The organism is Amycolatopsis minnesotensis, assembly GCF_039529815.1.
GTDB lineage: Bacteria > Actinomycetota > Actinomycetes > Mycobacteriales > Pseudonocardiaceae > Amycolatopsis > Amycolatopsis minnesotensis.
In genome coordinates, this window is record NZ_BAAANN010000005.1 from 1 (window position 1) to 57,182 (window position 57,182).

Here is a 57,182-nt window from a genome sequence, read left to right on the forward strand (position 1 = left end):
CCACAGCTCCCGCTGCGACACAAGGGAAGAAGTCTCCGACACCCCACCATTCTACCGCGACCACACCCCGGAATCGAACACACGATCGAGTGAACCAAACCCATCAAGTCCACAATGGACAAATAAAGAAATCGCGCTCCACCAAGGAAATCAGCACCCGTGATAGAACCGGACCACAACCCAACCGCCACCCGGACAACGAAAGCCCGCACCTCCCTCCCGTCCAAAGCCGTCAGTAGACCGCAGCTCAACACGACGAACCAACCACAACAGAAGACCTAATCCACCATCCGCTCCCGCGCCTCAGCAAGATCGTCCTCAGTCGGCGCGTCGTCCTGAGACAGTGACCGCCGCCAATGCCCGGTGAACTCGATAGTCCGCTTGGGAAAACCACGCTCCACGAGATTCCGCCGCAACGTACGAACCGCACCCGCCTCGGCGGCGAGCCAAGCGAAGGCCGCGCCATCCGGGAACTCCGCTTCCCGCACGGCATCGACGAGGGTCTCCCCTTGCACCGCGTTTCCTCGATGCAGCCACCGAACGGTCACCTCGCCCCGAGACGGCAGGCGCTGCTCTTCACCGGCGTCGGCGACTTCGACGAAGGCGAGCGCACGATGTCCCGCGGGCAGCGCTTCGAGGATGGATCCGATGGCGGGCAGGGCGGTCTCGTCGCCGGCGAGCAGGAGCCAGTCCTTTCCGGTAACGGAGTCCAGTAGCGGTACCGGTCTGGCGAACGTCGACGACGGACCGAACAGGGCGATCGTGTCACCGGGGCGCGCGGTACGGGCCCAGCGCGTCGCCGGTCCGATGTGGACGGTGTCGCCGTGCAGCACGAAGTCGATGTCGACCATGCGGCGCTCCCGGTCGTGGCGCCGGATCGTGTAGCTGCGCATCACCGGCCGTTCGTCCTCCGGGATCGCCGCGAACGCGGCGTACCAGCGGGCGAAGTCGCCGTCGGGCTCCGGCATCCGGGGCGCGGACTGGCCTTCACGAGGGAAGTACAGCTTGACCTGCTGGTCGGGTTCGAGCCGGTCGATCGCGGCCAGGTCGTCGCCGCCGAGTGTCACCCGCACCATGCGCGGGGTGACGGTGGCGGTCTCGACGACGTCGACGAACCAGATCGGTACTGCTTCCATCACTTCTCCTCGCTGAGGTAGGCGCGCAGGTGCCGGGCGGTCAGGGTGTCCGCGGTGCCGACGAGATCGGCCGGGGTCCCGGTGAACACGACGCGCCCGCCGTCGTGCCCGGCCCCCGGCCCGAGGTCGACGATCCAGTCCGCGTGCGCCATCACGGCCTGGTGGTGCTCGATCACGATCACCGTGTTGCCGTCGTCGACGAGCCGGTCCAGCAGGGCCAGCAACTGGTCCACGTCGGCGAGGTGCAGGCCCGTGGTCGGCTCGTCGAGCACGTAGGTCCCCGCACCCTCCGCCATGTGGATCGCGAGCTTGAGCCGCTGGCGCTCGCCGCCGGACAGCGTGGTGAGCGGCTGCCCGAGCCCGAGGTATCCGAGCCCGACGTCGGAAAGCCGGTCCAGGATCGTCCGCGCCTGCCCGGCGGGGAAGAACTCGCGCGCCTCCGTCACCGGCATCGCGAGTACCTCGCTGATGTTCTTGCCGCGCAGGCGGTACGTGAGCACCTCGGCGGTGAACCGCTTGCCCTCGCACTGTTCGCACACCGACGCGACGCCCGCCATCATCGCCAGATCGGTGTAGACGAGCCCGATGCCCTTGCAGTTCGGGCACGCGCCCTCGGAGTTCGCGCTGAACAGGGCCGCCTTCACGCCGTTGGCCCTGGCGAACGCGGTCCTGATCGAATCGAGCAGGCCGGTGTAGGTGGCCGGGTTGCTGCGGCGAGAGCCCCTGATCGCCGACTGGTCGACCACCAGCACGCCGCTCTCACGGGGCAGCGAGCCGTGGATGAGCGAACTCTTGCCCGACCCGGCGACGCCGGTGACCACGGTGAGCACGCCGAGCGGGATGTCCACGTCCACGTCGTGGAGGTTGTGGGTGTTCGCGCCCACAATGGACAGTTTCCCCCTGGGGGTCCGCACCACATCCCGCAGTTTCGCGCGGTGACCGAGGTGCCGCCCGGTGAGCGTGCCGGATTCGCGCAGCCCGGCCACGTCCCCGGAGAAGCACACCGTCCCGCCGTATGGCCCCGCGCCGGGGCCGAGGTCGACGACGTGGTCGGCGATCTCGATCACCTCGGGCTTGTGCTCCACCACGAGCACGGTGTTTCCCTTGTCCCGCAGGCGAAGCAGCAGGTCGTTCATCCGCGAGATGTCGTGCGGGTGCAGCCCGACGGTCGGCTCGTCGAAGACGTAAGTGACGTCGGTGAGGCTCGAACCGAGGTGCCGCACCATCTTCACGCGCTGCGCCTCGCCGCCGGAGAGCGTGCCGGACTCCCGGTCGAGGCTCAGGTAGCCGAGCCCGATCTCGACGAGCGAGTCCAGCGTTTCGCGCAGCGTCGTCATGAGCGGGCCGACGGCGGGGTCGTCGATACCGCGCACGAACTCCGCGAGATCATTGATCTGCATCGCCGCGCAGTCCGCGATCGAGCGCCCCTTGATCTTCGACGCCAGCGCCGCCGCGTTCAGCCGCGCGCCGCCGCAGGACGCGCACTCGGCGAACTTGACCGCCCTGTCCATGAAGGCGCGGGCCTGGCGCTGCATCGACTCCTTGTCCTTGCTCAGGAACAGCCGCTGCACCTTCACCTGCAGGCCCTCGTAGGTCATGGTGGCCGTGCCGACCTTGACCTTGACCGAGGTCTTGTGCAGGAGGTCGTGCCACTCCTGGTCGCTGTAGTCCTTCAGCTTCTTGTCCGGGTCGAGGAATCCACAGTGGACGTAGCCCTGCACGTACCAGGAATCCGTGGTGAACCCAGGCACGGTGATCGCGCCCTCGTTGAGCGAGCGCTCGCGGTCCACGAGCTGGTCGACGTCGATCGTGGACATCCGGCCGAGACCCTCGCAGCCGGGGCACATGCCATCCGGCTGGTTGAAGCTGAACGCGGTGGAGGCGCCGGCATGCGGTTCGCCGAGGCGGCTGAACACGATCCGGAGCATGGTGTGCGCGTCGGTCGCGGTGCCCACCGTCGAGCGCGAGTTGGCGCCCATCCGCTCCTGGTCCACCAGGATCGCCGCGCTCAGGTTCCGCAGCGAGTCCACGTCGGGACGGCCGAGGCTCGGCATGAACGACTGGATGAACGCGGTGTAGGTCTCGTTGATCAGCCGCTGCGACTCGGCGGCGATGGTGCCGAACACGAGCGACGACTTCCCCGAGCCGGACACGCCGGTGAACACCGTCAGGTGGCGCTTCGGGATGTCGAGCGACACGTCGGCGAGGTTGTTCTCACGTGCGCCCCTCACCTGGATCACGTCGTGGCTGTCGGCCTGCCGCGGTCTGGTGCTTGCTGCGCCCACCAAAAGTCCCCCTTGATATCTTTATGTCATAAGATGATAAAGCGAAGCGACTGGCCACGAAGTCGCCGGGCCAGGTTAGTTTATGCCGTAAGGAGATGCAAGTGGTGGTGTTCGCAGGCCAGGGCGACGCGCGGCGGTCGATGGCGTTGCTGTGGCGCGCCGACGCGCCTGCCGACGGTGCGGAGAAGCAGGCGCCCGGCCCGAAACCGGGACTGAGCGTGGACGACATCGTCTCCGCCGGGATCGAGGTCGCCGACGCCGAAGGGATGGCGGGGCTGTCCATGCGCGCGGTCGGCGAACGGCTCGGGCGCACCGCGATGGCGCTCTACACCTACGTGCCCAGCAAGAACGAGCTGCTCGACCTGATGTTCGACCAGACGCTCGCCGAACTGCCCGCCGAGTACGACCTCGGCGGCGGGTGGCGCGCGGCGCTCACCGCGTGGGCGGAGGAGGCCGTCGAGTTCAACGTACGGCACCCGTGGGTGCTTCAGGTTTCCGAGGCGCGCCCGGTGCTCGGCCCCAACGAGTTCGTGGTGCTCGAATCCATCCTCCGGATCCTGCACGAGACGGGGCTCGGCTCGGCCGAGGTCCGCGGCGCGGTGTCCGCGCTGTCCCATTTCGTCCGGGGTGCCGCGCAGGTGATCGCCGACGCGCGGACCGCGGCGAAGACGACCGGTGTGTCCGACAACGACTGGTGGTTCTCCCGCTCGCCGCTACTGGACGAAGTCTCCCCCGATTTCGCCGACCGGTTCCCGATGATCGCGAAACTGGAAACCGAGAACCCGGTCGAAGAGAACGGCCTGCCACCTGAAGACACGCCGTACATGGAACTGGCGGCGCGGAAGACCTTCGCTGTCGGGCTCACCCTGCAACTCGACGGCATCGCGGCCGCGATCGCGAAGCGGACGTGACGGCAGGCGCTGCCCGGCACGGCGAGGTGTCGGCCGCGCTCGGCTCGCTGAGCGACGAACGCCTCGGCGCGCTCCTCGCGGCGGCCACCCTCTTCGAGCTGCCCCCGCGCTACCAGTACGGCATCGGTTCGAAGGGCGCCTCGACCGGGTGCGCCGCGAAATCGGCTTAGCGCTTCCGGGTCCGCGTTGGTAGTAATCGAGGTATGGATTCCGCCGAGCTCCGCCTCCGGTTCGACTCACTGACCACCGCCCACGTGGCCGACGGCTGCGTCCGCGCCGGTGTCGCGGTGCGCTGCGCGCCCGCCGGGACGCACACCGCGGTGCCGGGTGGCCGCGTCGCGGGGCAGGTCCGACCGGCTCGGCACGTCGGCAGCGTCGACGTGTTCCTGGAGGCCTACGACTCGGCCGCGCCCGATGACGTGCTGGTCGTCGACAACGGCGGACGGCTCGACGAGAGCTGCGTCGGGGACCTGGCCGTGCTGGAGGCCAGGGGCGCCGGGGTGGCGGGCGTGGTGATCTGGGGCCTGCACCGCGACTCCGCGGACATCCGCGAGATCGGGTTGCCGGTGTTCAGCCTCGGCTCGCTGCCGACCGGGCCGCTGAGCGTCCGCGAGCGCCCTGCCGACGCGCTGACCTCGGCCGTGGTCGGCGAGTGGACGGTCGGCCGCGAAGACGTGGTCTTCGGTGACGACGACGGCGTGCTGTTCGTCCCGCTGGCCGAAGCGGACGGGGTGCTCGCACGGGCCGAAGGCATCCGCGACACCGAGCGGCGCCAGGCGGAGCGGATCATGGCCGGGACGTCCCTGCGCGACCAGGTGGGCTTCGACGCCTACCTCGCCGCGCGACGGGACCGGCCCGCGCTCACCTTCCGCGAGCACCTGCGCGCCGTCGGCGGGGCGATCGAGGAATGACGGTCAGCCCTTGCTGGCCTGGTTGAACCGCAGCAGGTTTCCGGCGGGGTCGCGGAAGGCGCAGTCCCGCACGCCGTAGGGCTGGTCCATCGGCTCCTGCACCACGTCCGCGCCCGAGGCCTGGATGCGCTCGAACGTCGCGTCGACGTCGTCGCTGGCGAACAGGACGGCCCGCAGCATGCCCTTGGCGAGGAGTTCGGTCAGCGCTTCCCGGTCGGCGTCGGACGCGTTCGGGTCGGCGCTCGGCGGTTCGAGCACGATTTCGAGATCCGGCTGCGCTGGCGAGAACATGGTCACCCAGCGCATGCCCTCGAAGCCGACGTCGTTGCGCACTTCGAGGCCGAGCACGTCGCGGTAGAACCCGAGTGCCTTGTCATGGTCGTCGACGGCGATGAAGCAGTGGGAAACTTTGAGGTCCATGGGATGGACACTAGGTCCCGCTGGGACGCTTCGCTTCTCGATTCCTGATCGGTCGCGTGTGGATCTTCGCGAAGCACGCCGGGATCGGCGCGCCCGCGTCGTGGCTCCGCGCGCGGTAGGCGCTCGGGCTTTCCCCGACCAGCTCGCTGAACCGCGAGCTGAACGTGCCGAGCGACGAGCAGCCGACCGCGAAGCACACTTCGGTGACCGACAGCTCCCCCAGCCGCAGCAGCGCCTTCGCCCGCTCGATCCGGCGGGTCATCAGGTAGCTGTAGGGCGTCTCCCCGAACGCCGCGCGGAAGCTCCGGGAAAAGTGCCCCGGCGACATGAGCGCGTCGCGCGCGAGCGCGGGCACGTCCAGCGGCTGCGCGTAGTCGCGGTCCATCCGGTCCCGTGCCCTGCGGAGCCGGACCAGGTCGTCGAGCGTCACGCCCTCAATGGTCACACACCACGCCGGGTGACCGGGCATGTTCGAACCGCGTGCGCCGCCAGGTCACCCGCCGAGCGCGGCGTCCACTTCGGACAGCAGCCGCGCCTTCGGCCGCGCGCCGACGAACGCCCGCACCGGCTCGCCGTCGCGGAACAGCATGATCGTCGGCAGCGACATCACCTGGTAGTCGCGCATGCTCACCGGGTTCTCGTCGGTGTTGATGCTGCACACCGTGAGTTCGCCCGCGCGTTCGCGCGCGATCTCGGCGAGCACCGGGCTGATCATCCGGCACGGCGGGCACCACTGCGCCCAGAAGTCCACCAGCACCGGCTTCCCGTGCTCCAGCACCTCCTTGGCGAAGGTCTCGTCCGTGATCGCGTGGACCTCGGCCGCTCGTTCGATGGACGTCATGGGTCACTCCTTCACTCGGTACCCGCGCTCGGGACGCGGCACGGATCGGGCTGCTTCGCGAGCGCGTCGCCGAGCTTCGCCAGCAGGCTCGCGCGGACGTCGCCGAGCCGTTCGAGCAGGGCGTCGACCTCGGTGAGCTTCCGCTCGTAGACCTCGATCGAATCGGCGCACGAGTCACCGGTGTCGTGCCCGGCGCGCAGGCATTCCACGAACGGGCGGGTTTCGTCGAGGCTGAAGCCGATGGCCTGCAGCGTCAGGATCTCGGTGACGAGCCGGTGGTCCCGCTCGCCGTAGTCCCGGTAGCCGTTGGCCGACCGGCCCGCCTCCAGCAGGCCCTGTGCCTCGTAGAACCGCAGTGCGCGGGCGGTCGTCCCGGTCCGCTTCGCGAGCTCGCTGATCCGCATGAACCGAGCGTAAACGTTGACGCCGAGGTCAAGGAAAGCTCGACCGGGGCGGAAAATCGCGGGCCCGTGCCCGCCGCTGTGCCGGGGTTCCCACGAACCCGGCACAGCGGCGGGCTGAGTACCGCCGGGCTCAGAGGTCCGCGAGGCGCACGGCCGCCGCCATCGCCTGGTAACCCGCGTCGCCCGGGTGCAGGTGGTCGCCGCTGTCGTAGGCGGCGAGCATCCGGTCCGGGTTGGCCGGGTCGGCGAGCGCGCGGTCGTAGTCGACCACGGCGTCGTACTCGCCCGAGGTCCGGATCCAGGCGTTGAGCGCGTCCCGCACCGCTTCGCCACGCTCCGTGTAGTAGTCGGCGCCCTGGAACGGGGGCAGCGTGGCACCGATCGCCTTGATGCCCTTCGCGTGCGCCTTCCCGATCAGCGCCCGGTGCCCCTCGATCAGCTGCTGTGCGGTCACCTCCGGGTTCGGCGTGAAGCAGTCTCCCAGCCCGCCCGCACTGGACCCGATGTCGTTGATCCCCTCGAGCACGATCACCGAGCGCACGTCCGGCCGCTCGACGACGTCGCGCTGGAACCGGGCGACGCCCTTCTCCCCGAAGCACGTCGAATCGTTGAGCACCCGGTTGCCGCCGATGCCCTCGTTCAGCACGCCGAAGCGCCCGTGCAGCCGCTCGGCGAGCCGGTCGGGGTAGCGCCGGTCAGCATCCGCAGTGGACGCGGCCCCCTCGGTGATCGAGTCGCCGAACGCGACCACGGTGTCCCGCCGCAGCGGCGGCCCCAGCACGTCGACCCCGGTGAAGACGTACCCCGAGCCGGAGGTTTCGGTGAACGCCCCGGGAGCGGTGTCGGCCGAGTGGTCGCCGTTCGCCCGGTACGAGGTCGCGTTGGCGAACCCGTGGTAGGTGACCGGGCCGGTCGGGGTGGCGAAGTACAGCGTGACGGTGAGCCGGTCGAGCGGCGAGACCGGCAGCGGCGCCGGATCGCTCACGATCTCCGCGCCCGCCGGGATCGTGACTGGGCGCGCCAGGCCGAACGTGAGCGGGCGCACGGTCCCCTCGCGCACCGCGGCACCGTCACCGGAGCGGGCGACGGTGGCACGGGTGACGCGCAGCGGCGCCGCGCCGTAGGTGTTGGCGAGCCGGATCCGCACGGCGGGACCGCCCGCGCTCAGCCGCGCCACCTGGCGCACGCTCTGCTCCGAGAATCCCCGCACCGACCAGTTCTCCGCCAGTCCCGCCCCCGGCGCCTGCGGCGCGGACGCCCAGCTCCCGCTCCAGAGGCCGAGCCCGGCCGGTGCGGCCTCCGCCGGTGCCACGGACAGGCCCGCCGCCAGCGCGGCGGCACCCGCCACCGCCAGTAGTTTCTTGCCAAGTTTCATGTCCACCCCTGTCTCGATCCGATGAAACGGATCGTAGCGCCGGGCACCGACAATTCCGCGCGATCGGGACCGCGGATCAGTACGCGCGGAGCCAGTCGAGCACCACCGCCGCGGTCCACGACTGCTCCCGGCTGCCCCGGGTGCCCGCACCGCCGACCACTGTCCCATGTGGACAGAAGGCGGTCTTCGCCGGCTTGGTCGCCGATGAGGTGTTCTCCCCGCATTCGGTCGACGCGATGCTCTGAACGGCGGCTGCCTGCGTGGCGCGCGGGGGCTACTGTCCTGGCGGACTCGGAGGCGCTGATGCCGGGAAGACCGCACGAACGCACCTGGCAGCTCCCGCTGGGGCTGGCGGAGCAGGGGACGGTTCTCGCCGCGCTGCCCGATGTCCGCGGCCGTTCGGTGCTCGACGTGGGCTGCGGCACGGGCCGCTACCCCCGCGCGTACCGCACGCTCGGCGCGGGCAGGGTGATCGGCGTCGATTCGTCGAGGGAACTCGTCTCGCGCGCCCAGAACATCGAGGAGCACGATCCCGAAGGCGTCTCGTACGAGGTGCACGATCCGGGTTCCCTGCCGGTGCTGGGAAAGTTCGACGTCGTGGTGGCGATCAGGGTGCTCGGCGCCGCGGCCGACGAGGACGAACTGGACCGCGTTCTCGATGGGCTGACCGCGAACGTGCGCGCGGGAGGCACCCTTGTCGTACTGGTCGCCGAGCGGAACAAGCCGGAAACCCAGGAGCGGTACGGGTTTTCCGTCACCGAGGGCACCGCCTCGGAGCACCGGCTGGCCGTCACCACACTGGTCCGCGACGACCGGGCGTTCGAGTTCGAGGATTTCGTGCTGTGCCGTGGCGTGATCGAGGCGGCGCTCGTGCGCGCCGGGCTCACCGACCTCGAACGGCACGACGCGATCGTGCCGCCCGAGGCGTTGCTGGACCGCGGCCGGGACTACTGGGCCGCGCTGCTCGCCGACCCGCCGTTCGCGGTGTTCAGCGCGGTGAAGCGGTGAACCCTCAGCCGGGTCATTCGCCGTGGGGGTCGGCGGCGTTGAGGGTGGCGACGACCTGGTCGTAGTCACCGCGGGCCTCGCCGTAGCGGAGGAACTTCACGCGCTCCACCTGGATTTCGGTCGCGTCCGGCCGCTGCTCCAGCAAGGTGACCACTTCGTCGACGAACTCGTCGAGCGGCATCGCGAACTCGCTCTCGGCCTGGCCCGGCATCAGGTCGGTGCGCACGGCGGGCGGCTGGAGTTCGACGACCTTCACGCTCGTGTCGGCCAGTTGCAGCCGGATCGACTCGCTGAGCATGTGGATCGCGGCCTTCGACGCGTTGTAGCTCGGGGTGACCTTCAGCGGCGCGAACGCCAGCCCTGAGGACACGGTGAGCAGGGTGGCGTCCGGCTGGGCCCGCAGGTGCTCGATGAACGCGGCGATCAGGCGGATCGGGCCGAGCACGTTGGTGGTGACGATCGACTCCGCCGACTCCAGGAACGACTCCGGCCGGTGCCAGTCCTCGACGCGCATGATGCCCGCCATCGGCACCAGCACGTTGAGGCCGGGGTGCCGCGCCAGCACCTCCTTGGCTGCCGCGTCGATGCTCGCGGGGTCGGCGGTGTCGATCCGCACGGTGTCGAGACCGGGGTGATCGGCGGCGATGCGCTCGAGCAGCTCGGTGCGGCGGCCACCGACGATGACCGTGTTGCCCTTCGCCTGCAACTCGATCGCGAGGGCGAGGCCGATGCCGCTGGTGGAGCCGGGGATGAAGATCGTGTTTCCGGAGATGTCCATGACCCGAGTTTCACCGGCGGGGCGGTGCGGAGGCAGAGAGCGCTTATCGGGGGATTCGCGATCCCTGGTTGGCCGCGGGCGCGCGTTCCATACTGGACACCATGGATCGACCGGCACTGGCGAACTTCCTGCGTCTCCGTCGCGAAGCACTGCGGCCGGGCGATCTCGGGCTGCCCACCGGCGCGCGCCGTCGCACCCCCGGCCTCCGCCGCGAGGAGGTCGCCGGGCTCGCCGGAATGTCGGCCGACTACTACACCCGCCTGGAACAGCGTCGCGGCCCGCAGCCGAGCGCGCAGATGCTCAGCGCGCTCGCCAGGGCGCTGCGGCTCACCTCCGATGAACGCGACTACCTGTTCCGCGTCGCAGGGCACAACGCGCCCACGTCCGTGGTGGCGGCGACGCACGTGGCTCCGGCGCTCCTGCGGGTGCTGGACCGGCTCACCGACACCCCGGCGTTGATCCTGTCGAGTCTCGGCGAGACGTTGGTGCAGAACGATATGGCCCGCGCCCTGCTCGGCGACCGCTCCGGTTACCGCGGACTGGCCCGCAGCGAGGTTTACCGCTGGTTCACCGATCCCGCCGAGCGGCGCCTCTACCCCGAGGACGATCGCGACCGGCAGAGCCGGGCGCAGGTCGCGAACCTGCGTGCCGCGCACGGCGCGATGGGTCCGAAATCCGCTGCGGGTGAGCTGGTGCGGGCTCTGCGGGCCGCCAGTGCCGAGTTCGCCGAACTCTGGGAACGGCATGAGGTGGTCAAGCGTTTCGAGGACCACAAGGTGCTGCTGCATCCCGAGTTGGGGGCGATCGAGCTCGATTGTCAGGTGTTGTTCACCGAGGATCAGTCTCAGGCGTTGCTGGTTCTTACTGCGGCCCCTGGGTCTGACGGGTATGACAAGCTTCAGCTTCTTGCCGTGGTGGGGCAGGAGCGGTTCAGTACTTCTTGACGGGTTCTTCGGGGTTGCTTTGTTCGCGTGTTCGGTGGGCTCGGTGAGGCTTTACTGCACGCCTGCGGCGCGCCGTGGGAAACTGTCGCTCCACGGCGCGGATCGCGTCGTTGGTCACCGGCGACAGTTCCCCACGGACGTTATTGCACCAATGCACCCATTCGGCCGTCGAGATGGCCACCTCGGCAACAGCATTCCAGGGACCGCCTCGGGTTATCAATTCTTTCTTGCAGAGTGCGTTGACTGACTCTGCGAGCGCGTTATCGTAGGAATCGCCTTTCCGCCCCCACGGGGCCTGTCACGATCTCCGCGACGAACCCCCACCCACCGGATTCGTGTGACTCTCAGAGCGTCGCCGGGTCCACCACCGATGCCATCGCGTGGTAGCCGGTGTCGCCGGGGTGGATGTGATCGCCGCTGTCGTAGCCGGGGCGGATGCGGTGCGGGTCGGCGGGGTCGGCCACCGCGTGATCGAAATCGGCGACCGCGTCGTACTCTCCGGAGTTGCGGATCCACGCGTTGAGCCCGGCCCGCAGTGCCTCGCGGTGTTCGGTGTACCGGGGAGAGCCTTCGAACGGGATCACCGTGCCGCCGATCGCCTTGATGCCCTTGGCGTGTGCCATCGCGATGAGTGTGCGCTGTCCTTCGATCAGGCGCTCGACGGTCAGGGTGTCGTCGCTGGCGCCGATGTCGTTGATGCCTTCGAGGACGATCACCGAGCGCACGCCCGGCCGTGCCACGACGTCGCGGGCGAAGCGGGTGATCCCCGCTTCGCCGCCACCGGGATAGTCGGCGAGCAGGAAGTTGCTGCCGATTCCCTCGTTCAGCACACCGAACCGGCCGTGCAGGCGTTCCACCAGTTCGTCGGGATAGCTGTTGCCAGCGCCGAAAGTGGACGCGAACCCGTCGGTGATCGAGTCGCCGAAGGCCACCACGGCGGTGCGGGTGAGCGGCGGTCCCAGCGTGTCGGCGCCGGTGACGAGGTACCCGGCGCGCGAGGTCTCGGTGAAGGCGTCCGCCGAGGTGTCGGCCGCGTGGTCTCCCTGCGCTCGGTAGGCGAGATCACCGCCGAGCGCGTGGTAGGTGACCGGGCCGGTCGGCGCGGTGAACGACAGGGTGACGGCGAGCTTGTCCAATGGCGCCACCGGGAAGAAGGCTGGATCGCTGACGATCTCACCGCCGGGCGGGATCACCGTCGCCGGGCGGTACCCGAACGTCAACGGCCGCACGGAATCCGCCGCGGCGCCGCCACCGCTGCGGCCGAGGGTGGCGCCCGCGACCGGCAGCGGCGTTCGCCCGTAGGTGTTGGACAGGCGGATCCGCACGGCGGCGCCACCCGCGCTGACCCGCACCACCTGCCGGACGGTCTGGCCGGCGAAACCAGTGCCCGACCAGTTCCCCGGATCGGGTGCCTGCGGCGCGCTCGCCCAGACGCCGCGCCACCAGCCGAATCCGGCCGCCGCACTCGCGGGCGCGACCGGCGCGCTCACCAGTGCCACGGCCGCGAGCACGGACAGCCGCCGCTTGGTAGTCCTTTTCATTTGTCTCCCCAGTGGTCGTGCGTTAGTTCTCCTTGCGCCGGAACAGCTTGTTGCCGAGCCAGACGATCGGGTCGTACTTGCGGTCCGCGACGCGCTCCTTCATCGGAATCAGCGCGTTGTCGGTGATGTGGATGTGCTCGGGGCACACGTCGGTGCAGCACTTGGTGATGTTGCACAGCCCGAGGCCGTGCTCCTCCTGCGCCTGGTCACGCCGGTCGGCGACGTCGAGCGGGTGCATCTCCAGCTCGGCCACCCGCATCAGGTACCGCGGCCCGGCGAAGGACTCCTTGTTCTCCTCGTGATCGCGCACCACGTGACAGGTGTTCTGGCACAGGAAGCATTCGATGCACTTGCGGAACTCCTGCGAGCGCTCGACATCGACCTGCTGCATCCGGTACTCGCCCGGCTTCAGCCCCTCCGGCGGCGTGAACGACGGGATCTCGCGCGCCTTCGTGTAGTTGAACGACACGTCCGTGACGAGATCCCGGATCACCGGGAACGTCCGCATCGGCGTCACCGTGATCGTCTCGGACTCGGTGAACACCGACATCCGCGTCATGCACAGCAGCCGCGGCCTGCCGTTGATCTCGGCCGAGCACGACCCGCACTTGCCAGCCTTGCAGTTCCACCGCACCGCGAGATCGGGCGCCTGCGTCGCCTGCAGGCGGTGGATGATGTCGAGCACCACCTCGCCCTCGTTGACCTCGACCTCGAAGTCCTCGAGCCCGCCGCCGTCGATGTCGCCCCGCCACACCCGGAACTGACCTTTGTAACTCATGCCTCAGGCCTTCCTCTCCGGGTGCGTCGCGATCTCCGGTTCGGTGTAGTACTTCTCCAGCTCGGTGACCTCGAACAGCTCCAGCAGGTCCTGGCGGAGCTGCAACTGCTCCTTCGGCGTCACCGAGACACCGTCCCCGTCGGCGGCGCACACCAGCAAGGTGTTGCGCCACTTCGAATCCATCTTCGGGAAGTCGTCGCGGGTGTGCCCGCCGCGGCTCTCCGTCCGCTGCAGCGCCGCCTTCGCCACGCACTCGCTGACGAGCAGCATGTTGCGCAGGTCGAGCGCGAGGTGCCAGCCGGGGTTGAACTGCCGGTGCCCTTCGACGCCGACGACCGCGGCCTGCTCCTTCAGCTCACCGAGCCGCTCGAGCGCGCTCGACATCTCCTCCGCCTTGCGGATGATGCCGACCAGGTCGTTCATGGTCTGCTGCAGTTCCGCGTGCACGGTGTAGGGGTTGCGCACCGGGTCACGCTCGAACGGCGCCAGCGCGACCTTCGCGGCGTTGTCCACATCGGACTGGCTGACCTCGGGCCGCTTTTCGAGCGAGTCCACGTAGTCCGCCGCGCCGAGCCCCGCCCTGCGGCCGAACACCAGCAGGTCCGACAGCGAGTTCCCGCCGAGCCGGTTCGACCCGTGCATCCCGCCGGAGCACTCCCCCGCCGCGAAAAGCCCCTGCACCGTCGAGGAAGCGCTGTCCGGGTCGACCTCGATCCCGCCCATCACGTAGTGGCAGGTCGGGCCGACCTCCATCGGCTCCTTCGTGATGTCGACGTCGGCCAGCTCCTTGAACTGGTGGTGCATCGACGGCAGCCGCCGCCGGATCTCCTCGGCGGGCATCCGGGAGGCGATGTCGAGGAAAACGCCGCCGTGCGGCGATCCCCTGCCCTCCTTGACCTCCGAGTTGATCGCGCGGGCCACCTCGTCGCGCGGCAGCAGGTCCGGGGTGCGCCGGTTGTTGTCGGCATCGGCGTACCAGCGGTCGGCTTCTTCTTCGCTGTCCGCGTACTGGCCCTTGAACACGTCCGGCACGTACTCGAACATGAAGCGGTTGCCATCGGAGTTCTTCAGCACGCCGCCGTCACCGCGCACGCCTTCGGTGACGAGGATGCCCTTCACGCTCGGCGGCCACACCATGCCGGTCGGGTGGAACTGCACGAACTCCATGTTGATCAGGTTCGCGCCCGCGCGCAGTGCCAGCGCGTGCCCGTCACCGGTGTACTCCCACGAGTTCGACGTGACCTTGAACGACTTCCCGATGCCGCCGGTGGCCAGCACCACCGCCGGCGTCTCGAACAGGATGAACCGGCCCGACTCGCGCCAGTACCCGAAGGCGCCGGAGATCCGGTCGCCGTCCTTGAGCAGCTCGGTGACCGTGCACTCGGCGAAGACCTTGACCCGCGCCTCGTAGTCGCCGTACTTCGCGAAGTCCTCCTGCTGCAGCGAAACGATCTTCTGCTGCATGGTGCGGATCAGCTCGAGCCCGGTGCGGTCGCCGACGTGCGCGAGCCTCGGGTAGGTGTGCCCGCCGAAGTTGCGCTGGCTGATCCGGCCGTCCTTCGTGCGGTCGAACAGCGCCCCGTAGGTCTCCAGCTCCCAGACCCGGTCCGGCGCCTCCTTCGCGTGCAGCTCCGCCATACGCCAGTTGTTGAGGAACTTCCCGCCGCGCATGGTGTCGCGGAAGTGCACCTGCCAGTTGTCGTTGGCGTTGGCGTTGCCCATCGACGCGGCGCAGCCGCCCTCCGCCATCACCGTGTGCGCCTTGCCGAACAACGACTTGCACACCACCGCGACGCTGAGACCGCGCTCCCTGGCCTCGATGACCGCGCGCAGGCCCGCACCGCCGGCACCGATCACCACCACGTCGTAGTTGAGCCGTTCGACCTCGGTCATGAATGAAGCCACCTTCGTTGACGCCCGTTGACGTCGTTGTCCGTTGGGGTGTCGTGAGTTTCGAGTCAGTTCACGAAGCGCGGATCGGCGATCGCGCCGCTGGCCACGAGCATGACATAGAGGTCCGTCAGAACCAGGGTGCCGAGCGTGGTCCAGGCGAGCGGCATGTGCCGCGTGTTGAGCTTCGTGATCTGCGTCCACATCCAGTACCGCGCCGGATGCTTCGAGAAGTGCTTGAGCCTGCCGCCGGTGACGTGCCGGCACGAATGGCAGGAAAGCGTGTAGGCCCACAGCAGGATCACGTTGGTGAGCAGCACGATGTTGCCGAGCCCGAAGCCGAACCCGCCGCCCTTGCCGTGGAACGCCGTGATCGCGTCGTAGGTGTTCACCAGTGACACGAGCACCGCGACGTAGAAGAAGTAGCGGTGCGCGTTCTGGATGATCAGCGGCAGCTTGGTCTCGCCGGTGTACTTCGCGTGCGGCTCCGCCACCGCGCACGCCGGCGGCGACATCCACACCGAGCGGTAGTAGGCCTTGCGGTAGTAGTAGCAGGTCAGCCGGAAGCCGAGCAGGAACGGCAGCACGATGAAGCCGAGCGGGATCCACGACGGCAGCTCGCCGAACCAGTGTCCGAAATGGCTCGAACCCGGCACGCAGGACGCCGAGACGCACGGCGAGTAGAACGGCGTCAGGTAGTGGTAGTCCTCGACCCAGTACGCGGTGCGCACGAACGAGCGGATCGTCGCGTAGATGACGAACGTGGCGAGCCCGGCGGTCGTCAGCAGCGGCGACAGCCACCACCGATCGGTGCGCAGCGTCTTCTCGGCGATCCGGGCCCTCGACGGGGCACGGACGCCGGTGCCCGCCTGGCTCGACTCGTTACGAGCCGGCGCGCTCAACGCTGGTCACGCTGGTAGCCGCCGACACCTTCGTCGTCGGCGCCTTGCCATAGCGCTGGGTCGTACGGCGTATCGGGGACCACGACCACGTTGGCGCGGTCGTCCGGCTTGGCCTGCGCTGGCACCGGGGGCGCCTGGTCCAGTTCGCCCGCGTCGATTTCGAGCCGTTCCAGGTCGTTCGCGAGGCGTCGCACCGAGGACGCTTCGCCGTAGCGGGCACGCAACGCGCCGACGCACTGCCTCAGTTGCCCGATGGTGCGCCGAAGTTCGACCAGTTCCGTGGTGGTGGGCATGCGTACCTCCGCGTCGTTCGGGAGCACGGCCGTCTAACAGATCTCAGCCGCTGGTTCGACTGTGCCGTGCTGTGTGCTGTGTGACAAGTAGCACATGACCCCTACAGTGCGTGACGGGGGTCACGTTTACCTGCCTTCTGTATCGATTTTGAAACCCCGGTTCCCTTGGGTATTGTGGCCGCTGTCACGACCGAGCCACGTCAGCGCTGCCGTCGGCCAAACCACAAGGCGCGCGGCTTCCCTTGGCTTCGCCGACCCCGCGCGCCGCGAGGAGGACGAAGCTCGCCATGTCCCGCACCGCGGTTCACCCCGTCGTCGCCGAAGTCACCGCCCGCATCGCCGCGAGGAGCGCCGGGACGCGTTCCGCCTACCTCACCAGGACCGCTGCCGCGCACGAAGAAGGCCCGGTTCGCCGCGGCCTCGCGTGCAGCAACCTCGCGCACGGGTTCGCCGCCGCCGAAGGCGTCGACAAGAAGGCGCTGCGCGAGCTGCGGATGCCGGGCGTCGCGATCGTGTCCTCCTACAACGACATGCTCTCCGCGCACCAGCCGATGCACGAATACCCGGTGTGGCTCAAGGCCTCGGTGCGGGAAGCCGGTGGCGTGGCGCAGTTCGCGGGCGGAGTGCCCGCGATGTGCGACGGGATCACGCAGGGCCGTGCCGGGATGGAGCTGTCGCTGTTCAGCCGCGAGGTGATCGCGATGTCGGCCGCGATCGCGCTGTCCCACGACATGTTCGACGCGGCCCTGCTGCTCGGCGTGTGCGACAAGATCGTGCCGGGGTTGCTGATCGGCGCGCTGTCCTTCGGGCACTTGCCCGCGATACTGGTCCCGGCGGGCCCGATGAACTCCGGGCTGCCCAACAAGGAAAAGTCGCGGATACGCCAGCTCTACGCGGAAGGCAAGGCCACCAGGGAAGACCTCCTCGACGCGGAGGCTGCTTCGTACCACTCGGCAGGCACCTGCACCTTCTACGGCACTGCCAATTCGAACCAGATGGTGGTCGAGGTGATGGGCCTGCACTTGCCCGGCGCCAGCTTCGTCCAGCCGGGATCCCCGTTACGCCGCGCGCTCACCGAGGAAGCGGGCCGCCGCGCCGTCGCGTTGTCACGCGGCGAGGAGTACACGCCGGTGGCTGAGGTGATCGACGAGCGCGCCGTCGTCAACGGCGTGGTCGCACTGCTCGCCACGGGCGGGTCGACGAACCACACCATGCACCTCGTCGCGATCGCCGCGGCCGCCGGGATCCAGCTCACCTGGGACGATTTCGACGAGCTGTCCCGCGTGGTGCCGCTGCTGGCGAACGTCTACCCGAACGGCAGCGCCGACATCAACCACTTCCACGCCGCGGGCGGCGTCCAGTTCCTCGTCGGCACATTGCTCGACGCGGGCCTCCTGCACCCCGACGTGCGCACCGTCGCGGGCGCCGGGCTGCACCGGTACCGCACGGAACCCGTTCTGCTGGAAGGAAAACTCGTCTGGCGCGAGGTCGAGACCCGCAGTCTCGACGAATCCGTGCTGCGCCCCGCGTCGAACCCGTTCGCCCCCGACGGCGGGCTGCGGATGCTCACCGGGAACCTCGGCAGCGCGGTGCTGAAGGTGTCCGCGATCGCGCCGGAACACCGCGTGGTGCGCGCGCCCGCCCGCGTGTTCACCACCCAGGACGGCTTCGACCGCGCGTTCAAGGCCGGCGAGCTGGACCGCGACGTGGTCGTGGTGATCCGCGACCAGGGCCCGCGCGCGAACGGGATGCCCGAGCTGCACGGGCTCACGCCGGCGCTCGGCGTGCTGATGGACCGCGGCCACCGGGTCGCGCTGGTCACCGACGGCCGGATGTCGGGTGCCTCCGGCAGGATCCCGGCCGCGATCCAGCTGACCCCGGAGGCCGCGGCGGGCGGCCCGGTCGCGCGTGTGCGCGACGGCGACCTCCTCCAGCTCGACGCGACCACGGGTGAGCTGGACGTCCTGGTGAGTGCGACCGAGCTCGCGTCGCGCGAGCTGGTGGATTGCCCGCCCGAGGAGGCATCCTGGACCGGCACCGGTCGTGAGCTGTTCGCCGCGCTGCGGCGGGCGGTGGGACCGGCGGACCAGGGTGCGAGCGTGTTCGGCGCGGTGACGCCGGAGCACTTCGGCCGTCCGGCGCATCCGTCGGAGTCCCAGCAGACCCTGGCCTGACCGCTGCACTCCGAGTCAGGCCCGATACAGGAGGTACTACCCGTGACGACCGGTCCCGACCTGCTCGCGCTGTCCCCCGTGCTGCCCGTCGTCGTGGTGGACGACGCCGCGGACGCGGTCCCGCTGGCGAAGGCGCTGCTCGCCGGCGGCGTCGAGGTCATCGAGCTGACGCTGCGCACCCCGGCGGCACTGGCCGCGATCGAGCGGGTCGCGGCCGAGGTGCCGGGCATCGCGGTCGGCGCGGGCACCGTCACCTCGCCCGGCCAGGCCAAGCAGGCGGCCGACGCGGGCGCCGCCTTCCTGGTGACCCCCGGCTGCACGGACCGCGTGCTCGACGCCGCCTTCGACACCGGGCTGCCGTTCCTGCCCGGCGCGAGCACGGTGTCGGAGGCGATGCGGCTGGCGGAACGCGGGCTGAGCGCGCTGAAGTTCTTCCCCGCCGAAGCGAGTGGCGGCGTGGACTACCTGAAGTCGATCGGCGGGCCGCTGCCGTCGCTCCGGTTCTGCCCGACGGGCGGGATCACGCCGGAAAGCGCGCCGCGCTACCTGGCGCTGCCGAACGTGGGTTGCGTCGGCGGTTCCTGGCTCACCCCGAAGGATGCCTTGGCGGCCAAGGACTTCGCGCGCATCGAGACGCTCGCCAGGGCAGCCGCCGCGTTGTAGGCCCGCCGCGGTGATCAGCGGTGGCGTGCGAGCACCACGCGTCCGCCGCGACCGGGCATGAACGCGATGCCGTGCCGCCGGGCGGGTTCCCGGCGGCACGCGGCCGGGGACACGTCGTAGCGCCGCAACACCTCGGCGAGGAATGTCGTCGCCTCCAGCATCGAGTACTGCGCGCCGACGCAGCGCCGGGCGCCGCCGCCGAACGGGATCCAGCTGTTCACCGCCGGGCTTCCCCCGGCGAACCGCCCCGGCCGGAACCGTTCCGGATCGGGGTGGTGCACCGCGTTGTGCTGCACCGCCGCGATGCTGGGCGCGATCTCGGTCCCGGCCGCCAGCTCGTACCCGGCGATCTCCATCGGTTCGACCAGCCGCCGGGTGACGTGCGGGATGAGCGGGCGGACCCGCAGTGTTTCCTTCACGACCGCGTCCAGGTACTCGTCGTCGCGTTCGTCGGCGGCCCGCTGCGCCCTGCGCAGCACGGGCGGCCGCAGTGCCAGCTCGTACAGCGACCAGACCAGCGCCGCGCTGGTCGCCGAATACCCGGCCAGCACCAGGGTGGTCACGTGGTCGCGGACGGTTCGGTCGGACAGCCCGGCGCCCGCCTCCCGGTGCGACAACAGCCCGTCGAGGAGGTAGCGGCCGGTCGCGCCCGCCGCCCGCCTGGCGCCGATCTCGGTGCGCAGCAGGGCGTCGTAGCGGTCGCGGGTGTTCAGGTAGCGGCGCCACGGCCCAACGCGCTGCAGCGCCGGGAAGAACCAGCCCGCCAATACGGTGGGCGTGACCCGTGACAGTGCCTCGACGTGCGTTCGCAGCGGCGCTAACCGCGCGGTCTCGTGATCGCCGAAGACCACCCCGAGTATCACGTCGAGGCACAGCCGCTCGACCCGTTCGACCAGGCTGACCGGCTGCCCCACCGGCCAGCGGGCGACGTGGCCGGCGACCGTCTCGGTGATCGCGGCGCGGTGCGCGTCCAATGCCGCGCCGGTGAGCTGGCGCAGCAGCAGCTGACGGGTCCGCTGGTGCTCGCCGGCCTCCATGAGCATCAGGGACCCCTCGCCCATCAACGGCGCGAAGATCGCGTTGGCGTGACCGCCGTGCACCTTCGCCGGGTCCGCGGCGAAGACCTGCCTGATGTGCGCGGGATCGGCCAGCAGCACCAGGTCGCGGCCGCGCATCCCGGTCCGCACCTTCCAGACGTCGCCGTACCGGCGGTGCCACCGCAGCGTCGATCGGTCGGGATGGCGCATCAGCGCCAGCGATTGGAGTTGCGGTGGCAGCGCGGGCCCCGGCGGGGTCGCCCGCTCCGGGCAACCCGTGTTCACTCCACCAGCGCTCAGTGCCTGGGCCTTGTTCCACACTCGGGCGATTGTCTGTGCCGAGGAGCCGGCACGACCGGCTCGCGGGGAGAATCTGCCTCAGTGGTTTCGAATGGTGCCGCAACGGGCATGAATGCACCGCCGGGAGCCTCCGGAGGTGGCACGCCGACGCGCGAGCCTCGACGCGCGGGAGCGGCAGCGCGCCACCGTCCGGGCGACTCCGCGGTGCTATTCCTCGCCGGAGAACCGCTCCCAGGCCGATTGCCGCGCCATGCCGAGCGCCTGCCCGATCTGCGACCACGTCGCCCCCAGCGACCGCGCTTTCGCGACCCAGAGTGCGAGGTTGCGCTCAGCCTGTTCCCCTGCCGCCGCAACGGAACCGAGGGTCGCGAGCACCGCGTCGAGGGACATCTCGCGGTCCCACGGCGCCACCGGCGAGTCCCAAGCGGACTCGCCGGACTCAGCGGACTCGCCGGACTCAGCGGACGTGCTGGTCGCACCGGCGATGACCTGCGCGGCCAGCGCCACGCATCCGTCGCAGATGAACACTCCTGGCCCAGCGACCAGCTTTTCCACCTCGCTGTTCGGTTTCCGGCAGAACGAGCAGCTCGCGATCGTCGACCGCTCCTTGACTTCGGACATGGGTCCCTCCTCGTGTCAGGCGGAACCTTACATGTGTCAGGTGTTTCCTGACAAGCTTTGCTTTTCGCGCTCGGAACGACGTGGACCGAACCCTTGCTGGAGGATCCCCGTGTCGTCGTCCAAGACGACCGGGTGCCGCACCTGAAGTTCAAGGTGCGCCGCTGGCCGGATCCCGGCCGTTTCTTGCGTTTTCCGGTGCACCGCACCAGTTTCGAGGTCAGTCGCTGACGGCGTCGTCGAGGAGGGTCGACTCTGCGCCGACGTCGCGGAGCGTTTCGCGGATGACCTGGTACGCGAGCCCTTGCGGATATCCCTTGCGGGCGAGCATGCCGAGCAGCCGCCGGGTGACGGTCTGCTCGTCGAGGGTGGTCATGGTGCCGAGTTTCTTGCGCACGAGCTCGCGTGCGCGCTGTTCCTCGGCTTCGCGGTCGACCTCGCCCGCCGCTTCGACCGCGGTCTCACCGTCGACGCCCTTGCGCTTGAGCTCGGCGACGAGTGCGTTGCGGGCGAGCCCCTGATGGGTGTGGCGGGACTTCACCCACAACTCGGCGAACGCCGCGTCGTCGACAAGCCCGGCGTGATCGAGCTTGACGAGGAGCGTCTCGCGGGTTTCCTCGTCGAACCCCTTGCGGCGCAAGGCCTGCCGCAACTCGTCCTTGGTCCGCGGCCGAGCCGCCAACAGATCGAAACACACCGCCTTGGCCGCCGCCGCCCGCTCCCGAGGCGCCAACTCGGCCGGATCCACCTTCCACCGCCCCACCACGACGATCCCTCCGTTCATGCTCCGATCAAGTCACGCGCCCTAAAGTCGCCTAAGGCAGAAGAAAACCACGCTCGAATCAGCCCACTTCCCCGCAAGCACAGCCCGGCGCTGGTCACGAATCACCGTGTCCAGCGCCCGTCAGGGCAGGGAACTCGCACCGCGGGGGTCCGGGGACCGCCCCCGGGCAGTACCTGAATGGCGGGTCTTAGGTGAGCGTGTTCCGCGAACGTGGCTCACCCCGACCCCGGCATTCAGAAGTCGACCGGTGCCGGAACCGCGGCGAGCTTCTCATCGGTGTCGAGCTGGGGGCCGATACCGAGCTTCTCCTTGATGCGCTTCTCGATCTCGTTGGCGATGTCGGGGTTCTCGCGCAGGAACTTCCGCGCGTTCTCCTTGCCCTGCCCGAGCTGGTCGCCCTCGTAGGTGTACCAGGCACCGGACTTGCGGACGATGCCCTGGTCGACGCCCATGTCGATGAGCGAGCCCTCGCGGGAGACACCCTGGCCGTAGAGGATGTCGAACTCGGCCTGCTTGAACGGCGGCGCGACCTTGTTCTTGACGACCTTGACCCTGGTGCGGTTGCCGACGGGCTCGCCACCGTCCTTGAGGGTCTCGATGCGGCGCACGTCGAGCCGGACGGAGGCGTAGAACTTCAACGCCTTACCGCCGGTGGTGGTCTCCGGGGAGCCGAACATGACGCCGATCTTCTCGCGGAGCTGGTTGATGAAGATCGCGGTGGTGCCGGAGTTGCTCATCGCGCCGGTGATCTTCCGCAGCGCCTGGCTCATCAGCCTCGCCTGCAGGCCGACGTGGTTGTCACCCATCTCGCCCTCGATCTCGGCACGCGGCACGAGCGCGGCCACCGAGTCGATCACGAGGATGTCGAGCGCGCCCGAGCGGATCAGCATGTCCGCGATCTCGAGCGCCTGCTCACCGGTGTCCGGCTGGGACACCAGCAGCGCGTCGGTGTCGACACCGAGCGCCTTGGCGTATTCCGGGTCGAGCGCGTGCTCCGCGTCGATGAACGCGGCGATCCCGCCGCCACGCTGCGCGTTCGCCACCGCGTGCAACGCGACCGTGGTCTTACCGGAGGACTCCGGGCCGTAGACCTCGACCACCCGGCCGCGGGGGAAACCACCGATGCCGAGCGCGACGTCGAGCGCGATCGAGCCGGAGGGGATGACGGCGATGGGTGCGCGGCCCTCGTCACCGAGGCGCATCACCGAGCCTTTGCCGTACTGCTTGTCGATCTGGGCGAGGGCCAGCTCGAGCGCCTTGTCCTTGTCCGGTGCTGCTGGGGGCATTGGAGTCCACCTCGTTGGTCGTGGAGCCTGTGGGCTTGGTTCGGTTGTCTGCTTGCCGGTCCGACGCTACGGGCGGGGACCGACAATTCCGGGCCGGGTGTGGCGATCTGTGGATGGCTGACCCCGATGTGCACAACATCGTAGCCGAACACGTGTTCGAGGCTGGGAGTGACACGCCCATGCGGTAAGGTTCCGGGCCGCTACCGCCGCTCGGGGGGCACGTCGAACGTCGTGCAGACCTCCCGCCAGATCTCCTTGGCCGGCAAACCCGCCGTGAGCGCCTGCTCGACGGTACGGCCGCCGAGCCCGCTCATGACGTAGTCCCTGGACAGGGTCTCCGCCCTGCCCGGCCCGAACTCTTCCGCCATCAACCGCCGGAACACCGTGATTCGCATCGGCTCCAGGGTAGGCCGTGCCCGCCCGCACCCGGCACGAGCACCGCCACGGGTAGCATCGGGGCCATGTTCCTGGCGGAAGCGGCCATCCCGGCCTGGGGTTCGATCGGGCTCGGCGTGGCCTCCGCCGCGACGGCGGTGGCGGCGCTCGTGGTCGCGATCCGCGCGCTGCGGAACAACCGCCGCCGCTAGCTCGCGACGCCCGGCTGGATGTTCTTCTCGAAGTAGTCGGCGAGATCCGACGCGGTGCCCTGCTGGTCGGTGCCCTTGGTCTGGTAGAGCACCCCGATCAGCGGCCGGTCGCCGACCCGGAAGACCAGCACCGACGAGGTCGCGCCCGCCGAAGAGGAGTACGTCCCGTCGAGGCCGTTGCCCTTCCACTGCGCCTGCACCTGCTCCGCTTTGGTGGAGGCGAGCAGCCGGTCCGAGTACTCCTTGAGCGCGTCCTGCGAAGTGCCGTGGATGTAGGTGACCTGCGCGCCGGCCAGGGCGGGGGTCGAGCAGGTCACGCTGACGCCGAAGTTCTCGTTGGCGGGCGGCGCGATGGCCGCGTTGCCGGTGCCGGGATTGCACTGGCCGTTGTCCGGCACCTTCCCGGCGAGCTGCCGCAGGCACCTGGTGAAGCCCCTGTCCTCGGGCGCCCCCGGTTTCTGGCACTGGTCCGCGGTGTAGGTGGTGCCAGAGGACGAATCCGGCCAGAGGAAGAACGCGGCACCGGCGGCGAGCAGCACGATGACCGCGGCCACCGCGCCGATGATGACCTTCTTCCGCTTCGCGGCCGGCTTCTTCTCCTCTTCCTTCTTCACCGTGGGGAAGCCGGAGGGGAAGTTCGACGGCGCGGGCTGCTGCTGGCCGCCGAGCGCCTGCTGGGGGCCGCTCGGCGGGTAGGACTGCTGCGCGTGCGGCGGCGGGTACGGTCCGCTCGGCGTGCCGTAGGGCCCGGACTGGGTCCCCGGCAGCGACGCGACCGGCGGCGGGGCGTGCGGGCCGGTCTGCGCCGGTCCCTGTGCCGGTCCCTGCGCCGGTCCCACGGGATGCGCGCCGGTGCCGGTGGCCGCGATGTGCCCCTCGACGTTCTGGGTGCGCATGCTGATGCCGTCGGAGGCGACGTGGTGCGCGCCGAGCGCGACGGCGGTTTCCGGCTGGTCGAGGCTGCCGGGCACGACGCCGATCTTCTCCGCGATCATGGTGCCGACCAGCGGGAGCCTGCTCGACCCGCCGACGAGGTAGATCCCGGCGAGCCGCTCCGGCGCGAGCCCGGCCGACCGGACGGTCCTGGCCAGCAGCTCGACGCTGCGCAGCATCGCGGGGCGGACCAGCGCCTCCAGCTCCGCGCGCGTGACCAGCACGTCGGTGAACGGCTCCGGCATCGGCACCTCGGTCTGCGGGTGCCGGGACAGCGCCTCCTTCGCGGCCTTCACGTCCTCCTGCAGCGCGCGCCGGGTCCGCCGGTCCGGCGTCGACTCCGGGCGGAGGAGGCGCTGCCAGCGCTGCGGGTCCTTGTGCGAGACCTCGCGGCCGACGTGCACCAGCAGTGCCTGGTCGACGTCGAGGCCGCCGAGGTCGGGAAGGCCGTCCTCGGCGAGCACCGCGTACCCGTTCTGGGTGGCGCCGACGACCGCGACGTCGAACGTGCCCGCACCGAGGTCGTACACGGCGAGTGCCTGCCCGGGAGCGAGTGCCTTGCCGGGGAAGGAGGCGAAGTGGGCGGCCGCGGCGACCGGCTCCGGCACGAGCGAGACGGCGGTGCGCATACCCGCGAGCCTCGCCGCCGAAAGCAGCACGTTGCGGCGGACGGGGCCCCATTGCGCGGGGTGGGTCAGCCTGATCTCGTCGGGGTGGTCGCCGCCGAGCTGGCGCGAGGTCTCCTCCAGCACCCGGCGCAGCACCGCGGCGAGCGCCTCGTTGACCGGGACGACGTCGCTACCGAGCAGGAGCGTCTGCTCGTCGACCCTGCGCTTGGGGTTGGGCTCGAACCGGGTCGGGTCCAGCCGCGCGCGCCGCTCGGCGTCGCGGCCGACCATCAGCGTGCCGTCCTCGTCCGCGAAGACCGCGGAAGGCATGGTGGCGGAGCCGTCCACCTCGACCACCCTCGGCGGGCGTCCGTGCGCGGACAGCACCGCGACCGTGTTGGACGTTCCGAGATCCACCGACAGGATCCGCACAGCTCTCCCTCGTGAACACGACAGCCGCCCCAGTGGCGATCCGATTGCGACGGCGTGATGCTCCCACGTCCGCCGTCACGGCGCGTGCAGACCCGGCAAGTTGGCCCCGTCTTCTGGGTCACCGTGCACGGGCCGATCGGAAACTGTCGGTGCACGGGCGCAAGATGGATGACGTGGCAGAAGTACTCGACCTCTTCTCCCCCGCGACCAGGGACTGGTTCGCCGGGGCCTTCGCCGCGCCCACCGACGCGCAGTCCGGGGCGTGGCGCGCCGCGCATGCCGGTGAGCACGCGCTGGTCGTCGCGCCGACCGGGTCGGGGAAGACACTCGCCGCGTTCCTGTGGGCGCTCGACCGGCTCGCCGTCGAGCCGGTACCGGCCGCGCGCACCGAGCGGTGCCGCGTCCTGTACGTCTCGCCGCTGAAGGCGCTGGCGGTCGACGTGCAGCGCAACCTGCGCGCCCCGCTGGCCGGGATCTCGCAGGCTTCGCGGCGGCTCGGGCTCGCCGCGCCGGACATCACGGTCGGCATGCGCACCGGGGACACCACGCCCGCCGAGCGGCGCACGTTCCTGCGCACCCCGCCGGACGTGCTGGTCACCACGCCGGAGTCGCTGTTCCTCATCCTCACGTCCTCGGCGCGCGAGTCGCTGCGCGGCGTCGAGACCGTGATCCTGGACGAGGTGCACGCCGTCGCGGGCACCAAGCGCGGCGCGCACCTCGCGCTGTCGTTCGAACGGCTCGACGCCCTGCTGCCGCGGCCCGCCCAGCGCATCGGTCTTTCCGCGACGGTCCGCCCGGTCGACGAGGTGAGCGCGTTCCTCGGCGGCAGCAAGCCGGTCCGCGTGGTGCAGCCGAAGCTCGCGAAGACCATCGAGGTGCGGGTCGAGGTCCCGGTGGAGGACATGGGCAGTCTCGACGCGCCGTCCAAGTCACGGGATTCGCTCGAACTGCCGTCCGAAAACAGGATCGACGGGATCGGCACCCAGGAGGAGATCGGCGGCGCGGCGATCGACCGGCCGTCGATCTGGCCCGCGGTCGAAGGGCGCGTGCTCGAGCTGATCAAGGAGCACCGGTCCACGATCGTGTTCGCGAACTCGCGGCGGCTCACCGAGCGGCTCACCGCGAGGCTGAACGAACTCGCCGCCGACCAGCCCGCGGAACTCCAAGCGGGGCAACGGTTCCCCGCGGAGGCGATCGGCGAGTCCGGGCTCACCACGGGCGCGGCGGCGGCGATCGCCAAGGCGCACCACGGTTCGATGTCGCGCGAGCAGCGCACCCACGTCGAAGAGGAGCTGAAGTCGGGGCGGTTGCCGTGCGTGGTCGCGACCTCGTCGCTGGAGCTCGGCATCGACATGGGCGCGGTCGATCTCGTCGTGCAGATCGAGGCGCCGCCGACGGTGGCGTCCGGGCTGCAGCGGGTCGGGCGCGCCGGGCACCAGGTCGGCGCGGTGTCCTCCGGGGTGATGTTCCCGAAGTTCCGCGGTGACCTCGTCTCGTGCGCGGTGGTCGCCGAGCGGATGGCCGAGGGGGCGATCGAGGCGGTCCGGTACCCGCGCAACCCGCTCGACGTGCTCGCCCAGCACGTCGTGGCGATGACCGCGCTGGAACCGTGGACGGTCGAGGAACTGGCCTCGCTCACCCGGCGCGCGGCCCCGTTCGCCGGGCTGCCGGAGGACGCGCTGCACGCGGTGCTCGACATGCTGGCCGGGCGGTACCCGAGCGAGGAGTTCGGCGAGCTGCGGCCGCGGATCACCTGGGACAGGGTCACCGGCGAGCTGAAGGGCAGGCCGGGCGCGCAGCGGCTCGCGGTCACCTCCGGCGGCACGATCCCGGACCGCGGCCTGTTCACCGTGATGACACCCGGCTCCGAAGGCTCCCCCGGGAGCCGTGTCGGCGAACTCGACGAGGAGATGGTCTACGAGTCGCGCGTCGGGGACACGATCCTGCTCGGCACCTCGTCGTGGCGGGTCACCGACATCACGCACGACCGGGTCATCGTGGTGCCCGCGCCGGGCGAACCGGCCAGGATGCCGTTCTGGAAGGGCGACGCGCAGGGGCGTCCGCTGGAACTGGGCAGGGCGCTCGGCGCCTTCGTCCGCGAGCTGTCCACAATGGACTCCGAACGCGGTGCGGCGCGCGCGGCGGCGGCCGGGCTCGACGAGCGGGCTGGGCAGAACCTGCTGGCCTACCTCGACGAGCAGCGCACCGCGACCCGGCACGTGCCGAACGACCGCACGGTGCTGCTCGAACGGTTCCGCGACGAACTGGGCGACTGGCGGGTCATCGTGCACTCCCCGTTCGGCGCACAGGTCAACGCGCCGTGGGCGCTGGCGATCGCGGCGAAGCTGCGGGAGAACCGCGGTGTCGACGCCCAGGTCGCGCACTCCGACGACGGCATCGTGCTGCGCCTGCCGGAGGCACTCGACGCCGAGGGCGCCGAAGTGCTGGTGACGGCGGACGACATCCTGCTCGACCCGGAAGAGGTCGAGCAGCTGATCGTGGCCGAGGTGGGCGGCTCGGCGCTGTTCGCGGCCCGGTTCCGCGAATGCGCGGCCCGCGCGCTGCTACTCCCCCGCCGTGACCCTGGACGCCGGTCCCCGCTCTGGCAGCAGCGGCAGCGCGCGTCGCAACTGCTTTCGGTGGCCGCGAAGTACGAGCGGTTCCCGGTGATCCTGGAGGCCATGCGCGAGTGCCTGCAGGACGTCTACGACGTCGGCGGCCTGCGCGAGCTGATGACCGATGTGCGGTCCCGCCGCGTGCGCGTGGTCGAGGTGGAAACCCCGTCGCCGTCGCCGTTCGCGCGCAGCCTGCTGTTCGGGTACGTCGGGATGTTCCTGTACGAGACCGACGCACCGCTTGCCGAGCGGCGTGCGGCGGCGCTGTCCCTCGACTCCACGCTGCTCGCCGAACTGCTCGGCACCGAGGCGATCCGGGAGCTGCTCGACGCGGACGTGGTCGCCGAGGTGGAGCGTTCGCTGCAGCGGCTCGACGAGGACCGCCGCGCGCGGGGTGTCGAGGACACCGCGGACCTGCTCCGCCTGCTCGGCGACCTGACCGAGGCCGAGGCGGCCGAACGCGGGGTGGCCGCGGCATGGCTCACCGAGCTGGAATCCGCCCGGCGCGCGATCCGGGTGCGGATCGGCGGCGAAGAGCGGTTCATCGCCATCGAGGACGCGGGCCGCGTCCGTGACGCGCTGGGCGCCGCGCTCCCGGTCGGTGTGCCGGAGGCCTTCACCGAACCGGTCGCCGATCCACTCGGCGACCTGCTGGCGCGCTACGCGCGGACCAGGGGTCCGTTCCCGGCGTCGAGCGCGGCCACGCGGTTCGGGCTGGGCACGGCGGTGGTCACCGGCGTGCTCGACAGGCTGACCTCCTCGGGCAGGCTGATCAGGGGCGAGCTGAGCCCGGTCGGCCATCCGGATTCGCACGGCGCCGGGCTCGAATACTGCGAAGCGGGCGTGCTGCGGCGGCTTCGCCGTGCCTCGCTCGCCAAGCTCAGGGCCGAGGTCGAACCGGTCGAACCGGCCGCGCTGGGCCGGTTCCTGCCGTCGTGGCACGGCATCGGCGCCAGGATGCGCGCGGCACCCACCGCGGACGACGTGCTGTCCGTGGTGGAACAGCTCGCGGGCGCGCCGCTGCCGGCGAGCGCGGTCGAATCGCTGATCCTGCCGAACCGCCTGCCCGGGTACCACCCCGCGCTGCTCGACGAGCTGACCACCGCGGGAGAGGTGACGTGGTGCGGCTGCGGGGCGCTCTCCGGCGGGGACGGCTGGCTCGCGGTGGCCCCGTCCGACGTGGCCGATCTGCTCCTGCCGGAGATCAGCGAATCCGTGCCGGACACCCCGTTGCACAACGCCATCGGGTCCACTTTGGACCTGGGAGCGCTGTTCTTCCGCCAGCTCGTCGACCGGGTCTCCGCGCTCGTGGAAACGGCGCCGGACGACGGTGCCGTGGTCGCCGCGCTGTGGGACCTGGTGTGGGCCGGCGTGGTCACCGGCGACACGCTGGGGCCGGTGCGGGCGCAGGTTTCCGGCAAGGGTGCGACGCACAAGCCGCGGCGGAGCGCGCCGCGGGGCCGGTACGCCAGGATGCGCGCGGGGCGGACCGCCATGCCGTCGCGCACCGGGCCGCCGACGGTGGCCGGGCGGTGGGCGCTGACCCCGGCGAGGGAGGCCGATCCGACGCGCAGGACGCACGCCCGCACCGAGGCCTTTCTGGAGCGGCACGGCGTACTCACCAGGGGTGCGCTCGACACCGAACGCGTCACGGGCGGGTTTTCCGGGATCTACAAGGTGTTGCGCGGTATGGAGGACTCCGGCCAGGTCGTGCGCGGCTATGTCGTCGAGGGGCTGGGCGCCGCCCAGTTCGCGGCGAAGGGCGCTGTCGACAGGCTGCGCGCGGTCTCCGAGCCGAACGGCTCCCGCGCGCGCGGCCAGGACTCGGCGCGCGAAGCCGTGGTGCTCGCGGCGAGCGATCCGGCGCAGCCCTACGGCGCGGCACTGGACTGGCCCCCGGCGATCGGCGACACGAAGCACCGTCCCGCCCGCAAGGCGGGCGCGCTGGCAGTGCTCGTCGACGGGGTGCCGGGGCTCTACGTCGAACGCGGCGGCAAGTCACTGCTGTCCTTCAGCACCGATCCCGACGTGCTCCGCGCCGCCGCGCGCGCACTGTCCGGGGTGGTGCGCGAGGGCTGGCTGGGCCAGCTCGCCGTGCAGCGAGCCGACGGCGAGCACGCGCTGACCTCCGAACTCGCCGAAGTCCTGCGGGAGGCGGGTTTCCGCGCCACGCCCAAGGGTTTGCGCCTGCGCGCCTGAGGACTCGCGGCCGATTCACGGCACGCGGCGGACCCGCCATCGGCGCGCGCGTAAACTGCGCCACGATCGGCTGGTCGAGACCGTGATCGCAGTGGGCCGTGGAGGTCCGCGGTCGCGAACGCGCGCTGCGCGGAGAAGGGAAGAGTTTCCACATGGCGGTGCGCGAGCTGCGCTATTTCGGTGACCCGGTGCTGAAGACGGTGTGCGACCCGGTGACCAGGTTCGACAAGGGCCTCGAGTCGCTCGTGAACGACCTGCTGGACTCCGTCAAGCTGCCTGGACGGGCGGGGCTCGCGGCGCCGCAGATCGGGGTGGGCCTGCGTGCGTTCAGCTACAACGTGGGCGGGCTGATCGGATACGTCCTCAACCCGGAGATCGTCGAGCTCTCCGAGGAGACCCACGAGATCGACGAAGGCTGCCTTTCCGTTCCGGAGCTGTGGTTCCCGACCGTGCGGGCGAAACGAGCCGTCGTGCGCGGGGTGGACAAGCGCAACGAACCGATCGAGGTGGAAGGCGTCGACGTGCTGGCCCAGTGCCTGCAGCACGAGACCGACCACCTCGACGGCAAGCTCTACCTCGACCGGCTCACACAGGACCGCAAACGCGAAGCACTGCGCGAGGCGCGGGGCAAGGACTGGTTCTGGAAGCGGTGACCGGTGCCGGAAACCGCTGCCGGGCAAGGGCGGATTGACGACCGGACAAACTGGAACTACCTTAGGTACAGTTAACTCGGCGCAGCGGTGATCCCGGAGGGGGCGCGGTGGGACTCAGCAGCAGGAGCGCGGTCGCGATTCACGCGCTCACGATGCTGGCGCGCTGGGATCATTCGCTGACCTCCGCGGAAATCGCGGACAGCCTGGCCAGCAACCCGGTGCTCGTGCGCCGCATCCTCGGCAGCCTGCGGGACGCCGACCTGGTGTGGGCCACCGAAGGGCGTGGCGGCGGCTGGTCCCTCGCCCGCGCCCCTCACGAGATCACGCTTCACGACGCGTACACCGCCGTCGAAGAGGGGCCGATCCTGTCGCGGCACGCCCATCCGCCCAGCGACGCGTGCGAAGTCGGGCGGCACATGCAGAACCTGCTCGAGACGGAGTTCCGGGACGCGGAGCAGGCCATGGAGGAACGGCTCGGCCGGACGACCATCGCCCACCTGGTCCAGCAGGTGCTGGCCGCCGAGCGGGCGCACGCACTACCGAAGTAAACCGGCGGAGGGGTCACCCTCCGCCTTTCCCGCACCCTAACTGTAACCAAGATGGTGACAGTAATTTCTCTGGAGGATGCACCGAAAATGGCACCCGTACCCATCGCACCGGCGCGACCCGGCCGCGCGTCCGCCCTGCTGGCCGTGCTCATGCCCGCGGTCCTCGTCACGGTCATCGCCAGCGACATGGTCAACCTCATGCTCCCGACGGTCGGCGCGGAGTTCGGGGCATCCGAGGCGGAGCTCGCGTGGATCGTCACCGGTTTCCTGCTGGTGTTCTCGATCGGGATTCCCTTCTACGGCCGCGTTTCCGACCGGGTGAGCCTGCGGCGCCTGTTCGCCTTCGCCCTGCTGACCTTCGCGGCAGGGAGCCTGGTCTGCGCGCTCGCCCCGGATCTGCTCGTACTCGTGGCGGGGCGGATCGTGATGGGGGTCGGCGCGGCCGCGCTGCCCGTGCTGTCGATCATCGCCATCACCAGATTGCTGCCGGAGAGCAAACGGGCGACGGGGATCGGCGTCGTGTCCGCGGCCACCGGGATCGGTGCCGCCGCCGGGCCCGCCCTCGGCGGCGGGATCGGCCAGTTCCTCGGGTGGCGCGCGCTGTTCTGGCTGATGCTGGTGGTCGCGGTGGTGCTGCTTCCGGTGGCATGGCGCGTGCTGCCGGGTGAGTCCCCGGAAGGCGCGCACCGGTTCGACCTCCTCGGCGGCATCCTCCTCGGCCTCGGCGCCGGGCTGGTGCTGTTCGGCGTCACCCAGGCACAGGTCGCCGGTTTCGCCGCACCGTCGTCCTGGGGCAGCCTCGTGGTCGCGGTCGCGGCGATCGCGCTCTTCGGGTGGCGCACCGCGCGCGTCGCGCGGCCGTTCGTCCCGCCCGCGCTGTTCGCCAACCGGGTCTACCGTGCCGCGGTCGTCGTCGCGTTGCTGGCCATGATCGTCAACCTCGGCGGCCTGGTGCTCGTCCCGCTGCTGGTGGTCGACGTCAATGGCCTCGAACCGGGCGCGGGGGCACTGGTGATGATCCCGGCCGGGGTCGCCGTCGCCGCGCTGTCGCCGCTGATCGGCCGCATCACCGACCGCATCGGCACCCGGCCCCTGGTACTGGCGGGCCTCGCGGTCATGGGGCTGTTCGCCCTGTTCCTCTCAAGCTTCACCGGAAGCACCTCGGTGCTCCCCGCGGGGGCCGGGATGCTCGGGCTCAGCATCGGCTTCATCGTGGTGATCACCCCGATCATCAGCGCCGCGGCGAACGCGCTGCCACCGGACCAGGTCGGCGTCGGCCTCGGGATACTCCAGGGAGCCCAGTTCCTCGGCGCGGGAACCGGTCCGGCCCTGTTCGGTGTGCTGGTGACCGCGAGGCTGCACAGCGGCAGCGGCGCCATCAACCCCGTGCACACCGGCCACGAGGGCGCTGCCTACTCCGACGCCTTCCTCGCCATGGCGGTGCTCGTCGTCCCCACCGTGATCGTGGCGGTGCGGATGCGGCGAACCGCAGGCTGAGCGGCCGTCGCCGTCTCAAGCACCGGGGACCGGAAGCCTGGCCGGGAGCGCGATCTCGACCAGGTTCCGGTCGCCTTCCGCACGGGCCGCGGCAAGCCCCGCCCTGGCCGCCGTGCGCGGCACACCCTCCTCCCCCGGCAGGCACACGGCCTTCAGCTCGCCGTGGCCGCGCAGGACGGCGAGCTCCGCGAGCCGCGCCAGCAACGCGGTGCCGAGACCGTTGCGCTGCCAGGAGTCCTCGACGAGCAGGGACACCTCGGCGGACGGCCGGTTCGGCGGGCCGAGCAGTTGCCCGAGCGCGACGACCTCGCGCCCGCACACCGCGAGCACGCTCAGCCCCCGCGCGGGGGTGAGCAACCGGTGCAGCCAGCGGCGGGGCACCGTGGGCGTGCCGCTGTGGTAGCGCTGGAACAGCGTCGTCTTGGAGCACCTGGTGTGGAGTGCGACCACCGCGTCGGCATCGCCTGGCACGCCCTCCCGCAGCACGACGGCGGCGCCGTCGTCGCACACGACCGCCGCGGGCGCCCCGGGGTTGGCGCGCGCCGCGCCGATGAGCGCGATCAGCGCACTGGCGCGGGTGAGTTCGAGCTGCACGAACGGGGTCCACCGTCTTCGGGCGACGAGCGCGGTCGCCCCGTCGAGGTCGAACACCACGCGGTGCCCGCCCTCGGTCCGGCCGGGGTTCGCCTCGGCGGCCGGGACGGTGGTGACCAGATCGGCCGTCAGCACATCGCGGACGGCGTCGTGCACCCGGTCGCGCTCGGCGATCGCCGCGGTGGCCGCGCCGAGGGTCGCGGTCGCGGTGTCGACCAGCTCGCGCACCTCCGCGTCGGTGATGCCGCCGCACACGCACCCCTCGGCCTGGATCGCTTCGGCGAGGTCCTGCTTGGTCAGCCCCGGCTGGGGCCGGACCACGATCTCGTCGAGCACGCCGCCGGGGATCGGGAGGACCGAAACGCCCAGGATGTTGCAGCCGAGATCGGCGAGCCTGATCGCGATCCTGGCCAGGGTGCCGGTGCCGTCGTCCATGGAGACGCGCAGGCGCCACACCGCCGAATCCACTTCGGCCGGCTGCCATCCGCCGAGATCGGTCACGGCGGCCGTTCGAGCACGAGTGATGTCCATGCCACTCACGGTCCACGCCGGGTGTTGCCGAAGGAGGACACCGGTGTTTCGCGTTTGTCAGCACGCGCCCCCGCCGCGCAACGACGCGGAAACACCCGCGTGCCCTCGCCCTCCGCTCCGGCACTCGCCACCACGCGCGGATCGGCTTGTGGGCGCACTGTCTTGTGAGCGCACTGTCTTGTGGGCGCATTTGTGTCGGTGCCTCGTGGTTGGCTACGCCGACGACCGTCCGCCCAGCGCGAGGAGGCAGCTGCCCGATGACCGAAGCCGATGCGAACCAGGATCCGCGGCCGCACCTGAGTGCCGCGCTCGACCAGACCGAGCGCCAGCTCGACGCGATCGGGAACGCCGACCTCGGCCTGCCCACCCCGTGTGCCGAGTACGACCTGCGGACGCTGCTGGCCCACCTCGTCGGCGTCCTGCGCAAGCTCACCGCACTCGGCAACGGCGAAGGCACGAGCCAGGTGAAAGATCCGGCCGACGACCACACCGACGACTGGGGTGCCGCGTTTCGCAGCGCTCGCGCCGATCTCGAACGGGTCTGGGCGCCCGACTCGGCGCTCGGCAAGAGCTACACCCTGCCCTGGGCGACGATGACCGGGCATGAGCTGCTCGAGACCTACACGCACGAATTCACCGTCCACGCCTGGGATCTGTCCAGGGTCACCGACGGGGGCGACAACCTCGACCCGGTCCTGGCCGAAGCCGCCCTCGACTGGTTCACCCGCAACCTCACGGCGGAGGACCGCGGCGAGGGAGGACCGTTCGCACCGGCCGTGGCGGTCGCCGACGACGCCGAGGTGTATCTCCGGCTCGCCGCCTATGTCGGCAGGCCGGTGTAGCCGGGGACGAGCGGCCCCAGGAGCTGAAGCCTGTCCGCGAAAAAGCGGCGCAACCGAGTCCGGTCCCTGGATCTGGCACGACCTCCCGGCCCGCACCGGACCGCATCGATTCGTCCACAATGGACTACCGCTATCCGGCGGTGAGGTGGATCCGGTTCGGCGGGGATGTCCGCACGGGTAAGCCGCTTCGGGAGGTGCTTCCCCGCACTCCCGTCACCGCGTCGCGAGCCGGAGCAGCGCCCAGAACCGCGCGGTGGCCTCCGCGTCCCCGGCCGGGGTCACCTCGCCCAGCGAACGGCGCCCCCAGAGCCACAGGTACATCTGCACCGGTGGCGCCGACAGGACCGCGTCGGCGTTTTCCGCTTCCCGCGCCGAACACCGCCATGCCATGGTCTCCCCCGGCCCCGCCCTGGCGATCCAGGTGTGCCTGCCGCTGCGGACCGCGACGGAGGTGTCCCTGTCCGCGCTGAGGCCGAGCATCGGGAGCCGCTGACCGAACCAGAGGGTCAGCACCTCATCGATACCGTCGACCGCGATGTCCTCGGTGATACCGGGAAGCGAACGCCGCGGCGCGGTGGCCGCGGTCTGCACGTCGACGCGGTGCACGGTGGTTTCGTGTGCCATCCGGCGGCGCCAGAACCCGTAGGTGGGATCGGCGGGCCACCAGGTGGCGGTGCGCTCCTCCGGCTGGTGCGCGGCGAGTTCGGCGCGCAGTTCGGCGAGCGCCGACCGCATGAAGCCGACTTCGGTCTGGCCGGGCACCGGGTCGCGCTGCCAGGTGCGGGGACGGCCACGGCCGCGGAGCCACTCCAGCACCATCCGCGACACGCTGCCGACGTGCCGGACGGTGGTGCCGATGGTGAACCCGGGACAGCCCGGCACCGGCGCGTCCGGGGACGCCGAATGCGCCGCCTCCGCCAGCAGTTCGCCTTCGATCTCCAGTACCTGCAGGAATCTTCCGTAGCCCACCAGCGCGTGCCCGCGCATCACCCGCGCCGGTTCTTGGGCGCCCCCACCGGTGGTGCGGCGCACACCCCGCGCCGCTGCGCGGGGACGTCGGGCTCGGCGGCTGGCTCGTCCTGGTGGTGGACGGCGTGCTTCGCCAGTTCCAGGAAGCGCGCCACCTGTGCCAGCAGGTCGTCGGCGAGCTTCGCGGTGACCTTGCGGGAAATACCGGCCTGCGCGGCGGCCTGCGTTGCCGAGTGCGCGGCGAAGAAGCCCGCCCATTCCGCCAGCTCGGGCACCGTGGAATCGAGCAGCAGCCACACGCTGGCCGGCTTCGCCCTGCCGCGGTGCGGACGGCCGCGCGCGGCCAGCACGGCCGCGGCGGCGCGCAAGGCCGCGAGATAGGCGGCGATGAAGCGGGGAGCCGGCGCCACCTCGGTCTCCGCCTCGACCAGGCCGCGGCGCGCCTGTGCGAGCAGGGCGATCGCGGCGGGTGCGACCGGCGGCCCCACCGGCATCGGCAGTTCCGGTTGCGTGGCGACCCCGATCCGCATGTCCCCTCCTCCTGCCGGGCTCCCAGCCGCGTCCTCCACGGCCTCGCTTCCGGCGGGCGCGGCGGCGTCCTCCGCGGAGGACTCTTCCGCGGGCGAAGCCGCCGGGATCGGATTTCCGGCGCCCACGGCGAGGTTCTCCCCCGCCGCGTCTTCGGCGACGGGACCGGCCTGGGCCGGGGCCTGCCCGGTGGCCGTCTTGGTGCTTTCCAGCATCGGGCCCTGACCAGCCGCGGCTTCGTCGCCCGCCTTCGCGTCCATGGCCCCGATGCGCGACGCGGCGACGCCGTTCGTGAGCGGCGCCTGGCGGCTGTGGCGCGCGCCGTGCTCGGCGCGGGCGGGATGGCTCGGTTCCGGCGCGGTGCCCGCCCTCGGCACCTGCCGTGACGGGCGCGGGGCACCGGCGAACGGCGCCGCGGCGACCAGGCCGGTGACCGGCAGGACGCCCTGCCCGCCGGCGCGGGACCTGCGGGACTTGGTGATCCTGGTGCCGCGCCGGGTGATCGGGGCGGCGAAGGCGTCGAGCGGTATGGCGTGCGGGACGGGGCCGAGCGGGAGTGCGCACTGACGGCCATCGGCGGCCCGGGTGTTCGCTTCCGGCATGACCCTCTCCTTTCCACTCCTCGACCACGGCGCCCGGTGCCGACACGCTTCCCCCGTGCCGGCGCCGGGCGCCTCGACCGGCGAACGCCTTCGCCTCGTGGCGTCGAACGTTTGTTCGAACAAGTTCAGGTTAACCACAGCCGGCCGCCGAGTTCAACCCCGCACCCGGGTGAGCCGCGATACGGCTTTCGCGGGCACATCGGGTTCGTGATCTCATAAACCCATGAGCAGCCTCGAACACCCGGCGGTGGCCAAGGTCGCCGCCGCACTCGCCGAAGCAGGCCAGCACGACGCGGCAACCGGGATCCGCATCCTGCCCGCGGAAGCCCGCACCGCGGCGCTCGCGGCGGCCGCCCTCGGCGTCGAGGTCGGCGCCATTGCCAACAGTCTGCTCTTCCGCACCGACAATTCCGTGCCGCTGCTGGTGCTGACCTCGGGCGCGCACCGCGCCGACACCGGGCTGCTCGCCAGGCTCATCGGTACCGAGCGGGTCGAGATGGCCGACCCGGAGTTCGTCAAGCAGCACACCGGGCAGGTGATCGGCGGGGTGGCCCCGATCGGGCACCCCGCACCGCTGCGCACGCTGGTGGACACCGCGCTGCGCGGGCATCCCGTGGTGTGGGCCGCGGCGGGGCACGCGAAATCGGTGTACCCCACCACCGCCGACGACCTGCTCGCGCTCACCGGCGGCACCCCGGTGGAAGTGGTGGAGACCCCGTGACCGCGGCGAAGCACCGGCAGGAACCCCAGTTCGTCTCGCTGTCGGCCGACGAGTTCCGGGGCAGGCTCCGCGAGGCGCTCGAGATCTACGTCGACGCGATGCGCTACCCGCCGGGCACGGCCGAGCAGCGGGCGCCGATGTGGCTCACGCACGTCCTCCGGGAAGGGTGGCGCTGCGTCGCCGCGCTGGACCCGCACGGCGCGCTGCTGGGCATCGCGTACGGCTACCGCGGCAGGTCCGGCCAGTGGTGGCACGAACAGGTGCGCCGCGGGTTGCTCAAGGCTCGCGACGAGGAGACCGCGCGGCGCTGGCTCGCCGACTACTTCGAGCTGACCGAGATCCACGTCCGGCCGGGCAGCCAGGGCGCCGGCATCGGCCAGGAGCTGCTGCGCAGGCTGCTGGACGGGGTCGCCCACGAGCACGTGCTGCTGTCCACCCCGGAGGGGCCGAGCAGGGCGTGGCAGCTCTACCGGCGGGTCGGGTTCTCCGACGTGCTGCGGGACTACCACTTCGCGGGCGACCCGCGTGCCTTCGCGGTGCTCGGCAGGGCACTGCCGCTGGACGAGCCCTGCCCGTGAACGGCGAGCGCCGCCCACGGGCAGGCGCTCACTTCCGGTAGCTCACCGCCAGCGCGCCGACCAGCAGCGCCGCACCGCACCAGCCCGCGACGCCGAGCCGGTCACCGAGCGCAACCGCCGCCAGCAACGCCGAGGTCAGCGGTTCGAGCAGGGCCGCGAGCGCCGCGAACACGGGCGCCGCGCCGCGCAGGCCGCGGAAGTACGCCGTGTAGGCCAGCGCCGTCGGGACCGCGCCGAAGTACAGCGCGATCGCCAGCGCACCGGGCTCGGCCGGCAACGCCATGCCCAGCGCCAGCGCGGCCGGGCTGAGCAGCACACCGCCGGTCAGCATGCCGAACGCCGTGGTGCGCAACGGGTCCAGCCCTTCGACCGGTTTCGCGGTGACCAGGGTGAGCGCGGCGAAGCCGACACCGGCGAGCAGCGCGAAACCCACGCCCGCGACCAGTCCCCAGCCGCCCGCGGTACCGCCGGGCGACCAGGTGAGCAGCACGACGCCCGCCACCGCGGCGACGATCGCGATCGTGGTCGCCGCACCGGGCAGGCGACGGGTGCGGACGGCGGTCCCGATGGCCACGGCGACCGGGACCACGCCGATCGTGACCATGGTCGCGACGCTCACGGAGGTGTAGCGCACGGCGGCGAAGTAGCTGGCCTGGTAGGCCCCGAGTAGCGCGCCCGCGACGAGCACGCGTCGCACGGCCGCCCCGGTGCGCGGCAGGGCGCGGAGCCCGCCGGAGACGGCGAGGAACACCACCGAGAGCCCGCCGCCGAGCAGCAGCCGGTAGGCGGCGACGGACAGCGGGTGGAGGTGCGCCGCGTCGGCGAGCATCGCCCCGGCAAGGCCGCCGGTGCCCCAGAGGACCCCGGCGGCGATCAGTGCCGGCGCGGATCGGTCGCGCGCGGGCGCGACAACGGTGAGAGACAAGGGTTTTCTCCTGCGTCTGCGTCTGTGTTGAAAGGAGGGGGACGACGACGCGGGGCAGCACTCAGGCCGGGAAAGGGCACTGAGGATCAGCCGTGCGACCGGTGCCGCACGGCTCGGGAACCACCCCGCTCAGGAGGCGGGGGGCGGGGTGACGAGGAAGACCCGATGCACGAGGTCACTGTAGCGGCCCGGCCGCCGCGGGGACGGAATTCGCGGCACCGGAGTCCCTGAGGGATGCTCCGGTGGAGGTCGAGGTGAGGTCCGCCGCGCATTCCCCGAGGAGCCTTCGGAGAAGCTGACGCCGCGAAGGGCGCCTTCAGTCGTCTGTGTCCCCTGGCGGGGACGTCCTGCCGGGGGTGAAAATAGGGGCCGCGCCTCCGCTGGAGGGGCTATCTCGCTGTGCCCGGCGAATCTGCTTATTTACGAGACAGGGCATGGGCGTCGCCATGTCGCGCGCCGCGAAGGGCGAGATCGCGGCGTCAGATTCCCCGAAAACCACCTTCGAGGAATGCGCTGGGATTTCGCCGCTCGCGACTCCTTCTCGTGTCCACGCTCATACCCCGCAGGGGCTTTCAGGGACGTGCATGCCGCGGCTGCGGCCTTCGCGGGCCTGCTCGGCTCCGGGATGCATGCCCTGAAGGTGCCCTTCGCGGCATCACATTCCCTCAAGGGCCCCTTCGGGGCATGCGCCCGGAGCAGAGTGGGTCCGTGAAGGCCGCATCCGTGGCATTCACGCCTATGAAGGCCCTTTTTGGGGCGCCAGCGCGGAGATGAGAATGAGACGTGAACGGCGAAGTCCCAGTGCATGCCGTGAAGGGCGCCTTGAGGGAATCTGACGCCGCGATCTCACCCCTCACGACGTGCGGCATGGTGCTGCTGATGCCCTGAAGGTGCCCTTCACGGCATCACATTCCCTCAAGGGCGCCTTCAGGGCACCTCGCTTTTGACCTCTATAGGAGCATCCTTCGGGGCATGCGAACCCGGGGCCGCGACACCGCGCCCGCGAACGAGTGTCCACAAGGGACAGTGCGGGTCAGTCGATTTCGGCGAGTTGCGCGCGCAGGGTGTCCAGCCCCATCCCGCCCAGCCGCAGTGCGCGCGTGTGGAACTCCTTGATGTCGAACGCCGCGCCCTGCCGCCGTTCCGCGTCCGCCCGCGCGGCCAGCCACAGCCGCTCCCCCAGTTTGTAGGCCGGCGCCTGCCCCGGCCAGCCGAGGTACCGGTCGACCTCGTCCGGCAGCAGGCCGGGGTCGGTGATGGTGCGGGTGCGCAGGAACTCGAGGCCGAACTCGGGGGTCCAGCGCTCGCCTTCGTGGAAACCGGTGCCGCGCGGGATTTCCAGTTCGAGGTGCATCCCGAGGTCGACGACCACGCGCGCGGCGCGGAACAGCTGTTCGGAGAGCATGCCGAGCAGGTCACCGTCGTCGGCGAGGAAGCCGAGGTCGCGCATGAGCCGTTCCGCGTACAGCGCCCAGCCTTCCCCGTGCCCGGAGACGAAGGAGAACAGCCGCTGGAACTTGTTGAGCGTGCCCGACTGGTGCACCGCGGTCGCGATCTGGAGGTGGTGCCCCGGGACGCCCTCGTGGTAGACGGTGCTGACCTCGCGCCAGGTGGCGAAGTCCTGCCTGCCCGCGGGCAGCGCCCACCACATGCGGCCGGGCCGGGAGAAGTCCTCGCTCGGGCCGGTGTAGTAGGCACCGGCGCTCCCGCCAGGCGGCGCGATCCGGCACTCGAGCGCCATCAGCGCGTCGGGGATGTCGAAGTGCTTGCCGCGCAACGCTTCCAGCGCGCGGTCGGACAGGTCCTGCATCCACGCCTCGAGCCGGTCCGCCCCGTGGAGCCGGTAGCGCTCGTCGGCGTCGAGCACGTCGGCGGTTTCGGCGAGCGTGGCACCGGGGGCGATCCGGCCCGCGATCTCCCGCATCTCCGCCTCGATCCGGGAAAACTCCGCCCAGCCCCATTCGTAGGATTCGCGGAGGTCGAGTTCGGCACCGGTGAAGTAGCGGGACCACAGCCGGTAGACGTCCTCGCCGACGGCGTCCTTCTCCCGCGCCAGGGGCGCCAGCTCGGCGCGCAGGAAGCCCGCCAGTTCCGCGTAGGCTTCTTCGGCCGCCTTCGCGCCGTTGTCCAGGTCCGCGCGCAACGATTCCGGGACCTCACCCGCGCCGCTCACGAGGCCGCGGAAGTACCCGGTGGCGGTACCGAGCCCGGCCCAGGTTTCGGCCTGGGTGGCCACCTTCGCGACCTGGCGCAGCGCCGCGACCTGTCCGGCGTCGGCGGCGGCGAGCAGCGAGGCGCGCACCCCGTCGAGCGCGGCGGGCACCTTGGCCAGCCTGCTCGCGATGACGGCCCAGTCGTCCGCGGTCGCGGTCGACATCAGGTCGAACACGCTCCGCACGTTCTGCACCGGGCTCGAAATCACGTTGAGCGCACCCAGGTCGAGCCCGGCGTCGTGGATCTCCAGTTCGAGGCCGATGCGTTCGGAGAACACGGCTTTCGCCGCGCGCTCGGCCGCGTCGGCGGGCTCGGCGGCGGCGACCGCTTCGAGCGCCCTCCTGGAGAGGGTGGCCCTGGCGGCGTGCCCTTCCGGCGAGTAGTCGGTCAGCTGGTCCTCGTACCCGGTGATGCCCAGATCGGTGGCCAGCACGGGGTTCGCCGCGGCGTAGTCGTCGACGAAGGAGTCACAGATCCGGTGCACGCTGGAAGCCATACACCGCACGCTACCGGGAGATCACGCGCGCGCCGGGACCAGTCCGAGCCGCCGGATCACCTCGCGCGTCGCCTTGGACCGGTTGAACGTGTAGAAGTGCAGGTCCGGCACGCCCTCCGCGAGCAGGCGCTCGCACAGTTCGGTGACCACGTCGATGCCTTCCGCGCGGAAGGCGGCGGGGTCGTCTTCGAGCGGTTCCAGCCGTTCGAGGAGCTTCTTCGGCGCCGGGGCACCGGAAAGCTTGACGGTGGTGCGCAACGTGCGCGGGGTGGTCAGCGGCATCACGCCGGGGATGAGCAGCTTGTCGCAGCCGGCCGCGGCCACCCGGTCGCGCAGCCGGAGGAAGTCCTCCGGCGCGAAGAACAGCTGCGCGATACCGAAGTCCGCGCCCGCCTTGAACTTGCGCACCAGGTACTTGGTGTCCTCGTCGAGGTCGGCGGAGCGCGGGTGGCCGTAGGGGAACGCGGAAACGCCGACGCAGAAGTCGCCGAGCGAGCGGACCAGCTCGACGAGTTCCTCGGCGTAGGTGAGCCCTTCGGGGTGGGCGACCCACTCGCCGTACGGGTCGCCGGGCGGGTCGCCGCGCAGCGCCAGGATGTTCCGGACGCCTACGGCCGCGTACCAGCCGATCACGTTGCGCAGCTCCGCCACGGAGTGGTTCACCGCGGTCAGGTGCGCCATCGGCACCAGCGTCGTTTCGGTGGCCGCCCTGGCGATGTTGCGGATGGTGCCGTCCCTGCTGGAGCCGCCCGCACCGTAGGTGATCGACATGTAGGCCGGGTCGAACGGCTCCAGCTCGCGGATGGCGCGCCAGAGCACCGCTTCGTCGGCCTGGTCGCGGGGCGGGAAGAACTCCACTGAGAACACGGGCGCGTCTCCGCGTAACCGCTCCACTACCGAGGTCATGACACCAATGTTATCGAGTCGGACCCACGGATCGGGAGCGACTTCTCGCACACTGGACTAGTCACTCTGGGTGTCAGCCATTGCGATCAACGCTAGGCCATTCTGACAAGTCAAGCCACGTTCTCGTACCCAAAGTAGACACTTTGCGGTAACGAACCCGGACCCTGGCAACGCTTTCACCCTTTTGGGCGACATGTGAGCGTCATCCATAAGGGGGATAGATGTTCAAGCGAAGACTTGTTCGAAGAAGAGCGCGCACCATTGCCGCCTCCACTGCCGGTGCCGCGCTGGTCCTCACCACCGCGCTCGTCGCGACGACCGGCACGGCGGCAGCCGCCCCGCCGTCGCTGCCGAAGGGGTTCGTGCTCCTCGACTCGCCGAGCGGGCAGTCGGCAGGCGACCTCACCGACTTCTCGTACCTGCCCGACGGCACCGTGCTCAGCATCGGCAAGCAGGGCAAGGTTGCCTGGGTCGCCGCCGACGGGCACGTCAACCAGCTCAGCAAGCTCGCCGTGGTCACCACGCAGGACCTCGGCCTGGTCGGGCTCGCCGTCGCACCGGACTACGCGACGTCGAAGAAGATCTACCTCGCCCGTTCGGTGCCGAACACGAGCGGCTACAGCCTCCGGCTGTCGAGCTGGACGGTCACCGGCGCGCCGGAGCCGGCCGGGCTGGCGAACGAGCAGGTCCTGCTCGACTACCCCGGCAAGAGCGACACGCACGCGCTGACCGGGATCGTCGCCGCTCCCGACGGCACGGTGTGGGCCTCCAGCGGCGACAACGCGGACTTCCGCATCAACGGCGACCCCGCCGCGCTGCGGACGCAGAGCATCGACCAGCCGCAGGGCAAGGTCCTGCACATGACCGCCGACGGCAAGGGCGTGCCGAGCAACCCCTACTACGACGCGGCCAACCCCGGTTCGGTGCGCGGCAAGGTGTTCGCGAGCGGTTTCCGCAGCCCGTTCCGGTTCTCCCTCGACCCGGGCACCGGGCTGCCGGTCGTCGGCGACGTCGGAAACCAGACCTGGGAGGAGATCGACCTCGTCCAGCCTGGCGGCAATTACAAGTGGCCGTGCTGGGAGGGGAACGACGTGGTGCCCGCCTACGCGGGTGCCGCCGAGTGCCGGAACCTGGCGAACACGCCGCCGCTGTGGAACTACCACCACGGCGACCCGAACGACCTCCGGCCGGACCAGGGCAACAGCGTCTCCGGCGGGATCGTCTACACCGGTGAGAGCTACCCCGAGCAGTACCGGGGCGCGTACTTCTTCGGCGACTACGTCGGGACGAAGATCTGGTCGCTGAAGTTCGACGCGCAGGGCAAGCTGACCACGCCGCCGCAGAACCCGCCGTTCGCGACGGGCATCGGCGGGCCGGTGAAGTTCGCCCCCGCCACGAACGGCGACCTCGTCTACGCCGACATCTACACCGGCAAGCTGCGCAGGCTGGTCTACAGCGACAAGAACGCGCTCCCGGTCGCCAAGGTCACCAGCACCACCGACCCCGCGGCGCGGACCGTCAGCTTCGACGGCGGCGAGTCGTTCGACTACGACGGCGACACGAAGCTCACCTACAGCTGGGACTTCGGCGACGGGTCCGCCGCGGTGACGGGCGCGAAGGTGGCGCACACCTACGCGGCGGGCACGGACAGGTTCACCGCGACGCTGACCGTCACGGACTCGCTCGGCGGGACCGGCACGGCGACCACGGCGGTGGCGCCGGGCAACCACACCCCGGTCATCGAGCTGACGACGCCGGGCGCGGCGACGTTCGCGGTCGGGCAACCGGTCGCGGTGTCCGCGAAGGCGACCGACACCGAGGACGGCGACCTCGCCGTCGAGTGGACGAGCCTGGTGAAGCACTGCCCCGGCGCGGCGAGCTGCCACTCCCACTTCGGGCCGCCCGGGACCGGCGCCGCGTTCGCGCAGCCGTTCACCGATCACCCCGACTCCAGGATGGAGTTCACCGCCGCGGTGACCGACAGCGCGGGCGTGACCACCTCGGCGACCTACCTTGCGCAGCCGCGCGAGCACCGGGTGACCTTGAAGAGCACCGTGCCCGCCACGCTGTCCATCCCGACCGAGGGCGACGGCACGAGCACGCAACTGGTCACCGAGGGGACCAAGCTCGGCCTGGTGGCGGCCGACGTCGCGGCCGACGGCGCCGCGGTGTTCACCGGCTGGGACGACGGCGTCGCGGCGGCGCAGCGGGAGATCCTGGTCGGTGCCACCGATGTCACGCTGACCGCGAACTACGCGAGCCCGATCGAGGCGAGGTACCGCGCCGAACCCGCGCTCCAGCAGACGCTCGGCGCGCCGACCGGGCCGGAGATCGGCGAGGCGAACCTGCGCTACCGCGCCTACCAGCGCGGCAGGCTGTACTGGACGAAGCAGTACGGCGTGCACGAGATCCACGAAGCCAACAACGCGAAGTTCCTCGCGCTCGGCGGGCACGCGAAGTTCGGCGCGCCGATCACCGACGAGCTGCGGACGCCCGACGGCGCCGGCCGCTACAACGACCTCGCGGGCACGCCCGCGAGGGTGAAGGCGTCGATCTACTGGACGGCCGCCAACGGGTCGTTCGGGATCTGGGGCTCGATCAGGGAGAAATGGGAAGCGCAGGACGGGGCCGCCGGGCCGCTCGGCTACCCGGTGACCGACGAACTGACACCGCCGGACGGATTCGGCCCGCTTCAACCACTTCACCGGCACGCCGGGGACGAAGGCCGCGTCGATCTACTGGACGCCCGCGAACGGGGCCCATTCGATCTGGGGCTCGATCCGCGAGCGCTGGTCGCAGATCGGCTGGGAGACGGGCCCGCTCGGCTACCCGTCGACCGACGAACTGACACCGCCGGACGGATACGGCCGCTTCAACCACTTCGACAAGGCGGGCTCGATCTACTGGACACCGTCCACGCCCGCCTCCGACGTGTACGGCTCGATCAGGGTCCGCTGGGCGGCACTGGGCTGGGAAAAGTCGTACCTCGGGTACCCGCGCAGCGGTGAGTTCGGGAACTCGCTTGGCCGCCGGAACGACTTCCAGCGCGGCTACGTCCAGTGGTACTCGGGCAACAACACCGTGACGGACCGCCCCTACTGACTGCACGAACCGCCCCGGAACGTCCACAAAGGACGTTCCGGGGCGGTTTTCGCGAGCGTGAGCACTGGTACGAAGCGGTGATCGCGGTCACGCGCGGCATTTCCGGCGTGCCGCGCGTGGTAAAAGTTGCTTGCCGCAATTGACTTTCCTGGGGGCGTGCACCGTGGCCGAAGGCCGTCGACGAGCGAGTCCTGGCGCGATCGTCGCCGTGCTCTCCTCCTGCGGCATCGTCGCCGCCCTGATGCAGACGCTGGTGATGCCGCTGCTCCCGGCGCTGCCGAAGCTCTTGCACACCACCGCGACCAGCGCGTCGTGGGTGCTCACCGCCACGCTGCTCGCGGGCGCGGTCTGCACGCCGATCAGCGGGCGGCTCGGCGACATGTACGGCAAGCGGCGCGTGATGCTGTGTTCGCTGCTGCTGCTCGTCATCGGCGCCGTGCTGTCCGCGCTGACCGACTCGCTCGGCGCGATGGTCGCCGGGCGCGCGCTGCAGGGCTGCGCGATGGGCGCGATCCCGCTCGGCATCAGCATCATGCGCGACACGCTGCCCGCGCACCGGCTCGGTTCGGCGATGGCGTTCATGAGCGCGACGCTCGGGGTCGGCGGCGCGATCGGGCTGCCGCTGTCCGCGGTGCTCGCGCAGAACGCCGACTGGCACCTGCTGTTCTGGATCGCGGGCGCGCTGGGCGTGCTGAGCATGGCCGCGATCCGCTTCGCGGTACCCGAATCGCCGGTGCGGGCCGGTGGCAAGTTCGACTTCGCGGGCACCGCGGGACTGGTGCTGGGGCTGTGCTGCCTGCTGCTCGCGGTGTCCAAGGGCGGGGACTGGGGCTGGACGAGCGGGCTCACCACCGGGCTGCTCGCCGGTGCGCTGCTGGTGCTCGGCGGCTGGGTGGCACTCGAATACCGGGTGCGCGGGCCGTTGGTGGACCTGCGCGTCTCCACCAGGAAGCCGGTGCTGCTGACGAACCTGACCACGATCATGGTCGGGTTCGCGATGTACGCGCAGGCGCTGATCCTGCCGCAGCTCCTGCAGGCGCCGCTGGCGACCGGGTACGGGCTCGGCCAGTCGCTCGTGCTCGCCGGGCTGTGGATGGCGCCGAGCGGGCTGGTGATGATCGTGCTGTCCCCGGTGTCCGCGCGGATCTCCGCCGCGCACGGCCCGAAGACCTCGCTGATGCTGGGCATCGCGGTGATCGCGGCCGGCTACGGCGGCGCGGTGTTCCTGATGGACGAGGTGTGGGAGATCGTGCTCGTCTCGGTGGTGGTCAACTCCGGGGTCGCGCTGGCCTACGCCGCCATGCCCGCGCTGATCATGCGGGCCGTGCCGGTCACCGAGACCGGCGCCGCGAACGGGCTCAACGCGCTCATGCGCTCGCTGGGGACCGCGTTTTCGAGTGCGGTGATCAGCGCCGTGCTGGCCACGCTCGCGATCACCTTCGGCGGCGTGGCGCTCCCGTCGCGGGACGGCTTCACCATCGCGTTCCTGATCGCGGCCGGGATCGCGCTCGCCGGGCTCGCCGTCGCTTCGGCGATCCCCTCGGCCACTCCCGGTGATCCCGCGCGGGCGGAACCGGGTGCGCGGCGTCGGGTTCGCCACATCGCGGCACCCCGGGAGCACGCCGAACCCGCCGAACAACGACGATAGGGCCATGGACTACGACGCGGACCTGCCGGCACACGTGGAGCGGGTGCTCGCGGAGTTCCTGCGCACCGCGGGCGGGCCGATCCGCGAGATCGAGCCGACCTTCGGCGCCGGGCTCGACGCGCTGTCCGGGTTCGTGCTCGGCGGCGGCAAGCGCTTGCGCCCCAGTTTCGCCTGGTGGGGCTGGCGCGGCGCGGGCGGCGACCCGAGTGACCGCGAGCTGGCCGAAGGCGTGCTGCACGCCGTGGCCAGCCTCGAACTGATCCAGGCCTGCGCGCTGATCCACGACGACCTGATCGACTCGTCCGATTCGCGGCGTGGATCGCCGACCGTGCACGTGGCGTTCGCGAAGGAGCACGCCGACCACGGGTGGCTCGGGCTGCCCTCGACGTTCGGGCAGGCCGCGGCGGTGCTCATCGGCGATCTCGCGCTGGCGTGGGCCGACGACATGTTCGCCGACGCCCCGCTCCCGCCCGCCACCCTCGCCGCGGCACGCCCGGCGTGGCGCGCGATCCGCACCGAGGTGCTCGCCGGGCAGTACCTCGACGTGCACACCCAGGTGACCGGCGACTCCTCGGTGGACGCGGCGCTGCGCATCGACCGGCTCAAGACGGCCGCCTACACCGTCCAGCGCCCGCTGCACCTCGGCGCCGCGCTGGCCGGGGCGAGCGACGAGCTGGTCGGCGCCCTGCTGGAGTTCGGCGGCGACCTCGGCGTCGCGTTCCAGCTCCGCGACGACCTGCTCGGCGTCTTCGGCGACCCGTCGGTGACCGGGAAGCCCGCGGGCGACGACCTGCGCGAGGGCAAGCGCACCCTGCTCGTCGCGCTGGGCCTCGGGTACGCGGCGAAGCGGGGGAACACCGCCGCGGCAGGGCTGATCGAAGCCGCCATCGGCGCGCCGAGCCTGACCGAGTCCGAAGTGGACGATGTGCGGGCGGCGCTGGCGGAGGTCGGCGCCGTGGACGCGGTCGAGCAGCGCATCGAGGAGCTGACCTCGGCCTCGCTGGCCGCGCTGGAGCGCGCGCACCTGGCCGAGCCCGCGACGGCCGAGCTGACCGCGCTCGCCGCCAAGGCGACGAAGCGGACCTACTGACCGTGCGCACCGTGATCGGCCCCGCCGACCACGTCGTGGTGGTCGGCGCCGGGCTCGCCGGGCTGTCCGCGACGCTGCACCTGCTCGGCGCCGGCCGCCGCGTCACCCTGCTGGAACAGGACGACACCCCCGGCGGGCGCGCGGGGCGCCGTGAACGCGACGGCTGCACGGTCGACACCGGGGCGAGCGTGCTGACCATGCCGGAACTGCTGGACGAGGCGTTCGCCGCGGTCGGCGGCTCGCTCGCGGCACACCTGCGGCTGACGAAGCTGGATCCGGCCTACCACGCCCGGTTCGCCGACGGCTCCGCGATCGCGGTGCGCACCGACGGTGCCGCGATGGAGGCGGAGATCAGGGACTTCGCCGGCGCGCGCGAGGCCGAGGGCTACCGCCGCCTCCGCCGCTGGCAGACCGCGCTGTACGCGGCGCAGAAGGACCACTTCATCGGCGCCAACTTCGACTCGCCGTTCGACCTCGTCCGCCCCGAGCTGGTGAAGCTCGCCGCGCTGGGCGGGTTCGGCAGGCTCGGCCCGAAGATCGGCCGCTTCCTGCGCGACGACCGCGTCCGCAGGCTCTTCTCGTTCCAATCGCTCTACGCCGGGCTCGACCCGATGCGCGCGATCGGCGCGTACGGCGTCATCTCGTACATGGACACCGTCGGCGGGGTCTACTTCCCCGAAGGCGGGGTCGGCGAGGTCGGGGTCGCGATGGCACGGGCGGCGGAGGCCGCGGGGGCGCGGGTGCGGTGCAAGACCGAGGTCGCCTGGCTGGAACGGGTCTCCTCGCGGGTGCGCGCCGTCCGCACCAGGGCCGGTGAGCGGATCCCGTGCGACGCGGTCGTGCTGGCCACCGAACTCGCCGGCGCCTACCGCCTGCTCGGCGCGAGCCCCCGCAGGCCGGTGCCGCTGCGGTACTCGCCGTCCGCGGTGGTCCTGCACGGACACGCCGCGCGGAGCTGGCCGGAACTGGGCCACCACACGATCTTCTTCGGCGACGCGTGGGAGCGGACGTTCCGGGAGATCATCCGCGACGGCACGCTGATGAGCGATCCGTCGCTGCTCGTCACCCGGCCGACCGCGACGGATCCGCGGCTCGCACCGGACGGCGGGCAGGTCGTCTCGGTGCTCGCGCCCGCGCCGAACCTGCGCACCGGGCGCATCGACTGGGACCGCGTCGGCCCCGCCTACGCCGACGACCTGCGCGCGACGCTGGCCGCGCGCGGGCTGACCGGGTTCGGCACCGAGTTCACCGTTGACGAGGTCGTGACGCCGCGGGACTGGCACGCGCGCGGCATGGCGGCGGGCACGCCGTTCTCGCTCGCGCACACCTTCGGCCAGACCGGCCCGTTCCGGCCGGCGAACCTGGTGCGGGGCATGGACAACGTGGTGCTCGCGGGCTGCGGCACCACCCCGGGCGTCGGCATCCCGCCGGTGCTCATCTCGGGACGGCTCGCGGCCGCGCGGATCACCGGCCGGTGAAGGTCCGGTGAACGTAACTGAGCTCGACGCCGCGGGCATCACCGAGCCCGTGCTGCGGCGCGCCTACACCGCCTGCCGCCGCGTCAACGCCGTGCACGGCAGGACGTTCTTCCTCGCCACCCGCCTGCTGCCCGCGCGGGCGCGCCCGGCGGCGCACGCGTTGTACGGCTTCGCCCGCGCGGCCGACGAACTCGTCGACAACCCCGCGCCGGGGAGCGACCCCGGGGCCGGGCTGGCGCGGGTGGCGCACCGGCTCGACCTGGTGTTCGCGGGAAGCGAAACCGGGGATCCGCTGCTGGCCGCGTTCGCCGACACCGTGCGCCGGCACCACCTCGACCGCGCGCTGTTCGACGCGTTCCTGCACTCGATGCGCATGGACCTTTCCGTGACCGCGTACCGGACCTTCGCCGATCTCGCCGAGTACACCCACGGCTCGGCCGCGGTGATCGGGCTGCAGATGCTGCCCCTGCTGGGCACCGGAGGACCGCTCGCCGAGGCCGAACCGTACGCCGCCGCGCTCGGGGAAGCCTTCCAGCTCACCAACTTCCTGCGCGACGTCGGCGAGGACCTCGATCGCGGGAGGCTGTACCTGCCCCTCGACGAGCTCGCCGCGTTCGGCGTCGACCGCGACCTGCTGCGGTGGTCGAAGCTCACCGGGCGGCACGACCGCAGGATCCGCCGGGCGCTCGCCGCCTTCGTGGCGCGCAACCGGGCGATCTACCGGCGTGCCGAGCCCGGGATTTCGTTGCTGCGCAAAGAATCCCAGCCGTGCGTGCACACCGCGCGGGTACTGTACGAAAGCATCCTCGACGAGATCGCCGACCACGACTACGCCGTGCTCGACCGGCGTGCCGTCGTCCCCGCGCACCGCAGGCTCGCGGTCGCCGCGGGGGCGTGGGCCCGGTCGCGAATGCGGCGCGAACAACGCTCACGGGTTTAGGGTCGAGGTATGACTGACAGGAAGCTTCGCGTTGGCGTGCAGATCCAACCGCAGCACGCCGACTACGCCGCCATCCGTCGCGCCGCCTCCGAAGCCGAAGAGCTCGGGGTCGACATCGCTTTCAACTGGGACCACTTCTACCCGCTCTACGGCGAGCCCGACGGCAAGCACTTCGAATGCTGGACCATGCTCGGCGCGTGGGCCGAATCCACCAGCAGGGTCGAAATCGGCGCGCTGGTCACGTGCAACAGCTACCGCAACCCCGAACTGCTCGCCGACATGGCGCGCACCGTCGACCACATCAGCGACGGCAGGCTCATCCTCGGGATCGGCTCCGGCTGGTTCGAAAAGGACTACGACGAGTACGGCTACGAGTTCGGCACCGCGGGCGGGCGTCTCGACGAACTCGCCGACGCGCTCCCCCGCATCGAAAAGCGCCTCGGCGCGCTCAACCCGGCGCCCACCCGCAAGATCCCGGTGCTCATCGGGGGCGGCGGCGAGAAGAAGACGCTCAAGCTGGTCGCCAGGCACGCCGACATCTGGCACGGCTTCGGCGACCCCGAGGTGGTCGAGCGCAAGGTGAAGATCCTCGACCAGCACTGCGCCGACGCCGGCCGCGACCCGTCGGAGATCGAACGCTCGTGCGGCGTGCAGGGTGAGCCCGGCGAGCTGGGCCCGAAGCTGCGCGACCTCGGCGTGTCGCTGTTCACCGTCGGCATCGGCGGACCGGACTACGACTTCAGCCTGCTGCGCAAGTGGATCTCCTGGCGCGACGCCGAAAACGGCTGAGCGGGAACCTTCCCTTCCTGACCGGATGCCCCGAAGGCGCCCTTCGGGGCATCCGGGTTCCCGAAGGCGCCCTTCACGGCAGTGACGGCCAGGAGTAGGCACGGGGCTACCCGTACCTCCGCAGTGACCCTGATGGCGGGGTTCGTTCGGGGAAGTCGCGTCAGAAGGCCATCGCCTGCGCGCGGCGCTTGACTTCGCTGCCGTGGCTGGTGCGCAGCGCCTGGATCGGGGTGGCGCCGGGCAGGGACTCGTCCTGTTCGAAGAGCCACCGCAGCATCTCGGTCCGCCCGAACCCGGCGTCCTCCAGCACCGTGATGGTGCCGCCGAGGCCCTTCACCACGCCGTCCCTGGTCAGGAAGGCGGCGGGCACCACCAGATCGCCATCGCGGCGGACCGCGATGAGCTGGCCCTCGCGCAGCAGCTGCCGGACCTTGTTCGCCGAAACACCGAGCGACTTGCCAGTCTCGGCGAGCGAAAGCACGGGGACATCGGGGCCGAGGACGTCATCGGCGACGGGGATCGCACTCACGGCTAACACTGTGCCATATTCGGCGTCACGCGCAGCGACATCGCACCAAAGCGGTAACGAACACCCGGCTCCAGGACCTTTTCGACACCGGGGCGCGTCCACTGCACATGGCCCTATCCGTACGATCGTCAATCGTGACAAGCACGGACACCAGCCTCGTCGGTGCACTTCTCGAGCGCCGCTACCGGGTCGACAAGCTGCTCGCGCGGGGTGGCATGTCCTCGGTGTACCGCGGCGTCGACACGCGGCTCGACCGCAGGGTCGCGATCAAGATCATGGACCCGAGGTTCGCCGACGACCGCTCGTTCGTCGACCGGTTCGAACGCGAGGCGAGGTCGGCGGCGAAACTGCACCACCCGAACGTGGTGGCCGTGCACGACCAGGGCGTCGACACCATCGGCGACAACGGCTGCGTGTTCCTGGTGATGGAGCTCATCGACGGCGGCACGGTCCGCGACCTGATGGCCGAGCGCGGTGGCGCGCTGGACGTGGCGCTGGCACTGAGCGTGGCCGAGCCGGTGCTCGCCGCACTGGCCGCCGCGCACGACGCGGGGCTGGTGCACCGGGACGTCAAGCCCGAGAACGTGCTGATCGGCCGCAACCCCGGCGGCGCGGGCGCCGGCGTGGTCAAGGTCGGCGACTTCGGCCTGGTGCGCGCCGTCGCGAGCGCGGGGACGACCAGCTCCAGCGTCATCCTCGGCACCGTCGCCTACCTCTCCCCCGAGCAGGTCACCACGGGGGCCGCGAAGGAACGCGGCGACGTGTACTCGGCCGGGATCCTGCTCTACGAGATGCTCACCGGGCAGCCGCCCTACACCGGCGACACCGCGTTGTCGGTCGCCTACCGCCACGTCAACGACGACGTGCCCGCGCCGGGCCGGGTCCGTCCCGGCATCCCGCCCGCGCTCGACGACCTCGTGCTGCGGGCGACGCGGCGCGACCAGGCCGCGAGGCCGGCCGACGCCGGTGCCTTCCTCGCCGAACTGCGCCGCGTCCGCGCTGAACTCGGGCTCACCCCCGTCCCGGTGCCGGTGCCGCTGGACGACGAGTCGCCGGAGGAGCGCACCGACGTCGACGCGACCAGGCCCGCGATGGCCCCGGTCGCCGCACCGGCTGGACCGCGCGGCACCAGGGCGATGCCCCGGATGGCACCACCCGCGCCACCGGGGCCCGCGCCGACGGCGATGACCGCGCCGGTGGCCGCCCCGCCGCCGCCCACCGGCCCGCAGCCGACCGGCATGACCGCGATGGCCGAGGAGCCGCCGACGCGCAACCGCGGCAAGACGATCGCGCTGCTCACCGTCGCGGTGGTCCTGCTCGGCGGGCTCATCGGCACCGGCGTGTGGTGGTTCTCCAGCGGCAGGCACGTCGCCGTGCCGCAGGTCATCGGCCTCGACCAGCCCGCGGCGGAGAAGGCCCTGCGCGACGCGTCGCTGACCCCGAGGTTCACCAAGGAGCGCCACAACACCACCCCACAGGGCAAGGTGATCCGCACCGATCCCGGCACCGGCGTGCAGGCGCTGCAGGGCGACGAGGTGTCGGTGGTGCTCTCGCTCGGCCGCCCGACGGTGCCCGACATCGCGCAGGGCACCCCGGTCGAAGAGGCCAAGAAGGCGGTCACCGACCAGCAGCTCACCATGACGCGCGACTCCTCGCTGGACGGTTACAGCGACACGGTGGACAAGAACAAGCTGCTCGTCCTCAACCCGAAACCGGGCACCCAGCTCGACATCGGCGGCAGCGTGCGGTTCGGCGTGTCGAAGGGACCGCAGCCGATCCCGGTGCCCAACGTGGTCGGGCAGAGCAAGGACGCGGCCTTCGCGGCGTTGAAGGCGAAGGGGTTCGAGCCCTTCGACGCGGGCCAGGAGTTCTCCCCCGACGTCGCCTCGGGCAGCGTGACCCGCACCGACCCGGCGGCGGGCAGCACCGGCGGCAAGCGGGTCGGCGTCTGGACGTCGAACGCGGTGGAGGTGCCGGGGGTGACCGGCAGGACCATCGACGAAGCCATGCGGGCGCTGACCGACGCCGGGCTGAAGCCCCAGCGCGGCGGGGGCAACGGCGACAACGGCGGCGGCGGCGATGGCGATGGGGACGAAGGGGACGGTGACGGGCACGGCGGCGGCCATCGGCGCGGCGGCTTCGGGTTCGTCATCGGACAGGACCCCGCCGCGGGCACCAAGGTCCAGAAGGGTTCCGTCGTCCGCCTGAACACGTTCCCGTGAGGCGAATGGCCGCCACCGGAGTGGCGGTTACAGGCGGACTCGACCTCGCTTTCCTTGCCTGGACAGCAAAACCACGCCGATGCGGATGGGCGCGGTGGCGATCTTCGACGGCGAGCCGTCCGGTGCGCTGCCGGCCGTGCTGAGCGCGCGGGCGCGGCGGATCCCCAAGCTGCGCCGCTACCCGCGCGCGACGCTGTTCCCGCCCGGCGGTGCGGAGTGGACGAACGACGACGCGTTCGACCCGTCCCGGCACGTGCGAATGCACCGGCTCACCGCGCTTCCGGCGCTGTACGACGAAGATCCGCTCGCCGAGCACGGCTCCCCGCGTGACGCGGTGCTCAAGTCCGCCGCCCTGCGCATGCCCCGCACGGCATCACATTCCCCCGAGGACACCTTCAGGGCATACGGGTCCGCCATTTCCCTCGCCGAGCGGCGTGTTCGCGGATGGACGTCCCCTGCGACGCGGCCCCCACCGGCACGCCTTCACCTCGGGCATGCCGTGCCGGGAGATCAGGCGAAGACCTCGCGGGGGATGCGGTCCAGCAGGTCGCACAGGAAGTCGACGTCGGTGTGCAGGTCGCCGGGGTCGACCGGGCCGTGGCGCCAGGTGATGATCTCGGTGCCCTGGATGCGGAACGGGGTGTCGCCGGCGCGCGGGTCCTCGCGCAGCCAAGCCCGGACATCGGCCATCAGCAGGTCCCTCGCGAACGCGGCGTCCTCGGCGGTCACCTCGAACGCGGCGTCGAAATCGGGGTCGCCGATCTCCCTGACCCCCAGCCCGAACCCGCGGACCCGGCTGCTGCCGCGCCTGCTGACCGCGACGCCAGGCTTGGGCGAGGGCAGTCCGACGGTGGTGACCCGGTAGGCCGCCCCGCCGGTGCCGGTGCCCGCCGCGGCGAAGTCGAGCTGGAACACCGTCGCCTCGCGGTCGCGGTGCTCGCCGCGGAAGACGTGGTGCACCGCGCGCCCGTTCGCCACCTGGTCGAACGGCTCGCCGGAATAGCGGTCCGCGAGGGCGGGGTCGGAACTGTCGTACTGCCAGCCCAGCCTCGCGGCTGCCTCCGAACGCGCGTCGCGCCCGCGCCGTTTCCGCCGCCATTGGTAGCCGCCGTACGCGCCGAGCAGAACCACCGCGATCCCGAACCAGACCCAGTCCCAGTCCACGTCTTCTCCCAGCCCCTTTTTCCACGCCGCGCAAACGCTAACCAACTCCCATTCATGACGCAAGGGAATCGTCCGGCTACCCACCGTCGGGGCCGCGTGCGGTTCACCTGTACGGGAAGCGCCACGACCCGAATGGCCAATTGCCGCACCCGGTGCGGTCGACCACCGTGGGATCTCGTCCACCTGGACGAGATCGAAACGGACACGAGGGGCGGAAGATGGCGAGCGAGTTCCAGAGACGCAAGATCAGCACGGTCTTTTCGGCGTTGGACGCCGATCACGACGGTTTTCTCGACGAGTCGGACTTCGAGGCGCTGGCGGCCAGGTGGACCGGCATCCGCGGCGGGGAACAGGACACGCCGGGCCACGAGCGGCTGCGGTCGATCATGATCGGCTGGTGGGCGATCCTGCTGGCGTCGTCGGATCTGGACCGCGACGACAAGGTGACCCTCGACGAGGTGCTCATCGTGGTGGACCGGTTGCCGAAGACGATCGAAGCGGTCACCAACACCGCGGACGCCATGTTCGAAGCGGTCGACGAAAACGGCGACGGGCGCATTTCGGAGCCCGAATACCAGCGCATGATCGAGGCGTGGACGGGGCGCACCGACACCGGCGAGATCTTCGCGCTGCTCGACCTCGACGGCGACGGCAGCATTTCGCAAGCGGAGTTCGCACAGCACTGGGCGGAGTTCTGGGCAGGCGACGATCCGGCGGCTCCCGGTTCGTCGGTGTTCGGAAAGGTCAGCCCGGACGCGCGGTGAACCGGCCGCGACGGCCGGGTGGTGGCCGCGCGGCCGGGTGGTGGCCGGGTGGGCCCTACCGCTGCCGGTCCTCGATCCCGGGTGCCGCACCTTCGTCCCCGCCGGTGACCGGCAGGAAAGCGCCGGGTGAGCAATTGGCAAATAGGAGTCTTTTCCGGAAATTCGGCCACTTGGTCCAGTGACACCCGATGCCCCGCTG

General features: G+C 71.0%; 49 protein-coding genes and 3 pseudogenes. 24 read left to right on the forward strand and 28 right to left on the reverse strand.

What is annotated here, in order from left to right:
- Positions 1–278: 278 nt before the first annotated feature.
- Both ABD256_RS07350 and ABD256_RS07355 read right to left on the reverse strand, forming a co-directional pair.
- Entirely contained in the window at positions 279–1,136 is an 858-nt protein-coding gene (locus ABD256_RS07350; RefSeq protein ID WP_344414899.1) for a siderophore-interacting protein, read from the reverse strand.
- A complete protein-coding gene (locus ABD256_RS07355) occupies positions 1,136–3,367 on the reverse strand; it encodes an ATP-binding cassette domain-containing protein (RefSeq protein ID WP_344414901.1) in 2,232 nt (743 codons plus the stop codon). Before ABD256_RS07355 ends, ABD256_RS07350 begins: the two co-directional genes overlap by 1 nt.
- 155 nt (positions 3,368–3,522) lie before the next feature.
- On the opposite strand from ABD256_RS07355, the gene ABD256_RS07360 reads away from it, so the two are divergent.
- The 3 genes from ABD256_RS07360 to ABD256_RS07370 are packed head-to-tail and all read left to right on the forward strand — an operon-like array spanning position 3,523 to position 5,243.
- Positions 3,523–4,332 (forward strand): TetR/AcrR family transcriptional regulator, encoded by an 810-nt coding sequence (locus tag ABD256_RS07360; RefSeq protein WP_344414904.1) that lies wholly within the window; start codon positions 3,523–3,525, stop codon positions 4,330–4,332.
- Entirely contained in the window at positions 4,329–4,502 is a 174-nt protein-coding gene (locus ABD256_RS07365; RefSeq protein ID WP_344414906.1) for a hypothetical protein, read from the forward strand. Before ABD256_RS07360 ends, ABD256_RS07365 begins: the two co-directional genes overlap by 4 nt.
- A gap of 33 nt (positions 4,503–4,535) precedes the next feature.
- Positions 4,536–5,243 (forward strand): RraA family protein, encoded by a 708-nt coding sequence (locus tag ABD256_RS07370; RefSeq protein WP_344414908.1) that lies wholly within the window; start codon positions 4,536–4,538, stop codon positions 5,241–5,243.
- A gap of 3 nt (positions 5,244–5,246) precedes the next feature.
- Here the strand turns inward: ABD256_RS07370 and ABD256_RS07375 are convergent, their stop codons facing one another.
- From ABD256_RS07375 to ABD256_RS07395, 5 genes are all read right to left on the reverse strand, one after another.
- Positions 5,247–5,663 (reverse strand): VOC family protein, encoded by a 417-nt coding sequence (locus ABD256_RS07375; protein ID WP_344414910.1) that lies wholly within the window; start codon positions 5,661–5,663, stop codon positions 5,247–5,249.
- A gap of 10 nt (positions 5,664–5,673) precedes the next feature.
- Positions 5,674–6,132, reverse strand: coding sequence for a helix-turn-helix transcriptional regulator (locus ABD256_RS07380; protein WP_344414912.1), 459 nt, complete (start codon positions 6,130–6,132; stop codon positions 5,674–5,676).
- Positions 6,133–6,156: 24 nt separating this feature from the next.
- Positions 6,157–6,504: a thioredoxin gene (gene trxA / locus ABD256_RS07385; protein ID WP_344414914.1), complete on the reverse strand. Its 348-nt coding sequence runs from the start codon at positions 6,502–6,504 to the stop codon at positions 6,157–6,159.
- 11 nt (positions 6,505–6,515) lie between these two features.
- On the reverse strand, positions 6,516–6,908 hold the full coding sequence (locus ABD256_RS07390) for a MerR family transcriptional regulator (protein WP_344414916.1): 393 nt from the start codon (positions 6,906–6,908) through the stop codon (positions 6,516–6,518).
- 130 nt (positions 6,909–7,038) lie between these two features.
- Positions 7,039–8,283, reverse strand: coding sequence for an SGNH/GDSL hydrolase family protein (locus ABD256_RS07395; protein ID WP_344414918.1), 1,245 nt, complete (start codon positions 8,281–8,283; stop codon positions 7,039–7,041).
- A gap of 303 nt (positions 8,284–8,586) precedes the next feature.
- Here ABD256_RS07395 and ABD256_RS07400 point away from each other — a divergent pair, with 303 nt between their 5' ends.
- Positions 8,587–9,291, forward strand: coding sequence for a class I SAM-dependent methyltransferase (locus tag ABD256_RS07400; protein WP_344414921.1), 705 nt, complete (start codon positions 8,587–8,589; stop codon positions 9,289–9,291).
- Between the two features lie 13 nt (positions 9,292–9,304).
- On the opposite strand, the gene ABD256_RS07405 is transcribed toward ABD256_RS07400, so the two are convergent.
- Entirely contained in the window at positions 9,305–10,069 is a 765-nt protein-coding gene (locus ABD256_RS07405) for an SDR family oxidoreductase (RefSeq protein ID WP_344414924.1), read from the reverse strand.
- Between the two features lie 101 nt (positions 10,070–10,170).
- Between ABD256_RS07405 and ABD256_RS07410 the strand changes: the two genes are divergently transcribed.
- Positions 10,171–11,013, forward strand: coding sequence for a helix-turn-helix transcriptional regulator (locus ABD256_RS07410; protein ID WP_344414927.1), 843 nt, complete (start codon positions 10,171–10,173; stop codon positions 11,011–11,013).
- Between the two features lie 133 nt (positions 11,014–11,146).
- On the opposite strand, the pseudogene ABD256_RS07415 reads toward ABD256_RS07410, so the two are convergent.
- From ABD256_RS07415 to ABD256_RS07440, 6 genes and pseudogenes are all read right to left on the reverse strand, one after another.
- Positions 11,147–11,299: pseudogene (locus ABD256_RS07415) on the reverse strand (integrase core domain-containing protein); the annotation flags it as partial.
- A gap of 58 nt (positions 11,300–11,357) precedes the next feature.
- A complete protein-coding gene (locus tag ABD256_RS07420) occupies positions 11,358–12,554 on the reverse strand; it encodes an SGNH/GDSL hydrolase family protein (protein ID WP_344414929.1) in 1,197 nt (398 codons plus the stop codon).
- Positions 12,555–12,576: 22 nt separating this feature from the next.
- Complete coding sequence (locus tag ABD256_RS07425) at positions 12,577–13,332, reverse strand: succinate dehydrogenase/fumarate reductase iron-sulfur subunit (protein WP_344414932.1); 756 nt, start codon at positions 13,330–13,332, stop codon at positions 12,577–12,579.
- Positions 13,333–13,335: 3 nt separating this feature from the next.
- On the reverse strand, positions 13,336–15,225 hold the full coding sequence (locus ABD256_RS07430) for a fumarate reductase/succinate dehydrogenase flavoprotein subunit (RefSeq protein WP_344414934.1): 1,890 nt from the start codon (positions 15,223–15,225) through the stop codon (positions 13,336–13,338).
- A gap of 65 nt (positions 15,226–15,290) precedes the next feature.
- Positions 15,291–16,124, reverse strand: coding sequence for a hypothetical protein (locus ABD256_RS07435; protein WP_344414936.1), 834 nt, complete (start codon positions 16,122–16,124; stop codon positions 15,291–15,293).
- Positions 16,121–16,417: a hypothetical protein gene (locus ABD256_RS07440; protein ID WP_344414938.1), complete on the reverse strand. Its 297-nt coding sequence runs from the start codon at positions 16,415–16,417 to the stop codon at positions 16,121–16,123. The genes ABD256_RS07435 and ABD256_RS07440 overlap by 4 nt, the downstream gene beginning before the upstream one ends.
- 287 nt (positions 16,418–16,704) lie before the next feature.
- Here ABD256_RS07440 and edd point away from each other — a divergent pair, with 287 nt between their 5' ends.
- Positions 16,705–18,591, forward strand: a complete 1,887-nt coding sequence (edd, locus tag ABD256_RS07445) for a phosphogluconate dehydratase (RefSeq protein ID WP_344414940.1) — start codon at positions 16,705–16,707, stop codon at positions 18,589–18,591.
- A gap of 42 nt (positions 18,592–18,633) precedes the next feature.
- Positions 18,634–19,254: a bifunctional 4-hydroxy-2-oxoglutarate aldolase/2-dehydro-3-deoxy-phosphogluconate aldolase gene (gene eda / locus ABD256_RS07450; RefSeq protein WP_344414942.1), complete on the forward strand. Its 621-nt coding sequence runs from the start codon at positions 18,634–18,636 to the stop codon at positions 19,252–19,254.
- A 14-nt stretch (positions 19,255–19,268) separates the two neighbouring features.
- Here the strand turns inward: eda and ABD256_RS07455 are convergent, their stop codons facing one another.
- The 5 genes from ABD256_RS07455 to ABD256_RS07475 all read right to left on the reverse strand — a co-directional run bounded on the left by ABD256_RS07455 (position 19,269) and on the right by ABD256_RS07475 (position 23,674).
- Positions 19,269–20,612: a cytochrome P450 gene (locus ABD256_RS07455; RefSeq protein WP_344414944.1), complete on the reverse strand. Its 1,344-nt coding sequence runs from the start codon at positions 20,610–20,612 to the stop codon at positions 19,269–19,271.
- A 186-nt stretch (positions 20,613–20,798) separates the two neighbouring features.
- Entirely contained in the window at positions 20,799–21,212 is a 414-nt protein-coding gene (locus tag ABD256_RS07460) for a ClpX C4-type zinc finger protein (protein WP_344414946.1), read from the reverse strand.
- A 217-nt stretch (positions 21,213–21,429) separates the two neighbouring features.
- Positions 21,430–21,957, reverse strand: a complete 528-nt coding sequence (locus ABD256_RS07465; protein WP_344415534.1) for a regulatory protein RecX — start codon at positions 21,955–21,957, stop codon at positions 21,430–21,432.
- A 269-nt stretch (positions 21,958–22,226) separates the two neighbouring features.
- Positions 22,227–23,279 carry a recombinase RecA gene (gene recA / locus ABD256_RS07470; protein WP_344414948.1) on the reverse strand — a complete coding sequence of 351 codons (1,053 nt, stop codon included), beginning with the start codon at positions 23,277–23,279 and terminating at the stop codon, positions 22,227–22,229.
- A 200-nt stretch (positions 23,280–23,479) separates the two neighbouring features.
- Complete coding sequence (locus ABD256_RS07475; RefSeq protein WP_344414950.1) at positions 23,480–23,674, reverse strand: DUF3046 domain-containing protein; 195 nt, start codon at positions 23,672–23,674, stop codon at positions 23,480–23,482.
- A 66-nt stretch (positions 23,675–23,740) separates the two neighbouring features.
- On the opposite strand from ABD256_RS07475, the gene ABD256_RS07480 reads away from it, so the two are divergent.
- Entirely contained in the window at positions 23,741–23,866 is a 126-nt protein-coding gene (locus tag ABD256_RS07480) for a hypothetical protein (protein ID WP_344414952.1), read from the forward strand.
- Here the strand turns inward: ABD256_RS07480 and ABD256_RS07485 are convergent.
- Positions 23,863–25,839 carry an Hsp70 family protein gene (locus ABD256_RS07485; RefSeq protein WP_344414954.1) on the reverse strand — a complete coding sequence of 659 codons (1,977 nt, stop codon included), beginning with the start codon at positions 25,837–25,839 and terminating at the stop codon, positions 23,863–23,865. The two genes, ABD256_RS07480 and ABD256_RS07485, sit on opposite strands and share 4 nt — an antisense overlap.
- A 164-nt stretch (positions 25,840–26,003) precedes the next feature.
- Here ABD256_RS07485 and ABD256_RS07490 point away from each other — a divergent pair, with 164 nt between their 5' ends.
- The 4 genes from ABD256_RS07490 to ABD256_RS07505 all read left to right on the forward strand — a co-directional run bounded on the left by ABD256_RS07490 (position 26,004) and on the right by ABD256_RS07505 (position 33,351).
- The gene (locus ABD256_RS07490) at positions 26,004–30,653 is read left to right on the forward strand and encodes an ATP-dependent helicase (RefSeq protein ID WP_344414956.1); all 4,650 of its coding nucleotides are present in this window, start codon (positions 26,004–26,006) and stop codon (positions 30,651–30,653) included.
- A 152-nt stretch (positions 30,654–30,805) separates the two neighbouring features.
- The gene (gene def, locus ABD256_RS07495) at positions 30,806–31,306 is read left to right on the forward strand and encodes a peptide deformylase (protein ID WP_344414957.1); all 501 of its coding nucleotides are present in this window, start codon (positions 30,806–30,808) and stop codon (positions 31,304–31,306) included.
- A 107-nt stretch (positions 31,307–31,413) separates the two neighbouring features.
- A complete protein-coding gene (locus tag ABD256_RS07500; protein WP_344414959.1) occupies positions 31,414–31,854 on the forward strand; it encodes an Rrf2 family transcriptional regulator in 441 nt (146 codons plus the stop codon).
- Between the two features lie 87 nt (positions 31,855–31,941).
- On the forward strand, positions 31,942–33,351 hold the full coding sequence (locus ABD256_RS07505; protein ID WP_344414961.1) for an MFS transporter: 1,410 nt from the start codon (positions 31,942–31,944) through the stop codon (positions 33,349–33,351).
- A 15-nt stretch (positions 33,352–33,366) separates the two neighbouring features.
- On the opposite strand, the gene ABD256_RS07510 is transcribed toward ABD256_RS07505, so the two are convergent.
- Complete coding sequence (locus tag ABD256_RS07510; protein ID WP_344414963.1) at positions 33,367–34,476, reverse strand: GNAT family N-acetyltransferase; 1,110 nt, start codon at positions 34,474–34,476, stop codon at positions 33,367–33,369.
- A 257-nt stretch (positions 34,477–34,733) separates the two neighbouring features.
- Here ABD256_RS07510 and ABD256_RS07515 point away from each other — a divergent pair, with 257 nt between their 5' ends.
- A complete protein-coding gene (locus ABD256_RS07515) occupies positions 34,734–35,318 on the forward strand; it encodes a TIGR03086 family metal-binding protein (RefSeq protein ID WP_344414965.1) in 585 nt (194 codons plus the stop codon).
- 213 nt (positions 35,319–35,531) lie between these two features.
- On the opposite strand, the gene ABD256_RS07520 is transcribed toward ABD256_RS07515, so the two are convergent.
- Both ABD256_RS07520 and ABD256_RS07525 read right to left on the reverse strand, forming a co-directional pair.
- Positions 35,532–36,305, reverse strand: a complete 774-nt coding sequence (locus ABD256_RS07520) for a maleylpyruvate isomerase N-terminal domain-containing protein (RefSeq protein WP_344414968.1) — start codon at positions 36,303–36,305, stop codon at positions 35,532–35,534.
- Positions 36,305–37,417, reverse strand: coding sequence for an SAV_6107 family HEPN domain-containing protein (locus tag ABD256_RS07525; protein ID WP_344414970.1), 1,113 nt, complete (start codon positions 37,415–37,417; stop codon positions 36,305–36,307). Before ABD256_RS07525 ends, ABD256_RS07520 begins: the two co-directional genes overlap by 1 nt.
- Positions 37,418–37,640: 223 nt before the next feature.
- Between ABD256_RS07525 and ABD256_RS07530 the strand changes: the two genes are divergently transcribed.
- Together ABD256_RS07530 and ABD256_RS07535 are read left to right on the forward strand one after the other, a co-directional pair.
- Positions 37,641–38,138 (forward strand): YbaK/EbsC family protein, encoded by a 498-nt coding sequence (locus tag ABD256_RS07530; RefSeq protein ID WP_344414972.1) that lies wholly within the window; start codon positions 37,641–37,643, stop codon positions 38,136–38,138.
- Positions 38,135–38,716, forward strand: a complete 582-nt coding sequence (locus ABD256_RS07535; RefSeq protein WP_344414974.1) for a GNAT family N-acetyltransferase — start codon at positions 38,135–38,137, stop codon at positions 38,714–38,716. The genes ABD256_RS07530 and ABD256_RS07535 overlap by 4 nt, the downstream gene beginning before the upstream one ends.
- Before the next feature lie 28 nt (positions 38,717–38,744).
- On the opposite strand, the gene ABD256_RS07540 is transcribed toward ABD256_RS07535, so the two are convergent.
- The 3 genes from ABD256_RS07540 to ABD256_RS07550 form a co-directional block, all read right to left on the reverse strand.
- Complete coding sequence (locus ABD256_RS07540; RefSeq protein ID WP_344414976.1) at positions 38,745–39,641, reverse strand: DMT family transporter; 897 nt, start codon at positions 39,639–39,641, stop codon at positions 38,745–38,747.
- 1,033 nt (positions 39,642–40,674) lie between these two features.
- Positions 40,675–42,351, reverse strand: coding sequence for a DUF885 domain-containing protein (locus ABD256_RS07545; protein WP_344414978.1), 1,677 nt, complete (start codon positions 42,349–42,351; stop codon positions 40,675–40,677).
- Between the two features lie 21 nt (positions 42,352–42,372).
- Positions 42,373–43,257: a methylenetetrahydrofolate reductase gene (locus tag ABD256_RS07550; RefSeq protein WP_344414980.1), complete on the reverse strand. Its 885-nt coding sequence runs from the start codon at positions 43,255–43,257 to the stop codon at positions 42,373–42,375.
- Between the two features lie 221 nt (positions 43,258–43,478).
- Here ABD256_RS07550 and ABD256_RS07555 point away from each other — a divergent pair.
- The 6 genes and pseudogenes from ABD256_RS07555 (at position 43,479) to ABD256_RS07585 (ending at position 52,304) form a co-directional block, all read left to right on the forward strand.
- Positions 43,479–46,359: pseudogene (locus ABD256_RS07555) on the forward strand (PQQ-dependent sugar dehydrogenase).
- A gap of 163 nt (positions 46,360–46,522) precedes the next feature.
- Positions 46,523–48,007, forward strand: coding sequence for an MFS transporter (locus ABD256_RS07565; RefSeq protein ID WP_425546405.1), 1,485 nt, complete (start codon positions 46,523–46,525; stop codon positions 48,005–48,007).
- Positions 48,008–48,011: 4 nt separating this feature from the next.
- Positions 48,012–49,097: a polyprenyl synthetase family protein gene (locus ABD256_RS07570; protein WP_344414982.1), complete on the forward strand. Its 1,086-nt coding sequence runs from the start codon at positions 48,012–48,014 to the stop codon at positions 49,095–49,097.
- 2 nt (positions 49,098–49,099) lie between these two features.
- Positions 49,100–50,575 (forward strand): phytoene desaturase family protein, encoded by a 1,476-nt coding sequence (gene crtI / locus ABD256_RS07575; protein ID WP_344414984.1) that lies wholly within the window; start codon positions 49,100–49,102, stop codon positions 50,573–50,575.
- 7 nt (positions 50,576–50,582) lie between these two features.
- On the forward strand, positions 50,583–51,515 hold the full coding sequence (locus tag ABD256_RS07580) for a phytoene/squalene synthase family protein (protein ID WP_344414986.1): 933 nt from the start codon (positions 50,583–50,585) through the stop codon (positions 51,513–51,515).
- Between the two features lie 9 nt (positions 51,516–51,524).
- Positions 51,525–52,304 (forward strand): LLM class F420-dependent oxidoreductase, encoded by a 780-nt coding sequence (locus ABD256_RS07585; RefSeq protein ID WP_344414988.1) that lies wholly within the window; start codon positions 51,525–51,527, stop codon positions 52,302–52,304.
- Positions 52,305–52,464: 160 nt separating this feature from the next.
- Here the strand turns inward: ABD256_RS07585 and ABD256_RS07590 are convergent, their stop codons facing one another.
- A complete protein-coding gene (locus tag ABD256_RS07590; protein WP_344414990.1) occupies positions 52,465–52,833 on the reverse strand; it encodes an Rv2175c family DNA-binding protein in 369 nt (122 codons plus the stop codon).
- 134 nt (positions 52,834–52,967) lie between these two features.
- On the opposite strand from ABD256_RS07590, the gene ABD256_RS07595 reads away from it, so the two are divergent.
- The gene (locus tag ABD256_RS07595) at positions 52,968–55,055 is read left to right on the forward strand and encodes a Stk1 family PASTA domain-containing Ser/Thr kinase (RefSeq protein WP_344414992.1); all 2,088 of its coding nucleotides are present in this window, start codon (positions 52,968–52,970) and stop codon (positions 55,053–55,055) included.
- A gap of 58 nt (positions 55,056–55,113) precedes the next feature.
- Positions 55,114–55,320: pseudogene (locus ABD256_RS44350) on the forward strand (wax ester/triacylglycerol synthase domain-containing protein); the annotation flags it as partial.
- 245 nt (positions 55,321–55,565) lie between these two features.
- On the opposite strand, the gene ABD256_RS07600 reads toward ABD256_RS44350, so the two are convergent.
- A complete protein-coding gene (locus ABD256_RS07600; RefSeq protein WP_344414994.1) occupies positions 55,566–56,219 on the reverse strand; it encodes a hypothetical protein in 654 nt (217 codons plus the stop codon).
- Between the two features lie 218 nt (positions 56,220–56,437).
- Here ABD256_RS07600 and ABD256_RS07605 point away from each other — a divergent pair, with 218 nt between their 5' ends.
- A complete protein-coding gene (locus ABD256_RS07605; RefSeq protein ID WP_344414996.1) occupies positions 56,438–56,983 on the forward strand; it encodes an EF-hand domain-containing protein in 546 nt (181 codons plus the stop codon).
- The last annotated feature ends 199 nt before the right edge of the window (positions 56,984–57,182 follow it).

Excerpts from the sequence above, each read along its gene's own strand:
- ABD256_RS07400 (WP_344414921.1), top strand. The coding sequence starts at position 8,587 with ATGCCGGGAAGACCGCACGAACGCACCTGGCAGCTCCCGCTGGGGCTG.
- ABD256_RS07570 (WP_344414982.1), top strand. The coding sequence starts at position 48,012 with ATGGACTACGACGCGGACCTGCCGGCACACGTGGAGCGGGTGCTCGCG.
- ABD256_RS07370 (WP_344414908.1), top strand. The coding sequence starts at position 4,536 with ATGGATTCCGCCGAGCTCCGCCTCCGGTTCGACTCACTGACCACCGCC.
- ABD256_RS07605 (WP_344414996.1), top strand. The coding sequence starts at position 56,438 with ATGGCGAGCGAGTTCCAGAGACGCAAGATCAGCACGGTCTTTTCGGCG.
- ABD256_RS07395 (WP_344414918.1), bottom strand. The coding sequence starts at position 8,283 with ATGAAACTTGGCAAGAAACTACTGGCGGTGGCGGGTGCCGCCGCGCTG.
- ABD256_RS07490 (WP_344414956.1), top strand. The coding sequence starts at position 26,004 with ATGGATGACGTGGCAGAAGTACTCGACCTCTTCTCCCCCGCGACCAGG.
- ABD256_RS07440 (WP_344414938.1), bottom strand. The coding sequence starts at position 16,417 with ATGCCCACCACCACGGAACTGGTCGAACTTCGGCGCACCATCGGGCAA.
- edd (WP_344414940.1), top strand. The coding sequence starts at position 16,705 with ATGTCCCGCACCGCGGTTCACCCCGTCGTCGCCGAAGTCACCGCCCGC.
- recA (WP_344414948.1), bottom strand. The coding sequence starts at position 23,279 with ATGCCCCCAGCAGCACCGGACAAGGACAAGGCGCTCGAGCTGGCCCTC.
- ABD256_RS07515 (WP_344414965.1), top strand. The coding sequence starts at position 34,734 with ATGACCGAAGCCGATGCGAACCAGGATCCGCGGCCGCACCTGAGTGCC.
- ABD256_RS07460 (WP_344414946.1), bottom strand. The coding sequence starts at position 21,212 with ATGTCCGAAGTCAAGGAGCGGTCGACGATCGCGAGCTGCTCGTTCTGC.
- ABD256_RS07375 (WP_344414910.1), bottom strand. The coding sequence starts at position 5,663 with ATGGACCTCAAAGTTTCCCACTGCTTCATCGCCGTCGACGACCATGAC.
- trxA (WP_344414914.1), bottom strand. The coding sequence starts at position 6,504 with ATGACGTCCATCGAACGAGCGGCCGAGGTCCACGCGATCACGGACGAG.
- ABD256_RS07545 (WP_344414978.1), bottom strand. The coding sequence starts at position 42,351 with ATGGCTTCCAGCGTGCACCGGATCTGTGACTCCTTCGTCGACGACTAC.
- ABD256_RS07550 (WP_344414980.1), bottom strand. The coding sequence starts at position 43,257 with ATGACCTCGGTAGTGGAGCGGTTACGCGGAGACGCGCCCGTGTTCTCA.
- ABD256_RS07520 (WP_344414968.1), bottom strand. The coding sequence starts at position 36,305 with ATGCGCGGGCACGCGCTGGTGGGCTACGGAAGATTCCTGCAGGTACTG.
- ABD256_RS07410 (WP_344414927.1), top strand. The coding sequence starts at position 10,171 with ATGGATCGACCGGCACTGGCGAACTTCCTGCGTCTCCGTCGCGAAGCA.
- ABD256_RS07405 (WP_344414924.1), bottom strand. The coding sequence starts at position 10,069 with ATGGACATCTCCGGAAACACGATCTTCATCCCCGGCTCCACCAGCGGC.
- ABD256_RS07430 (WP_344414934.1), bottom strand. The coding sequence starts at position 15,225 with ATGACCGAGGTCGAACGGCTCAACTACGACGTGGTGGTGATCGGTGCC.
- ABD256_RS07505 (WP_344414961.1), top strand. The coding sequence starts at position 31,942 with ATGGCACCCGTACCCATCGCACCGGCGCGACCCGGCCGCGCGTCCGCC.
- ABD256_RS07425 (WP_344414932.1), bottom strand. The coding sequence starts at position 13,332 with ATGAGTTACAAAGGTCAGTTCCGGGTGTGGCGGGGCGACATCGACGGC.
- ABD256_RS07510 (WP_344414963.1), bottom strand. The coding sequence starts at position 34,476 with ATGGACATCACTCGTGCTCGAACGGCCGCCGTGACCGATCTCGGCGGA.
- ABD256_RS07350 (WP_344414899.1), bottom strand. The coding sequence starts at position 1,136 with ATGGAAGCAGTACCGATCTGGTTCGTCGACGTCGTCGAGACCGCCACC.
- ABD256_RS07380 (WP_344414912.1), bottom strand. The coding sequence starts at position 6,132 with ATGCCCGGTCACCCGGCGTGGTGTGTGACCATTGAGGGCGTGACGCTC.
- def (WP_344414957.1), top strand. The coding sequence starts at position 30,806 with ATGGCGGTGCGCGAGCTGCGCTATTTCGGTGACCCGGTGCTGAAGACG.
- ABD256_RS07420 (WP_344414929.1), bottom strand. The coding sequence starts at position 12,554 with ATGAAAAGGACTACCAAGCGGCGGCTGTCCGTGCTCGCGGCCGTGGCA.
- ABD256_RS07480 (WP_344414952.1), top strand. The coding sequence starts at position 23,741 with ATGTTCCTGGCGGAAGCGGCCATCCCGGCCTGGGGTTCGATCGGGCTC.
- ABD256_RS07585 (WP_344414988.1), top strand. The coding sequence starts at position 51,525 with ATGACTGACAGGAAGCTTCGCGTTGGCGTGCAGATCCAACCGCAGCAC.
- ABD256_RS07530 (WP_344414972.1), top strand. The coding sequence starts at position 37,641 with ATGAGCAGCCTCGAACACCCGGCGGTGGCCAAGGTCGCCGCCGCACTC.
- ABD256_RS07390 (WP_344414916.1), bottom strand. The coding sequence starts at position 6,908 with ATGCGGATCAGCGAGCTCGCGAAGCGGACCGGGACGACCGCCCGCGCA.
- ABD256_RS07475 (WP_344414950.1), bottom strand. The coding sequence starts at position 23,674 with ATGCGAATCACGGTGTTCCGGCGGTTGATGGCGGAAGAGTTCGGGCCG.
- ABD256_RS07525 (WP_344414970.1), bottom strand. The coding sequence starts at position 37,417 with ATGCCGGAAGCGAACACCCGGGCCGCCGATGGCCGTCAGTGCGCACTC.